Source organism: Streptomyces sp. NPDC012474, from assembly GCF_042955185.1.
GTDB classification, from domain to species: domain Bacteria; phylum Actinomycetota; class Actinomycetes; order Streptomycetales; family Streptomycetaceae; genus Streptomyces; species Streptomyces cahuitamycinicus.
Genome location: NZ_JBIBEP010000004.1, coordinates 339308 through 396978 on the forward strand (window position 1 = coordinate 339308; position 57671 = coordinate 396978).

50 protein-coding genes and 1 pseudogene (2 of these 51 running past the window's edge) are annotated in these 57671 nt (G+C 72.2%); 29 read left to right on the top strand and 22 right to left on the bottom strand.

Translation table 11 applies throughout. The annotated features are described in order from the left end of the window. The 9 genes from ACFY9S_RS12210 to ACFY9S_RS12250 all read left to right on the top strand — a co-directional run. Positions 1-451 carry the end of a PfkB family carbohydrate kinase gene (locus tag ACFY9S_RS12210; protein WP_391126241.1) on the top strand. Its footprint begins 701 nt before the window's first position, so only the last 451 of its 1152 coding nucleotides appear in the window; its start codon lies off the left edge, out of view; the stop codon is at positions 449-451. After that, positions 435-1712 carry an extracellular solute-binding protein gene (locus ACFY9S_RS12215; RefSeq protein WP_391126244.1) on the top strand — a complete coding sequence of 426 codons (1278 nt, stop codon included), beginning with the start codon at positions 435-437 and terminating at the stop codon, positions 1710-1712. The genes ACFY9S_RS12210 and ACFY9S_RS12215 overlap by 17 nt, the downstream gene beginning before the upstream one ends. A gap of 124 nt (positions 1713-1836) precedes the next feature. Then, positions 1837-2721: an ABC transporter permease subunit gene (locus ACFY9S_RS12220; protein ID WP_391126616.1), complete on the top strand. Its 885-nt coding sequence runs from the start codon at positions 1837-1839 to the stop codon at positions 2719-2721. Then, positions 2718-3566 (top strand): carbohydrate ABC transporter permease, encoded by an 849-nt coding sequence (locus ACFY9S_RS12225; RefSeq protein WP_102913554.1) that lies wholly within the window; start codon positions 2718-2720, stop codon positions 3564-3566. The genes ACFY9S_RS12220 and ACFY9S_RS12225 overlap by 4 nt, the downstream gene beginning before the upstream one ends. Positions 3567-3722: 156 nt before the next feature. After that, a complete protein-coding gene (locus ACFY9S_RS12230; protein WP_391126619.1) occupies positions 3723-4592 on the top strand; it encodes an alkaline phosphatase family protein in 870 nt (289 codons plus the stop codon). Then, positions 4589-7522, top strand: coding sequence for a glycoside hydrolase family 2 TIM barrel-domain containing protein (locus tag ACFY9S_RS12235; RefSeq protein WP_391126247.1), 2934 nt, complete (start codon positions 4589-4591; stop codon positions 7520-7522). The genes ACFY9S_RS12230 and ACFY9S_RS12235 overlap by 4 nt, the downstream gene beginning before the upstream one ends. A 46-nt stretch (positions 7523-7568) precedes the next feature. Further along, positions 7569-9404 carry a LamG-like jellyroll fold domain-containing protein gene (locus ACFY9S_RS12240; RefSeq protein WP_391126250.1) on the top strand — a complete coding sequence of 612 codons (1836 nt, stop codon included), beginning with the start codon at positions 7569-7571 and terminating at the stop codon, positions 9402-9404. 25 nt (positions 9405-9429) lie between these two features. Continuing rightward, positions 9430-11103 carry a PHP domain-containing protein gene (locus ACFY9S_RS12245; RefSeq protein ID WP_391126253.1) on the top strand — a complete coding sequence of 558 codons (1674 nt, stop codon included), beginning with the start codon at positions 9430-9432 and terminating at the stop codon, positions 11101-11103. A 53-nt stretch (positions 11104-11156) separates the two neighbouring features. After that, positions 11157-11984: a PaaX family transcriptional regulator C-terminal domain-containing protein gene (locus ACFY9S_RS12250; protein ID WP_391126256.1), complete on the top strand. Its 828-nt coding sequence runs from the start codon at positions 11157-11159 to the stop codon at positions 11982-11984. On the opposite strand, the gene ACFY9S_RS12255 is transcribed toward ACFY9S_RS12250, so the two are convergent. The 4 genes from ACFY9S_RS12255 to ACFY9S_RS12270 are packed head-to-tail and all read right to left on the bottom strand — an operon-like array spanning position 11975 to position 15756. After that, positions 11975-12430, bottom strand: coding sequence for a MaoC/PaaZ C-terminal domain-containing protein (locus tag ACFY9S_RS12255; protein WP_391126259.1), 456 nt, complete (start codon positions 12428-12430; stop codon positions 11975-11977). The genes ACFY9S_RS12250 and ACFY9S_RS12255 overlap by 10 nt on opposite strands. Continuing rightward, positions 12427-13941: a long-chain-fatty-acid--CoA ligase gene (locus ACFY9S_RS12260; protein WP_391126262.1), complete on the bottom strand. Its 1515-nt coding sequence runs from the start codon at positions 13939-13941 to the stop codon at positions 12427-12429. Before ACFY9S_RS12260 ends, ACFY9S_RS12255 begins: the two co-directional genes overlap by 4 nt. 10 nt (positions 13942-13951) lie before the next feature. Next, positions 13952-14827: an amidohydrolase family protein gene (locus tag ACFY9S_RS12265; RefSeq protein ID WP_391126622.1), complete on the bottom strand. Its 876-nt coding sequence runs from the start codon at positions 14825-14827 to the stop codon at positions 13952-13954. 11 nt (positions 14828-14838) lie between these two features. After that, on the bottom strand, positions 14839-15756 hold the full coding sequence (locus ACFY9S_RS12270) for an SDR family oxidoreductase (RefSeq protein WP_391126265.1): 918 nt from the start codon (positions 15754-15756) through the stop codon (positions 14839-14841). 104 nt (positions 15757-15860) lie between these two features. On the opposite strand from ACFY9S_RS12270, the gene ACFY9S_RS12275 reads away from it, so the two are divergent. From ACFY9S_RS12275 to ACFY9S_RS12290, 4 genes are all read left to right on the top strand, one after another. Beyond that, positions 15861-16382, top strand: a complete 522-nt coding sequence (locus tag ACFY9S_RS12275; protein ID WP_391126268.1) for a MarR family transcriptional regulator — start codon at positions 15861-15863, stop codon at positions 16380-16382. Between the two features lie 80 nt (positions 16383-16462). After that, positions 16463-17809 (top strand): MFS transporter, encoded by a 1347-nt coding sequence (locus ACFY9S_RS12280; protein ID WP_391126271.1) that lies wholly within the window; start codon positions 16463-16465, stop codon positions 17807-17809. Further along, a complete protein-coding gene (locus ACFY9S_RS12285) occupies positions 17806-19179 on the top strand; it encodes an alpha/beta hydrolase family protein (protein WP_391126274.1) in 1374 nt (457 codons plus the stop codon). Before ACFY9S_RS12280 ends, ACFY9S_RS12285 begins: the two co-directional genes overlap by 4 nt. Further along, the gene (locus ACFY9S_RS12290; RefSeq protein ID WP_391126277.1) at positions 19176-19919 is read left to right on the top strand and encodes an IclR family transcriptional regulator C-terminal domain-containing protein; all 744 of its coding nucleotides are present in this window, start codon (positions 19176-19178) and stop codon (positions 19917-19919) included. Before ACFY9S_RS12285 ends, ACFY9S_RS12290 begins: the two co-directional genes overlap by 4 nt. A gap of 267 nt (positions 19920-20186) precedes the next feature. Here ACFY9S_RS12290 and ACFY9S_RS12295 read toward each other — a convergent pair whose 3' ends face one another. The 4 genes from ACFY9S_RS12295 to ACFY9S_RS12310 form a co-directional block, all read right to left on the bottom strand. Beyond that, the gene (locus ACFY9S_RS12295) at positions 20187-21038 is read right to left on the bottom strand and encodes an oxygenase MpaB family protein (RefSeq protein WP_391126280.1); all 852 of its coding nucleotides are present in this window, start codon (positions 21036-21038) and stop codon (positions 20187-20189) included. 73 nt (positions 21039-21111) lie between these two features. Next, a complete protein-coding gene (locus ACFY9S_RS12300; RefSeq protein ID WP_391126283.1) occupies positions 21112-21993 on the bottom strand; it encodes a short-chain dehydrogenase/reductase in 882 nt (293 codons plus the stop codon). Positions 21994-22035: 42 nt separating this feature from the next. Beyond that, a complete protein-coding gene (locus ACFY9S_RS12305) occupies positions 22036-23655 on the bottom strand; it encodes an FAD-dependent oxidoreductase (protein WP_391126284.1) in 1620 nt (539 codons plus the stop codon). After that, complete coding sequence (locus tag ACFY9S_RS12310; protein ID WP_102909174.1) at positions 23648-24157, bottom strand: SRPBCC family protein; 510 nt, start codon at positions 24155-24157, stop codon at positions 23648-23650. The genes ACFY9S_RS12305 and ACFY9S_RS12310 overlap by 8 nt, the downstream gene beginning before the upstream one ends. Before the next feature lie 273 nt (positions 24158-24430). Between ACFY9S_RS12310 and ACFY9S_RS12315 the strand changes: the two genes are divergently transcribed. After that, positions 24431-25825 carry a carbohydrate-binding protein gene (locus ACFY9S_RS12315; protein ID WP_391126288.1) on the top strand — a complete coding sequence of 465 codons (1395 nt, stop codon included), beginning with the start codon at positions 24431-24433 and terminating at the stop codon, positions 25823-25825. Between the two features lie 52 nt (positions 25826-25877). Here ACFY9S_RS12315 and ACFY9S_RS12320 read toward each other — a convergent pair whose 3' ends face one another. Continuing rightward, on the bottom strand, positions 25878-26765 hold the full coding sequence (locus ACFY9S_RS12320) for a helix-turn-helix domain-containing protein (protein WP_391126291.1): 888 nt from the start codon (positions 26763-26765) through the stop codon (positions 25878-25880). A gap of 157 nt (positions 26766-26922) precedes the next feature. Between ACFY9S_RS12320 and tkt the strand changes: the two genes are divergently transcribed. The 8 genes from tkt to ACFY9S_RS12360 are packed head-to-tail and all read left to right on the top strand — an operon-like array spanning position 26923 to position 37434. After that, the gene (gene tkt / locus ACFY9S_RS12325) at positions 26923-28998 is read left to right on the top strand and encodes a transketolase (protein WP_391126294.1); all 2076 of its coding nucleotides are present in this window, start codon (positions 26923-26925) and stop codon (positions 28996-28998) included. A gap of 19 nt (positions 28999-29017) precedes the next feature. Then, on the top strand, positions 29018-30163 hold the full coding sequence (gene tal, locus ACFY9S_RS12330; RefSeq protein WP_391126297.1) for a transaldolase: 1146 nt from the start codon (positions 29018-29020) through the stop codon (positions 30161-30163). Further along, positions 30160-31842, top strand: coding sequence for a glucose-6-phosphate dehydrogenase (gene zwf / locus ACFY9S_RS12335; RefSeq protein ID WP_391126300.1), 1683 nt, complete (start codon positions 30160-30162; stop codon positions 31840-31842). The genes tal and zwf overlap by 4 nt, the downstream gene beginning before the upstream one ends. Next, a complete protein-coding gene (gene opcA / locus ACFY9S_RS12340) occupies positions 31839-32774 on the top strand; it encodes a glucose-6-phosphate dehydrogenase assembly protein OpcA (RefSeq protein ID WP_366736896.1) in 936 nt (311 codons plus the stop codon). The genes zwf and opcA overlap by 4 nt, the downstream gene beginning before the upstream one ends. Next, entirely contained in the window at positions 32767-34431 is a 1665-nt protein-coding gene (gene pgi, locus ACFY9S_RS12345) for a glucose-6-phosphate isomerase (RefSeq protein WP_391126302.1), read from the top strand. The genes opcA and pgi overlap by 8 nt, the downstream gene beginning before the upstream one ends. Before the next feature lies 1 nt (position 34432). After that, positions 34433-35317 (top strand): phosphogluconate dehydrogenase (NAD(+)-dependent, decarboxylating), encoded by an 885-nt coding sequence (gene gnd, locus ACFY9S_RS12350; RefSeq protein ID WP_391126304.1) that lies wholly within the window; start codon positions 34433-34435, stop codon positions 35315-35317. Positions 35318-35320: 3 nt separating this feature from the next. Then, positions 35321-35908: a histidine phosphatase family protein gene (locus ACFY9S_RS12355; RefSeq protein WP_102909166.1), complete on the top strand. Its 588-nt coding sequence runs from the start codon at positions 35321-35323 to the stop codon at positions 35906-35908. 59 nt (positions 35909-35967) lie between these two features. Next, positions 35968-37434, top strand: a complete 1467-nt coding sequence (locus ACFY9S_RS12360; protein ID WP_391126307.1) for a membrane-associated oxidoreductase — start codon at positions 35968-35970, stop codon at positions 37432-37434. Here ACFY9S_RS12360 and ACFY9S_RS12365 read toward each other — a convergent pair. Continuing rightward, positions 37421-39217, bottom strand: coding sequence for a TIM barrel protein (locus tag ACFY9S_RS12365; RefSeq protein WP_391126309.1), 1797 nt, complete (start codon positions 39215-39217; stop codon positions 37421-37423). The two genes, ACFY9S_RS12360 and ACFY9S_RS12365, sit on opposite strands and share 14 nt — an antisense overlap. Before the next feature lie 14 nt (positions 39218-39231). Beyond that, entirely contained in the window at positions 39232-40107 is an 876-nt protein-coding gene (locus tag ACFY9S_RS12370) for a shikimate dehydrogenase (RefSeq protein ID WP_391126312.1), read from the bottom strand. Positions 40108-40248: 141 nt separating this feature from the next. Here ACFY9S_RS12370 and ACFY9S_RS12375 point away from each other — a divergent pair, with 141 nt between their 5' ends. Further along, a complete protein-coding gene (locus tag ACFY9S_RS12375) occupies positions 40249-40920 on the top strand; it encodes a TetR family transcriptional regulator (RefSeq protein ID WP_391126315.1) in 672 nt (223 codons plus the stop codon). Positions 40921-41096: 176 nt separating this feature from the next. Next, positions 41097-42455: an MFS transporter gene (locus ACFY9S_RS12380; protein ID WP_391126317.1), complete on the top strand. Its 1359-nt coding sequence runs from the start codon at positions 41097-41099 to the stop codon at positions 42453-42455. 46 nt (positions 42456-42501) lie between these two features. Here the strand turns inward: ACFY9S_RS12380 and ACFY9S_RS12385 are convergent, their stop codons facing one another. Then, a complete protein-coding gene (locus tag ACFY9S_RS12385; RefSeq protein WP_391126320.1) occupies positions 42502-42912 on the bottom strand; it encodes a VOC family protein in 411 nt (136 codons plus the stop codon). Between the two features lie 266 nt (positions 42913-43178). Between ACFY9S_RS12385 and ACFY9S_RS12390 the strand changes: the two genes are divergently transcribed. Continuing rightward, entirely contained in the window at positions 43179-44411 is a 1233-nt protein-coding gene (locus tag ACFY9S_RS12390; protein ID WP_391126322.1) for a serine hydrolase, read from the top strand. A 6-nt stretch (positions 44412-44417) separates the two neighbouring features. Here ACFY9S_RS12390 and ACFY9S_RS12395 read toward each other — a convergent pair whose 3' ends face one another. The 3 genes from ACFY9S_RS12395 to ribA form a co-directional block, all read right to left on the bottom strand. Next, positions 44418-45575: a saccharopine dehydrogenase C-terminal domain-containing protein gene (locus ACFY9S_RS12395; RefSeq protein WP_391126325.1), complete on the bottom strand. Its 1158-nt coding sequence runs from the start codon at positions 45573-45575 to the stop codon at positions 44418-44420. Further along, positions 45565-46626: a saccharopine dehydrogenase gene (locus ACFY9S_RS12400; protein ID WP_391126328.1), complete on the bottom strand. Its 1062-nt coding sequence runs from the start codon at positions 46624-46626 to the stop codon at positions 45565-45567. Before ACFY9S_RS12400 ends, ACFY9S_RS12395 begins: the two co-directional genes overlap by 11 nt. A gap of 147 nt (positions 46627-46773) precedes the next feature. Then, positions 46774-47433, bottom strand: coding sequence for a GTP cyclohydrolase II (gene ribA, locus ACFY9S_RS12405; protein WP_102909159.1), 660 nt, complete (start codon positions 47431-47433; stop codon positions 46774-46776). A gap of 41 nt (positions 47434-47474) precedes the next feature. Here ribA and ACFY9S_RS12410 point away from each other — a divergent pair, with 41 nt between their 5' ends. After that, a complete protein-coding gene (locus ACFY9S_RS12410; RefSeq protein WP_102909158.1) occupies positions 47475-48203 on the top strand; it encodes a creatininase family protein in 729 nt (242 codons plus the stop codon). Between the two features lie 155 nt (positions 48204-48358). Here ACFY9S_RS12410 and ACFY9S_RS12415 read toward each other — a convergent pair. The 5 genes and pseudogenes from ACFY9S_RS12415 to ACFY9S_RS12435 form a co-directional block, all read right to left on the bottom strand. After that, positions 48359-49753: pseudogene (locus tag ACFY9S_RS12415) on the bottom strand (lysylphosphatidylglycerol synthase transmembrane domain-containing protein); the annotation flags it as partial. Continuing rightward, on the bottom strand, positions 49750-50802 hold the full coding sequence (locus tag ACFY9S_RS12420) for a methyltransferase domain-containing protein (RefSeq protein ID WP_391126332.1): 1053 nt from the start codon (positions 50800-50802) through the stop codon (positions 49750-49752). The gene ACFY9S_RS12420 and the pseudogene ACFY9S_RS12415, both read right to left, overlap by 4 nt. Continuing rightward, positions 50799-52004 carry a glycosyltransferase gene (locus ACFY9S_RS12425; protein ID WP_391126335.1) on the bottom strand — a complete coding sequence of 402 codons (1206 nt, stop codon included), beginning with the start codon at positions 52002-52004 and terminating at the stop codon, positions 50799-50801. Before ACFY9S_RS12425 ends, ACFY9S_RS12420 begins: the two co-directional genes overlap by 4 nt. After that, positions 52001-52399, bottom strand: coding sequence for a 6-carboxytetrahydropterin synthase (locus ACFY9S_RS12430; RefSeq protein ID WP_102913000.1), 399 nt, complete (start codon positions 52397-52399; stop codon positions 52001-52003). Before ACFY9S_RS12430 ends, ACFY9S_RS12425 begins: the two co-directional genes overlap by 4 nt. 159 nt (positions 52400-52558) lie before the next feature. Beyond that, a complete protein-coding gene (locus tag ACFY9S_RS12435; RefSeq protein ID WP_391126338.1) occupies positions 52559-53551 on the bottom strand; it encodes a zinc-binding alcohol dehydrogenase in 993 nt (330 codons plus the stop codon). A gap of 108 nt (positions 53552-53659) precedes the next feature. Here ACFY9S_RS12435 and ACFY9S_RS12440 point away from each other — a divergent pair, with 108 nt between their 5' ends. Next, complete coding sequence (locus ACFY9S_RS12440) at positions 53660-54418, top strand: CDP-alcohol phosphatidyltransferase family protein (protein WP_102913002.1); 759 nt, start codon at positions 53660-53662, stop codon at positions 54416-54418. Positions 54419-54438: 20 nt separating this feature from the next. On the opposite strand, the gene ACFY9S_RS12445 is transcribed toward ACFY9S_RS12440, so the two are convergent. Beyond that, positions 54439-54819: a helix-turn-helix domain-containing protein gene (locus ACFY9S_RS12445; RefSeq protein ID WP_102913003.1), complete on the bottom strand. Its 381-nt coding sequence runs from the start codon at positions 54817-54819 to the stop codon at positions 54439-54441. A gap of 113 nt (positions 54820-54932) precedes the next feature. On the opposite strand from ACFY9S_RS12445, the gene ACFY9S_RS12450 reads away from it, so the two are divergent. Next, positions 54933-55334 carry a Rid family hydrolase gene (locus ACFY9S_RS12450; RefSeq protein ID WP_391126343.1) on the top strand — a complete coding sequence of 134 codons (402 nt, stop codon included), beginning with the start codon at positions 54933-54935 and terminating at the stop codon, positions 55332-55334. A 49-nt stretch (positions 55335-55383) separates the two neighbouring features. Here ACFY9S_RS12450 and ACFY9S_RS12455 read toward each other — a convergent pair whose 3' ends face one another. Further along, positions 55384-56898 carry an ABC transporter substrate-binding protein gene (locus ACFY9S_RS12455; RefSeq protein WP_391126346.1) on the bottom strand — a complete coding sequence of 505 codons (1515 nt, stop codon included), beginning with the start codon at positions 56896-56898 and terminating at the stop codon, positions 55384-55386. A 151-nt stretch (positions 56899-57049) separates the two neighbouring features. Here ACFY9S_RS12455 and ACFY9S_RS12460 point away from each other — a divergent pair, with 151 nt between their 5' ends. Continuing rightward, a protein-coding gene (locus tag ACFY9S_RS12460; RefSeq protein ID WP_391126349.1) for an ATP-binding protein crosses the window boundary here: on the top strand, positions 57050-57671 show its 5' portion. The gene runs 338 nt beyond the window's last position; 622 of the gene's 960 nt are visible here — the first part of the coding sequence; its start codon is at positions 57050-57052; its stop codon lies off the right edge, out of view.

A 57671-nucleotide genomic window follows, 5' to 3' on the forward strand; every position in this document is an offset into this window, starting at 1 on the left:
TGTCCCGGCCCTGGACACCGACGTCCTGGACGCGACGGGCGCCGGGGACGTCTTCGGCGCGAGCTTCGTCGCGGCGTCCCTCGGCGGCTGGCCGCTGGCGGAACGGCTGCGCTTCGCGGTGCTGGCGGCCGGGCTGTCCGTCGGGCACCACGGCGGCGCCCTCGCGGCCCCCGGCTGGCACGGCGTCGACCGCTGGTGGCGCTCCCTGACCGACCCGGAGCTGAAGCGGTCCTACGGATTCCTCGTGGACCGGCTCCCGGCGAACCCCGGACCGCCCGTGCACCACGCCCCTGTCACCCCGCCTGCCCCGAACACCCCCGTCACCCCGCACACCCCCGTCGGTCCGCAAACCCCCTTCGGTCCGCGCGCCTCCGAAGGGCCGCACCGACCACCCACCCCTCCGGCACGTCGAACAGGAACAACAGGAGTGACCCGTGGACCTTTCTCGTAGAGGCTTCCTCCAGGCCGCCGCGCTGACCGCGGCCGCCTCCGGTCTGACCGTCGCCTGCGGTGGCGGCTCCGGCTCGGCCGGCAGCAAGAACGGCAAGAACCTCACCTTGTGGTACTGGGGGGGCGCGCTCAGCGACAAGGTGGTCGCCGAGGCGAAGACGCACTTCGGCAGCCAGGTGAAGCTGACCGTTGCCTCCATCGGCGGCGACTTCAAGCAGAAGCTGACCACCACTCTCGCGGCGGGCGCCTCCGTGCCCGACATCACCGGCATCAAGGGCGAGGACATGGCGTCCTTCCTGCCCAACGCGAATCGCTTCCTCGACCTGAACGACCTGGGCTTCAAGAAGATCGCGTCGCAGTACCTGGACTGGAAGACCAAGCTCGCCCGGACCGAGGACGGCAAGCAGATCGGCTTCCCGATCGACATCGGCCCGACCGCGCTCTTCTACCGCGCTGACATGTTCGACGAGGCCGGGCTGCCCACGGACCCCGACAAGGTCGCCTCCCGGGCCGGGACCTGGGAGGAGTACTTCGCGCTGGGCACCGAGCTGCGCGCGAAGGTGCCGGGCACCTACCTGGTCAACAACATCGGCTCGGTCTTCACCATGGCGGTCGGGCAGGGCACCGAGCGGTTCATCGACAGGGACAACCGCTTCATCGGCGACCAGGACCACATCCGCAAGGCCTGGACCACGGCGGTCCGCCCCCACACCCTCGGCATCGACGCCAAGATCAACGACAACACCTGGAACGCCGCCGTCGGCAAGACCCTCAGCACCGAACTCGGTGCGGCCTGGCACGCCCTGGACATCGAGCAGGCGGCCCCCAAGACCAAGGGCAGCTGGCGGGTCTGCGCGATGCCCGGCGGCCCGGCCAACCAGGGCGGCTCCTACCTGGCCCTGCCCAAGCAGTGCCGGAACCCCGAAGAGGCGTTCAAGATCATCAGCTGGATCCTCAGCCCGGAGAACGACGCCCGCGGCTTCGCCGACGCCGCCATCTTCCCCGCCGCACCGGCGGCGTACACCATGCCGGCCATGACGGGCGGCGACCCCTTCTTCGGCGGGCAGAAGGTCATCGAGGTCTTCGGCCCCGCCGCCAAGGCCATCCCGGCCGCCTACGAGGCACCCGCCGACGCCGCCGTCATGGCGCCTTTCATGACCGAACTGTCCAGCATCGAGGCCAAGGGCAAGAAGGCCGACGACGCCTGGAAGGACGCGGTCGCCCAGGCCAGGCAGATCGCCCGGCGGCAGGGGGTGAACTGAGGTGTCCTCACCTCCGGTCGCCGGTTCCGCCGCGGTGCCCCGGCGCCACGGCGGGCCCGGCCCGGCCCGCTTCCGCCCGCGGCGCACCGCGCCCGCGGGCGCGGTGCGACCGACGCGTCGCGAGGTGCTGTCCCACTGGCGGCAGTACCTGGCGGTCTCGCCCTTCTTCCTGATCTTCGGCGTCTTCTCGTTCTTCCCGGTCCTGTACTCGCTGTACCTCTCCTTCCAGCGCTGGGACGGCATGGGCACCGTGCAGTTCGTGGGACTGCAGCAGTTCCGGTTCCTTCTGGACGACCCGGTCTTCTGGCTGTCGATCCGCAACACCCTGGTGATCTGGGTGCTGTCCACCGTCCCCACGCTGTTCGGTGCCCTGGTGCTGGCGACGCTGCTGCATTCGGTGCGCCGCTTCAAGGGCTTCTACCGCATCGCCCTCTACATACCGAACGTCACCTCGATCGTCGCGGTGTCGATCTTCTTCGGGGCGGTGTTCAGCAACAACTTCGGCCTGGTCAACGCGATCCTGGGCACCGTCGGCATCTCACCCGTCCCGTGGCTGAGCAATCCGTGGCTGATCAAACTGGTCATCGCGCTGCTGATGACCTGGATGTGGACCGGCTACAACATGATCATCTACCTGGCCGGCCTCCAGGCCATCCCCACCCAGATCTATGAGGCGGCCAGGCTGGACGGCGCCGGCCCGATCCGCACGTTCTTCCAGATCACCATGCCGATCATGCGGCCCATCATCCTGTTCACGGTCATCATCTCGACCATCAACGGCCTGCAGAGCTTCAGCGAACCCCAGGTCATGTTCGGCAGCAACGCCGCCAACCCCAACCTCGGCGGGCCCGGCCAGGCGGGCCTGACCACGCTTCTGTACTTCTACCAGTCGGCCTTCGTGAACAACGACTACGGCTACGGCGCGGCCATCGTGTGGGCCTTCTTCGTACTGATCATGCTGCTGGTCGTCGTCAACTGGCGCGTCGTCCAGCGCGGGAGGAAGTCATGACCGCAGTGGTCCCGAGGCGGTCACGGCGTCCCAAGGGCCTGACCGCGCACATCGTCCTCGCCCTGGCCGTCCTGATCTCGGTCTTCCCGTTCGCGTGGACGATCGTCATGGCGACGAACACCACCGAGGACATCTACAAGAGCCCGCCGAAACTGACCTTCGGTTCCCATCTGCTGGAGAACGTCCGGCACGTGCTCGACACCATCGACTTCTTCGGGTCGATGCTGAACACGGTCGTCGTCGCCTCCGTCACCACCGTCCTGGTCCTCTTCATCGACTCCCTGGCGGCGTTCGTCTTCGCCAAGTTCGACTTCCCCGGGCGCAAGGTGCTGTTCGCGACGCTGGTCGGCTTCATGATGCTGCCGCTCCAGCTGGCCGTCCTCCCCCAGTTCATCCTCATGTCCGACATCGGCTGGGTCGGCACGCTCAAGGCACTGGTCCTCCCGGCCCTCGCCAACGCCTTCGGCATCTTCTGGCTGCGCCAGTACATAGAGAACGGCGTGCCGGACGAACTCCTCGACGCCGCGCGCATCGACGGCGCGGGCTTCTTCCGCCAGTACTGGAACATCGTGCTGCCGATGATCAGACCGGCGCTGTCCTTCCTCGCCATCTACGCCTTCGTCAACGCCTGGAACGACTACATCTGGCCGCTCGTCGTGCTCAACGACCCCGCGCACCTCACCCTCCAGGTGGCGCTGGCCCAGCTCCACGTCGGCCACACCACCGACTACAGCATGGTCATGGCCGGTGTCCTCATGGCGTCCGTGCCGCTCGTCGTGGTCTTCACGATCTTCGCCCGCGGGTTCATCGCGGGCGCCACGGAGGGGGCGGTGCAGGGCAGTTGACGCGCCCCGGGGGCGCGGGGAACTGCGCGACCAGCCACGGCGAACGCGCACCCGGGAACGGGCCGGTGGCCCCGGGCTCTGCCGACCACACGAGAGAGGCACCCAGTGAAGGACGCCAACACCGCGAGCCCACGCACCAAGGTGCTCGTCGTCGGCATGGACGGCCTGCGCCACGACCGGCTGACCCGCTCCCCCTCCACCGCACCCGTGCTGCACCGGCTGATGGCCACCGGTGCCCACGGTACGAGCCTGCTGCCCTACGGCCGAGCCGACGACGGGCCCTCGGCCGGCCTGGCCTACACCGACTCCGGGCCCGGATGGTCGAGCATCCTCACCGGGGTGTGGCCCGACCGCCACGGGGTCACCGGCAACGATTTCAAAGGTGCCGACTACGCCCGCTACCCCGACTTCCTGACCCGGGCCGCCACCGCCCGGCCCGGTCTGCGCACGGCGGCGGCCGTGTCCTGGCCGGCCCTGGTGCGTCGCGGCACACTCGGCAGGGTCATCGGCCGGCGTGTGCGTCACAACGGCGAATCCAGGGGCTACGAAACCGCGGACCGCCGCGTCGCCCGCACGGTCCTGCGCTGGCTCACCGAGGACGACCCGGACGCCCTGTTCGTGTACTTCGGCGCCACCGACGAGGCCGGCCACGCCACGGGCCCCCTGTCCCCCGCCTACGACCGGGCCCTCCTCGACCAGGACGCCCACCTCGGGCGGCTCCTGGAGGCGATCGACGTCCGGCGCTCGGCTCCGGGGCGTGCCGAGGAGCGCTGGACCGTGCTGGTCACCACCGACCACGGGCACCTCGACTCCGGTGGCCACGGCGGCGACTCGCGTGCCGAACGTGAGGTCTTCGTCATCCTCGCCGAACCCGGGGGGCCCGCCGGCATCCGGCTCGACACGCCCCGCCTCATCGACATCGCCCCCACCGTTCTGGACCGTCTCGGCATCCCCCTCGAACCCGCCTGGGGCCTGCAGGGCCGTGTCCTGCCCGGTCCCGCCGCACCCACTTCGGAATGGTCATGACCGACGCACACCTCGACCCCCTGATCGCCCTGCGCCCCTGGCAGGCGCCTGAGGTGACCTCCTGGGGCCGGCTGCCGATGAACGCGGTCGACCGGCGCCGCGGAGCCCTCCCGCTCGACGGCGACTGGCGCTTCCAGCTGCTGCCCTCGCCGGACGCCCCGCCCCGGGAGGTCTGGTCGTCGTCGTACGTCCCAGGCGTGTGGACCCTGCAGGGCACGGACGATCCACCGCGGTACCTCAACGTCCGTATGCCGTTCGCCGAGTTCCCGCCGGACGTGCCCGCCGCCAACCCGACCGGCGTCTACGAACGGGTGGTGGAGGTGCCCGCCGAGTGGGCCGGGCGGCGGATCGTGCTCCACGTAGGGGCTGCCGAGAGCGTGCTGCTGGTGCACGTGGACGGGCGGCCCGCCGGGATCTCCAAGGACTCGCACCTGGCGGCCGAGTTCGACCTCACGCCGATGGTGCGCCCCGGGGAGCGGGCCACCGTGCGCCTGACCGTGGTGAAGTGGTCGGACGCCTCCCACATCGAGGACCAGGACCAGTGGTGGCACGGCGGGATCACCCGCTCGGTGCTGCTGTACGCCACCGACCCGCTGCACCTCGCGGACGTCACCGTGCGGGCCCGGCGTGACGGCGACCTGCTGGTGGAGTGCCGGGTGCGGGACGCCGACGGGGCACTGCCCGAGGGCTGGTACGTCAGCGGGGAGCTGGACGGGCAGCCGCTCAACCAGGACGCGGAGTTCGACCGGGCCAACGCCGAGGACGAACGCGTCTCCGGCTTCCTCGGCGAGGCCCGGCTGCGTGCCACCGTGCCGGAGGTGCGCACCTGGAACGCCGAGACGCCCGAGCTGTACGGCCTGACCGTCCGCCTCCACCGGGCCGACGGCACGGTCGCCGACACCTCCCGGCACCGGATCGGCTTCCGTGACGTCGAGATCACCGGCCGGGACCTGCTGGTCAACGGCGAGCGCGTGTTCATCCGGGGCGTCAACCGGCACGACTTCCATCCGCTGACCGGGCGGACGGTGTCGTACGACGACATGCGCGCGGACCTCCTGCTGTTGAAGCGTTTCGGCTTCAACGCGATCCGCACCGCGCACTACCCGAACGACCCGTCCTTGTACGACCTGGCCGACGAGCTCGGCTTCTACGTCGTCGACGAGGCCGACATCGAGTCCCACGACCACGCGCACGAGATCGCCGACGACCCCCGCTACCTGGGCGCCTTCGTGGACCGGGTCGCGCGCATGGTGCTGCGGGACAAGAACCACCCGTCCGTCATCGTCTGGTCGCTGGGCAACGAGTCGGACTACGGCGCGAACCACGACGCGGCGGCGGGCTGGGTGCGCCGGCACGACCCGACCCGGCCGGTGCAGTACGAGGGCGCGGCCAAGCGCGGCTGGGCGGATCCGGACGTGGCCTCCGACATCGCCTGCCCCATGTACGCGCCGCTGGAGGAGTGCCTGGCGCACGCCCTGTCCGGCACCCAGACCAAGCCGCTCATCCAGTGCGAGTACTCGCACGCCATGGGCAACAGCAACGGCACGCTGGCGGACCACTGGGCGGCCATCGAGGCCACCCCGGGTCTTCAGGGCGGATTCATCTGGGAGTTCCGGGACCACGGCATCCTCCAGCGTGTGAACGACGGCAGACCGGCCGGGCGTGGGGGCGCCGGGCTCCATGACAACGGTGTCGCCGCGCCCGGGCACCGCTGGGCCTACGGCGGCGACTTCGGGGAGACGGACCACGACGGCGCCTTCGTCGCCGACGGTGTCGTCTTCCCCGACCGGGCCCCCAAGCCCGTGCTGTTCGAGCACCGGGAGATCGCCGCGCCGGTGCGCATCGACGGCTTCCGGCACGAGGGCGTCGTGCTGGGCAACCACCAGCAATTCCGGGGCCTGGACTGGCTGTCCGGGGCGTGGGAGCTGTCCCTCGCCGACGGCACCACACTGACGGCTCCGGCCGGGCTGCCCGATCTCGGGCCGGGTGAGGCGGCCGCGGTGCCGCTGCCGTTCGAGCTGCCCGCGGAGGGCGGCGAGGCGTGGCTGACGCTGCGGGTCACGACGGCCGGGGACGAGCCGTGGGCGCCGCGCGGCACCGTCGTGTGCCTGCCTCAGGTGCGGCTGCGGGCGGCGCTCCCGCCGGTGCACACCCGGGCCCCGGGCGGTCCGGTCGAGGTCGACGGGGAGGGGCTGCTCGTCCATCCGCTGCTGACGGCCGCGCCCGTGCTGTCGCTGTGGCGGGCGCCGACCGACAACGACGAGCTGGGTGGCATGGCGGCCCGCTGGCGGGACTGGGGACTGGAGGAGCCCGTCCGCCAGGTCGTCTCCGTGCGGCGTGACCCGGGCCGGGTGGCCGTGGTGTCCCACTATGTCTGCGCGGGCGGGACCGTCCGGCACGAGCAGGTGCTGACGGCCGTGGAGGGCGGTCTGCTCGTCGCGGAGAGCGCCGAGCTGCCCGAGTCGCTGCACGACGTGGCCCGGGTGGGAACCGTGTTCGAGACGGTCCCCGGGCTGAACCTGCTGGAGTGGTTCGGGCAGGGCCCCTGGGAGTCGTACCCGGACCGGGCCGCCGGCGCGCCCGTCGGCCACCACTGCCTCCCGGTGGACGAGCTGTTCACGCCCTATCTGCGGCCGCAGGAGAGCGGAGGGCGGCACGGGGTGCGGCGGTTCACGCTGTCCGCACCGGACGCCACCGGGCTCGCGGTGCGCCTGGACCGGCCCCGCCAGGTCTCGGTGACCCGGCACCGCGCGGCCGGGCTCGCCGCCGTCGCGCATCACGACGAACTGGTGCCGCGGGCCGGGTGCGTGGTGCACATCGACGCGGCGCACCGCGGGCTCGGCACGGCGTCGTGCGGGCCCGACACCTTCGCTTCCTACCTCGTCGCGGCGGGCGTCCATCGCTGGAGCTGGTCGCTGCGCGTTCTCTGAGTTCTCCCCTCTCGATCCCCCGTCTCAGTCACCTCATGGAGGACCCGTGTGCACTTCGCATGACCACGGCCCGGGCGAGGCGCCCCAGGCCGGTGCCGGAAGACGCGGCTTCCTCCGCGCCACCGCCCTGCTCGGCGTGACCGCCGCTGCCGTGAGCGCGCTGCCGGCCGTCACCGCCGAGGCGGCGGCCTCGACATGGCGCCCCGATCCCGGCAGCCGCCGCTTCACACTCGCGGTGATGCCCGACACGCAGTACCTCTTCGACGGCCCCAGCATCGACAAGGCGCCGGTCGAAGCCTCGCTGCGGTATCTGCTGGAGCACGGCCGGGAGGAGAACATCGTCTTCCTGTCCCACCTCGGCGACCTCACGCAGAACGGCGTGAAGGAGGAGTTCGCCGCGATCGGCGAGGCGTTCCGGCTGCTGGACCGGCGGGGCGTCGGCTACAGCGTCCTGGCCGGCAACCACGACGTGAAGTCGTCGACGACCGACCAGCGCGGCGCGACACCGTACCTGGACGCCTTCGGGCCGCAGCGGTTCGCGGGGCAGCCCACATTCGGCGGGGCCTCGGCCGACGGGTACAACTCCTTCCACCTGTTCACCGCGGGCGGCCGGGAATGGCTGGTCCTGGCGCTGGACTGGCGGCTGTCACCGCAGGGCTACACCTGGGCGAAGGACGTCCTGGCGAAGCATCCGAAGACACCAGTGATCCTCACGACGCACGAACTGGTCGTGGAGGACGACACCTTGTCGGACTACGGGCAGCAGCTGTGGGACCGGCTGATCGAGGACCACGACCAGATCTTCCTGGCGCTCGGCGGGCACTACTGGCCCGCCGGCCGCGTGACACGGAAGAACGCGGCCGGACACGACGTCCATCTGCATCTGACGAACTACCAGAACCGCTACTTCGGCGGCGCGGCCATGATCCGTCTGTACCGGTTCGACCTGGACCGCGGGGTCATCGACGTGGAGACGCTCTCGCCGTGGATCCTCGGCCGGGCCGCGAAGGGGCTCAACGAGCTGGAGCGGCAGGAGATGGAACTGAGCGGCGACGCCGACCGGTTCTCCGTCGGGATCGACTTCGAGCGGCGCTTCGCCGGATTCGCGCCCGTGCCCGCCCGTGCGGCCCGGCCCGCCTCGAAGCTGCTCGTCCCGGGCACGATGGCGTACTGGCGCTTCGACAAGCCCGTGGACGGCACGGCCGGCACGGTCCGCGACCTGTCCGGGCGGGGCAACGACCTCGCCCTCGTCGCGATCGGCGGCGGCGCGCTGGGCTGGTCCGCCGATCACCACCCCGACCAGCCGGGCCACGGCAGCCTGGAGTTCCAGGGCTTCAAGTCCCCGCTGAAGGGCGCCTACCTGCGCACGGTCGACGGCGCCCCGGTCAACTCGGCCACGTTCGAGGACGGTTACACCATCGAGGCGTTCTACCGGCTGCCCGCTGACTGGGACCCCGCCCGCCACGCGTGGTCGGGCCTGGTCTCCCGCACGGGCACGGGAGGCGCCGCCGGGAAGACCGCCGACGACCCCGACGAGCCGCTGGCCACGCTGTCCCTGTCCAACGACCGCGAACCGCAGTGGGCGATGCGCCCGCTCAACCAGCAGGGCATCGCCACCAACTGGGGCCAGGAGACCCCGCTGGAGACCTGGTGGCACCTCGCGGTCGTCAACGACGGCAGGCGCACCACGCTGTACGTCGAGGGGTGCCCGGTGCTCCGCAACCCGAAGGCGACCTCCGTCGGCATCACCTCCGTCGGCCTGCCGTGGCTGCTCGGCGGCTACGAGTACGGCGGCAAGATCGACCAGATCTTCCACGGCCGGCTCGGCGACGTCCGGATCGTCGCCCGGGCGCTGCCCGTCACCTCCTTCATGAACCACTGACCTCACCGACTCGCGAGGATCCTTCATGACCGAGCAGCAGCTGCCCGCCTGGGCCGACCCGTCCGTCTCCCCCGCCGCGCTCGATCCGCAGGGCGTCTCCCGCCGCGGGCTCCTGCGCCGCGCGGGCCTGTTCGGCGCCGCGTTCGCCCTCGGCCCGGCGAGCCCGGCCCTGGCCGCCGGCGGCGACGACAGACGGCTGGGCGGCGAGGACCCCCGCCTCGCCTACCTCGTCGGCGACCACCACGTCCACTCCGTCTACAGCCACGACGCCAAGTACACGTTCTCCCAGCTGGCCGCCGCGGGCGCGAAGTACGGCCTGGACTGGATGGTCTTCACCGAGCACTCCAACTTCGGGCACGCCGACTTCGGCGCCGCCCTGGAGCACGAGGAGATCCTTCAGGCGCGTGCCGAGAACCCGCGTCAGCTGATCTTCCAGGGCCTGGAGTGGTACATCCCGGCCGCCGAGCACTGCACGGTGTTCGCCGCGCCCGGTCCGCACGAGGTCGACGTGCTGACCCGCTTCGAGAGCGCCTACGACGGCAAGCTCCTCGGCTACGACAGGGGCGGCCCCGCCGACGCGGACACCGCCCGTAACGAGGCGCACGCCGTCAAGGCGATCAAATGGCTGGCCGAGCAGCGCCGTTCGGGCTACGTCGACGACGTACTGGTCCTCGCCAACCACCCCATGCGTCTGGGCATCGACTCCCCGCACGAGCTGCGCGACTGGCGGGACGCTGCGCCCGAGATCATGATCGGCATGGAGGGCGCGCCCGGTGCCCAGGGAGCGGCCATCCCCGGCTGGCGCGGGTCCGACTCGATCCGCGGCGAGTACGAGAACAAGCCGTCCGCGCAGTCCTGGCCCGGCTACCCGGCGGACGCCTACCTGACCTACGGCGGCTTCGACTGGGCGACCGCGACCGTGGGCGGACTGTGGGACTCGATGCTGGCCGAGGGCCGGCTGTTCTCGGTCACCACCAACTCCGACGCCCACCGCATCGTCTTCGACACCTGGAAGAACGGCGACTGGCAGCCCGGCCAGACCTTCGACGGCACCGGCAGGCTGCCCGACCCGGTGAACACGGACACCCCGCAGCCGGGCAGCGATTTCTGGCCCGGCCAGTTCAGCCGTACGCACGTGGGCGTGACCCGCTACGGCTACCGCGCGCTCATGGCGGGTTTGCGGGCGGGCCGGGTCTGGCTCGACCACGGGCATCTGGTCGACGGGCTCGACGTCCGGCTGAAGCGGGACCGCGACCGGGGCCGGGGCGTAACGCTCGGCGGCCGGCTGCGGGTCCGCAAGGGCGAGAAGCTCACCCTGGACGTCACCGTGACGACCGCCTCGCGGCCCAACCCGCAGGGCGTCCTGCCCGAGTTGGCGCACGTGGACGTCATCCGCGGCGCGGTGCGCGGCCCGGTCGCCGACCGCGACACCTGGAAGGCCCCCGACACCCGCGTCGTCCGCTCGCAGGACGTCTCCGGCCGCACGGGGACCTTCACGCTCCGCATCCCGCTGACCGCGGGCGAGGAGTCCTTCTACGTCCGGCTGCGCGGCAGCGACGGCAACCGCAACGGCCCCGGCTGCCTCGGCGCCTCGGTCGATCCGCACGGGCCGGTCCCGCACGCGCCCGGGAACGGTGACCCGTGGGCGGACACGTGGTTCTACTCGAACCCCGTGTTCGTCGACGTCGAGGGGGCCTGATCCCCGGGTACCAGCAGGTCACGGACTGATCGGGCGGAGGTACGGTGGGCCGCGTGACCGGTGAAGAGTCGCTGCGGCCCCAGTCCCTCATGCTGACGTTCCTGGGCGACCAGGTGCTCGGGCGCGACGTGTGCGTGTACTCGGGCAGCGTCATCGAGGTGTTCGCCCGCGCCGGGATCGGCGAGCAGGCGACCCGTTCGACGCTGACCCGGATGGTCAACCGTGACCTGCTGCGCCGCCAGCGCGAGGGCCGCCGGATGTACTTCGGGCTGACCGAGCGTTCGGAGGCCGTGCTACGCGACGGCGAGCGGCGCATCTGGCAGACCGGCGCCGTCAACCGGCACTGGGACGGCACCTGGACTCTGCTCGGCTTCTCCCTGCCCGAGTCCTGGCAGCGCCAGCGCCACGACCTGCGCTCCCAGCTGACCTGGAGCGGCTTCGGCCCGCTGTTCAACGGCTTGTGGATCGCGCCGGGCGAGGTCGACGTGTCGGCGCTGGTGGCCGAGCTCGGCCTGTCCGCCCACGTGAAGGTCTTCCGCGCGCACGCCGACGCCGGGATGGACATCGGCCAGATGATCGACGAGACCTGGGAGCTGTCTGACCTGGCCGGGCGCTACGAGGCGTTCGTACGGCGCTGGCAGCCCTGGGAGGACGAGCTGCCGCATCCCGACGACGGGCTCGTGCTGCGGCTGCGGCTCCAGACCGAGTGGCTGCGGATCGTCCGGCGCGATCCGCGCCTGCCCGTCAAGCACCTGCCGGACGACTGGCCGGCGGAACAAGCCGAGAAGACGTTCCGGGCGGTGCACGACCGGCTCTCACCGCTCGCGCGTGACGCCTCGGAACGCCGGCTCGACCTGGTGCCCGCGCGGCCTCAGGCGTAGAACCGCGACAGGCTCTGCAGCACCGCGGCCGGCTTGGTGGCACCCTCGATCTCGATGGCACCCTCGACGGTGATCTGCGCGCCGCCCGGCACCTCCTCGACCTCGGTGAGCTTCGCCGTCAGGCGGATGCGGGAACCGACCTTGACCGGCGAGGGGAAACGCACCTTGTTGAGACCGTAGTTGACCTTCGTCGTCACGCCCTGGACGTCCAGCAGCTCGGTGAACAGGGGGATGAAGAGGGAGAGGGTGAGGTAACCGTGCGCGATGGGGGCGCCGAAGGGGCCGTCCTTGGCGCGCTCGGGGTCCACGTGGATCCACTGGTGGTCGCCCGTGGCGTCGGCGAAGGTGTTGATGCGCTCCTGCGTCACCTCGATCCACTCGCTGGTGCCGAGATCGCTGCCGGCGAGCTTCTTGAGTTCGTCGAGGCCGTTGACGGTGAGGCTCATGTGGATCCTTCCTGGGTGCCGTAGCGCGTACGGACACGGGACTTGAGGAGTTTTCCGGAGGCGGTGCGCGGGAGTTCGTCCGCGACGACCACCGACTTCGGGATCTTGTACTTGGCAAGGCGGCCGGCGAGCGACGCGAGCACCTCGTCCGGGTCGATTGCGGTGCCCTCGCGGGGCACGACGACCGCGCGGGGCACCTCGCCCCACTTGTCGTCCGGCACCCCGATCACCGCGCACTCGACGATGTCCGGGTGGGCGAGGAGCTGGTCCTCGATCTCGGCGGGGTAGATGTTCTCGCCGCCGGAGATGATCATGTCCTTGAGGCGGTCGACGATGTGGACGTAGCCGTCCTCGTCGATCTGGGCGGCGTCGCCGCTGCGGAACCAGCCGTCCGCGAACGACGCGGCCGTCTCCTCGGGCAGCCCCCAGTAGCCGGGCATGACGTGCGGCCCGCGCACCACGACCTCGCCCACCTCGCCGATGTCGACCGGCGCGAGGTCGGGCCGTACGACGCGTACATCGCTGAAGAAGTGCGGCACGCCCGCCGACCCGGCCTTGCTGACGGCGTGCTCGGCGTCCAGGAACAGCGTGCCGGGGGCGGCCTCGGTCATGCCGTAGCCCTGGAGGAAGGTCAGGCCGCGCCGCTGGTACGCCGCGATCAGCGGGGTCGGGACCGGGGAGCCGCCGCAGGTCAGGATGCGCAGCGACGACAGGTCGGCGTCCGGCCAGCGCGGGTGCCGGGCCACCTGGTCGAACATGGTGGGCACGCCGAACATGAAGGTGATCCGGTGGCGTTCGATGAGCTCGAAGGTGGCGTCCGGGTCGAAGGCGTCGACCAGGACGCAGGTGCCGCCCTTCAGCAGCACCGGCAGCGTCAGCATGTTCAGGCCCGCGGTGTGGAACAGCGGGGCGGAGACCAGGGCGCGTTCGTCGGCGATCAGGTCGTGGTCGACGAGGACGTTGACCGCGTTCCAGGTGAGGTTGCCGTGGGTGAGCATGGCGCCCTTGGGGCGGCCCGTCGTCCCCGAGGTGTACATGATGATGCAGGTGTCGTCCGGGGTGACCGGTGTGTCGATGGGCTCCCGCGAGGCCGAGGCCAGCGCCTCCTCGTACTCGGCGCCCACCTCGACATACGTACGGACGTCCGTGCTGCCCGGCAGGCCCGCGACCAGACCGGTGTGCGAGGGGCCGTAGACGAGGGCCTTGGCTCCGGAGTCGGCAAGCTGGTAGGCGATCTCGGGACCGGCCAGTCGGATGTTGAGGGGGACGAATACCGCGCCGAGGGTGCCGGCCGCGAACATGGTCTCCAGATAGGCGGGGTGGTTCGGGCCGAGGTAGGCGACGCGGTCGCCGCGGCGGACGCCCCGGTCGCGCAGCGCGTGCGCGAGCCGGGTGGTGCGGTCGTACAGGCCGGCGTAGCTGCGGGTGGTGTCGCCGTGGATCAGGGCGGTGCGGTGCGGGGTCTTGCGGGCCCGGCGTGCGGGCCATGACCCCAGTCCCTCGTTGCGCATGTCACGCCCCTTACGGTTTCGTCAGCCCGAGCAGGCGGGCCGCGTTCCCCTTGAGGATCTTCGGCCGGACCTCGTCCTTGATCGTCAGCTTGCCGAAGTCGGCGAGCCAGCGGTCGGGGGTGAGGACGGGGAAGTCGGAGCCGAAGAGGACCTTGTCCTTGAGCAGGGTGTTCGCGTACTGCACGAGCTGCGGCGGGAAGTACTTCGGCGACCAGCCGGACAGGTCGATGTGCACGCCCGGCTTGTGCGTGGCGACGGCCAGGGCCTCGTCCTGCCACGGGAAGGACGGGTGGGCGAGGATGATCTTCAGGTGCGGGAAGTCGGCCGCCACGTCGTCGACGTGGAGCGGGTTGGAGTACTTCAGCCTGATCCCGCCCCCGCCGGGGACGCCGGCGCCGATGCCCGTCTGGCCGGTGTGGAACAGGGCGATCGTGCCGGTCTCCTCGATCACCTCGTACAGGTCGTAGGCCACCGAGCGGTCGTTGGGGAAGAAGCCCTGGATGCTGGGGTGGAACTTGAAGCCCTTCACCCCGTACTCCTCGACCAGCCGCCGGGCCTGCTTCACCCCCGCCTTCCCGCGGAAGGGGTCGATGGAGGCGAAGGGGATGAGGACGTCGGCGTTGGCGGCGGCCGCCTCGGCGACCTCCTCGTTCGGTACCGGCGGGGTGCCGGTGGCGGATTCGGCGTCCACCGTGAAGATCACGGCGGCCATGTTCCGCTCGCGGTAGTAGGCGGCCGTCTCCTCCAGGGTCGGCTTCCGCTTGCCCTCGACCTTGAAGTAGGCGGAGGAGGCGTCGTGCAGGTCGTCGTCCAGGGAGGAGTGGCCCTTGGAGGAGACCTCGGCGTGGGTGTGGACGTCGATCGCGACCAGTGACTCCAGGTCCATCACGGGGTCCATCACGCCTCCGGGAACTTCGGCGCCGGGATGCCGACCGACTGGAGCTCGGCACCGACCGAGGTGGGCCAGGCGTCGGCGAGGGTGGCGGGGGTCCAGCCGCCGTCGGCGTAGGCCGCCCTGATCTCCTGCGGATGCGACCAGAGTGCCACCTTGTCGCCGCCGATGCCGACGCACTGGCCGGTGACGCCCCGGGCGGCCTCGGAGGCGAGGAACGGCACCAGGGCCGCGCAGTCCTCGGGGGTGCCGAAGCCCTCGCCCTTGCGCAGGAAGTCCGGCAGTGGCTCACCGCTCTTCATGGCCTCGACGTACGGGGCGAAGGCCGGGATGGTCTCGGTCATCGCGGTGGCGGCGACCGGCACGATGGCGTTGACCGTGATGCCCGCGCGGCCCAGTTCCATCGACCAGGTGCGGGCCATCGCCGCGATGCCGGCCTTGGCGGCGGCGTAGTTCGTCTGGCCGAAGTTGCCGCGCTGGCCGGCCGGGGAGCCGACCAGGATCAGCGAGCCGCCCTCGCCCTGCTCGCGCATCTTGACGGCGGCGGCGCGGGCGCAGGTGAAGGTGCCCTTGAGGTGGGTGGTGAGCACCGCGTCGAAGTCCTCGTCGGTCATCTTCCACAGGACCTTGTCGCGCAGGATGCCCGCGTTGGTGACGAGGACGTCCAGCCGGCCGAACTCCTCGACCGCGCGGTTCACCAGCCGCTCGGCGGCCTCCGCGGTGCCGACCGGGACGACCTCGGCGACGGCCCTGCCGCCCGCTTCCACGATGGACTTCACGGCCGCCTCGGCCACCGCCTCGTCGACGTCGTTGACGACCACGGACGCACCGTGGGCGGCCAGGGCGTGGGCATAGGCGAGGCCGAGGCCTCGGCCGCTGCCGGTGACGACGGCGGCCTTGCCGGAGAGATCGATGCTGGGCACGGGTGGGTCCCTTCACGAGCTGATGCGGGTGGTACGGCTGCGAGATCGAAGCTAAGAGCAATAATTGTCGTCGTCAATAGTTGTTGGAGACCTGTGGGTGCGAGATGCTGGAATCACCGGCAAGCAGCACCGAGCACAGGGAGCCCGCCATCACACGCCAGAACGTCACCGCGAAGCCCATGGACGCGCACGAGCCGTGGATGCGCGGACTGCACGCCGACACGGGCTACCTGCTGTACCGGCTGGGCCTGCGCTCGGGGCAGCTCTTCAACGCCTGCCTCCAGGAGTCGGGCCTGCGCCTGCGCCACTACGCCGTGCTGCGCTACCTCGCCACCACGGACGGCACCCCGCAGCGCGAGCTGAGCGCGCGTCTCGGCTACGACCCGAGCGCGATCGTCGGCCTGGTCGACGACCTGGAGAAGCTGGGCTTCGCCGAGCGCCGCCCCTCCCCCGACGACCGCCGCAGCCGGATCGTCGTCCTGACCGAGAGCGGCAGCGACTTCCTCCGCGACACCGACGAGGCCGGCCTGCGGGTGACCGGCGAACTGCTGGGCCCCCTGGACCCGGCCGAGCGGGAGACCCTGCACGCACTGCTGCTGCGCATCGCCGAGGACGGCCTGAACTAATGTTGTGCAAATGATTGACGGCTGCACGATGGGTGCATAACTTCACGGACCAACCGCGCCCCGTCCCCAGGGAGCCCACCGTGCAGCCATCCCCGCCCGCCCCCCAAGTGTCCTCCGATAAACGGCAGTTGCGGCGCGTCGCCGTCTCCGGCCTGCTCGGCACCACCGTCGAGTTCTACGACTTCCTCGTCTACGGCACGGTCGCCGCGCTCGTCTTCGGCGAACTGTTCTTCCCGCGGGCCGACCCGGCGGTCGGCACCATCGCGGCGTTCGGCACCTTCGCCGCGGGCTATCTCGCCCGCCCGATCGGCGGCGTCCTCTTCGGCCACTTCGGCGACCGGCTCGGCCGCAAGTCGATGCTGCTGCTCACCATGGTCCTGATGGGGTCCGGCAGCTTCCTCATCGGCCTGCTGCCGACGTACGACGCCATCGGCGTCTGGGCCCCGGTGCTGCTGGTCGCCCTGCGCGTGGTGCAGGGCATCGCGATCGGCGGCGAGTGGGGCGGCGCGATGCTGATGGTCGTCGAGCACGCCGAACACGCGCGGGGTTCCCGGCGCGGCCTGTGGTCCAGCTTCACCCAGCTCGGCGCCCCGCTCGGTTCCGTGCTGTCGGCCGGTGTGGTCACCCTGGTCGCCACCCTGCCGGACGAGCAGTTCCGCTCCTGGGGATGGCGGGTGCCGTTCCTGCTGAGCATCGTGCTGCTGGGCGTAGGCCTGTTCGTGCGGCTGAAGGTCGCCGAGAGCCCGCTGTTCGCGCGGGCCGAGCGGGAGCCGGTGGCCCGGCCGCCGATCGTGGAGGTGCTGCGCCGCCCGAAGCCGGTGCTGCTGGCCGCCTGCGTCGGCATCGGCGCGTTCACCGCGCAGTCCCTGCTGACGAGCTTCATGATCTCCTACGCCGTCGACGAGGGGTACACCCGCCCGCAGGTGCTGACGGCGGTCACCGTCGCCTCCTGTGTGGCCCTCGTCGTCCTGCCCGCCGCGTCCGCGCTGTCCGACCGGGTCGGCCGCCGGCCCGTCGTGCTAGCCGGTGCCATCGCCTCGGCGGCGCTCGCCTTCCCGGTGCTGGCCCTGGTCGACTCCGGCTCCCCCGGCCTGCTGATCCTCGCCCTCGCGCTCGGCCACGGCGTCGCCCAGTCGACGATGTACGGGCCGCTCGGCGCCCTGCTCACCGAGATGTTCGGCACCCGCGTCCGCTACACCGGCGCCTCCCTCGGCTACCAGGGGGCGACCCTGATCGGCGCCGGGTTCTCCCCGCTGATCGCCGGCAGTCTCCTGGCCTCCTTCGGCGGCGGCAGCACCCCGGTGTCGCTGCTGCTGTGCGCCGGCGCGGCCGTCACCGCGGTCACCGTGTGGCGGATGCGCGAGACGCACACGGACGCCCTGGACAGCCCCGCCGCCGCCCCCGCCCTGGAAGGAACCCCGCGTTGAGGATCCGCCTCGCTTCGCTGACGGCCGCCTGCCTGTCCCTGGCGGCGACCGCCCTGCCCGCGCAGGCCGCCACCGCGGACACCCACCTGGAGGGCCGGCTCCCGTCCGGGGCCGCGTACGTGATGGACGTCCCCGCGTCCTGGAACGGCACGGTCCTGCTCTACAGCCACGGCTACACCCCGGCCGGGGCCCCCAACCCGGCCCAGAACTCGCCCGGTCCGGCCGCCCGCGACAAGCTGCTCGCCGAGGGCTACGCCCTGATCGGCTCCTCGTACGCGACGACCGGCTGGGCCGTCACCGAGGCGGTGCCGGACCAGCTCGCCACGCTGGACCTGTTCACCGGGAAGTTCGGAGCGGCCCGGCGGACCCTGGCCTGGGGCACCTCGTACGGCGGCCTCGTCACCAGCATGCTCGCCGAGCGACACGCCGGCCGGTTCGACGGATCCCTGTCGATGTGCGGGCTGGTGCAGGGCGGAGTCGCCAACTGGAACAGCACCCTGGACCCGGTGTTCGCGCTGCGCACGCTGCTCGCTCCGGACTCCGGTGTCCGGCTCGCGGGGTTCACGGACCAGGCCGAGGCGGTCGCCGCCGGCAAGGCGCTCGCCTCGAAGGTCGACGCGGCCCAGCGCACCCCCGGCGGGCGGGCCCGGATCGCCCTGGCCGCCGCCCTGCACGACATCCCCGGCTACAACGACCCCGCGCAGACCCGGCCGGGCCCCACCGACTTCACGACGGCCCAGGCCAACCAGTACGCCGCCGTCCGGGGCCTGCTCCAGTTGCCCGCGTTCAGCTGGCGGCAGGAGGCCGAGAGCCGGGCGGGCGGCAACCCGTCCTGGAACACGGGCGTCGACTACCGCTCGATGCTCGTACGCTCCCCGCTGTACAAAGAGGTGACGGAGCTCTACAAGGAGGCGGGACTGCCCTTGCGCACCGACCTCTCGGCCCTGGGCCGGGCACCCCGGATCGCCGCCGACCCGTCGGCGGTGCGGTGGATGCGCGGCACCAGCGTGCTCTCCGGCCGCCTCACCGACCCCCAGCTGAACATCCACACGACCGGTGACGCCCTGATCCCGGTGCAGTCGGAGAGCGCCTACCGGCGGGCCGCCGGCAGAGCGGGCTCCGCCGGGCTCCTCCGCCAGGCCTACGTCGACGGCCCCGGACACTGCACCTTCACCCCGGGCGAGACACTGGCCGCCCTGCACACCCTGGAGCACCGCCTGGACACCGGCCGCTGGGACGCCTCGCCGAGCACCCTCAACTCCCGTGCGGAGGCCGAGGACCCGGCGAGCGAGCCCCGCTACGTCCGGTACCGCCCGAGCACCTACCCCCGCCCCTACGACCTGGCCCACCCGGGAGACGCCCGGCCATGACCGGCCCCACCGCGCCCGACCGGCTGCTGTCCGTGCTCGCGGCCTTCGACCACGAGCATCCGGCGCTGTGCCTGACGGACATCAGCCGGCGGGCCGGGCTGAGCCTGACCACCGCGCACCGGCTGGTGGGCGCGCTCACCGAGTGGGGCGCCCTGGAGCGGGACGAGTCCGGCGTCTACCACGTCGGACTGCGGCTGTGGGAGCTCGCCGCGCTGGCCCCCCGCGGCCTCGCCCTGCGGCAGATCGCGCTGCCGTATTTGGAGGACCTGTACGAGGCGACGCACGAGAACGTGCAGCTGGCCGTGCGGGACGGCCGGGACGTCGTCTACATCGAGTGGCTGTCGGGGCGGTCGGCGGTCGGCGTGCACATCCGTGTCGGCGCCCGCTGGCCGCTGCACGCCACCGGCGTCGGACTCGCCCTTCTGGCTCACGGCGACCCGGTGTTCCGGCAGGAGTACTGCGCGGGCGAACTCGCGTCCTTCACCCCGTACACGATCACCGAACCGGAGCGGCTGCGGCGGGCACTGGCCGAAGTACGCAGGTCGGGAGTGGCGGTGAGCGACCGTCAGGTCACCGAGGACGCCCTGTCCGTGGCCGCACCGGTGCGCGGGGCGGACGGCACGGTGACCGCCGCCGTGTCGATCGTGGTGCCCCACGCGGACGCCCAGGTGCCGGTCCTCGGTCCGGCCGTGCGGATGGCGGCGCGCGGCATCTCGCGGGCGCTGGGGTGGCAGCCCTGAGCCTCAGGCAGCGCTGCCTGAGCGCTCAGGCAGCGCTCCCGAGCCGGAGTCACGCCCCAGGCCGCGCGGCGAATCCCACGGCTGCTCGGGGGACAACCCTGACCGCTCACCAGCACTCCCGGGCCGGAGTCACAACGCAGGCCCTGCGCCGACTCTCGTGGGTGCTCGGGTGACAGCCCTGAGCGCTCAGGCAGCGCTCCCGAGCCGGAGTCACGCCCCAGGCCGCGCGCCGAATGCCACGGCTGCTCGGGTGACAACCCTGACCGCTCAGACCTCCCGGGCCGGGGTCATGGCCCAGCGGATGGTCCGGGTCAGGGCCCGGCCGGTCGGGCGTACGGCGAGGTCCTCGACGACCGGCACCCGGGGCAGCCACAGCATGCCGCGCGCCCAGGGCGGGAGCAGGGTGACGGCGTTCGCGGCCAGCCCGCCGTAGAACGGCCGGACGGCGAGGGGCAGGGGAGGCTGGAACAGCAGGAACCGGGCGGCTGCCCGGGCCTCGGGCGTCGCCCGCAGCTCGGGCCTGTAGGCGGTCAGGCGCTCGTCCAGTTCACGGCGGTCCCGCGGCGGGTCGGTCACCCCCAGCGCCTCGGCGACGCGCGCGGTGTCGGCGACGTAGGCGTCGTAGCCGGCGGCGTCCAGGGGCCGGGCCCCGTAGCGTTCGTGGGCGCGCAGGAAGCTGTCCGCCTCGGCGGCGTGCACCCAGCCGAGCAGATGCGGGTCGGCCGCGTGGTACGGCACGCCCTCGGCGCTCGTGCCGCGGATCCGCTCGTGGATGCCCCGCACGTGGTCGACCGCCTGCCGGGCGTCGGCGACGGTGCCGTACGTCGTCACGGCCAGGAAGGTGCTGGTGCGCTGCAGCCGGCCCCACGGGTCGCCGCGGAAGCCGGAGTGCCCGGCGACGGCCGCCATCGCGAGCGGGTGCAGCGACTGCAGGAGCAGGGCGGTCAGCCCGCCGATGAACATCGAGGCGTCGCCGTGGACCGTGCGGATCGGCCGGTCCGGTCCGAACCAGCGCGGGCCCGGCGTGTGGTGGATACGGGCACGGGTCGCGGGTCCTCCCGGGCCCGCGACGCGGCGGAACAGGGCCTGGCCCAGCTGTTCACGGACTCCGGTCAGCACGGTCGGCCTCCCTTCTCCTGCTGACCAGTGTCCGGCATGACCGGGCCCTTGCGGCCATGCCGGTCTGCCGGAGTCAGGGCCCGGGCTCGGCCGCCGCGTGGTCGGCGCGTCCGCCGGCGCCGAGCGGGCCGGTGTAGCGGACCGGGCCCGAGGCCTCCAGGCGGGGCAGTGCGCGACGTGCGACGCGCAGGACCACGGGGGGCATGACCGGGCGTATCGGCTGGGCCAGCCGCAGCCAAGCCGGTGCGTACACGGCCGTGCGCCGCCGCTCCATGCCCCTGACCAGGCGGGCGGCGACCACCTCCACGGGGTACACGCGGCGGGCCGGAGGCGGCATGTGCAGCCGCAGTTCCCGCAGGACGGCGTACCGGTCGGCGTCGCGGATCATGTCGGTGTCCGTCCAGTTGAGGTAGGCGATGCCCACCCCGACACCGCGGTGCGCCACCTCCGCCCGCAGGGAGTGCGCGAAGGCCTCGACCCCCGCCTTGGAGGCGCAGTAGGCGCTCATGAGCGGGGCGGCGCCGATCGAGGCCAGGGAGGCGACCTGGAGGAAGTAGCCCGCCGTGGCGAGCAGGTCCGGCAGGAACGCCCGGGCGGTCTGGGCGCTGCCGGTGAGATTGACGTCGATCACGCGCCGCCAGGCGTCCGGGTCCGAGGCGAGAAGGGCGCCGCCTTCGGCGATACCGGCGTTCGCCACCACGGCCGAGGGGCGGCCGAGGCGGTCCCGCACGGTGGTTGCCGCGGCCTCCAGCGCGGAGAGGTCGGTGACGTCGGCCTCGAGGGCGAGGGCCGGGCCCGGCAGGGAGGCGGCCACCGCGTCCAGGGCGGTCTTCTCGTGGCCGACGAGCGCCACCCGGGCGCCGCGCCGGGCGGCTTCGCGGGCCAGAGCCGCGCCCACACCGCGGGCGGCTCCGGTGACGACGATCGTGCGCTCGGCGAGCGGACTGCCGGCCATGGACGTTCCTCCTTCCGGCTCGGACCTCCCCGGAGGGCGGGGTCAGCGCCTGACTCCGGTGCGGTCACGGTGGGCGAGGAGCCGCTGGGCGCCGGCGAGACCGGGGGGCCGGTTGCGGCGCAGGGCGGCCCGGGCGGCGTTGGCTCCGGGCGCCCCGTGCACCCCGCCGCCGGGATGGGCTCCGGAGGAGGCGAGGTACAGGCCCGGCACCGGGGTCTCCGGGCGGCCGGTGCCGGGCAGGGGGCGGAAGACGAGCTGCTGGTGCATCGCGGTGGTGCCCCCGTTGATGGCGCCGCCCGCGAGGTTGCCGTCGAGCGCCTCCAGGGTCGGGGGCGCCAGGATGCGGCGGCCTCGGATCAGGGAGCGGAAGCCGGGTGCGAAGCGTTCCACCTGGCGTTCGCACCGGTCGGCCATGAGTTCCTGGTCCTTGGTGTCCCAGCGGCCGGTGATGCCCTCGTCCGCGGCGTCGGCGGCGATCTCGTGGGGAAGGTGCGTGTAGGCCCAGGCGGACTCGGTGCCCTGCGGGGAACGGGTGGCGTCGGAGGTGGTCATCTGGCCGAAGATCAGGAAGGGCCGGTCCGGGACCTGCCGCATGGCGATCTGCGCGGCGAAGCGTGTGAGCTCGTCCATGCCGTCGGCGAGGTGCACGGTGCCCGCCCGGGACGCCTGCTCGGTCCGCCACGGCACCGGGCTGTCGAGCGCCCAGTCGACCTTGAACGTGGCGAAGTCCCACTGGAAGCGCCGCAGGTCGTCCAGGAGCTGCGCGGGCAGATACTCGGGCTCGACGAGCTCGCCGTACAGCAGAGGCACCGACACGTCCGCGAGCACCGCCCGGCGGGCCCGCACCGCGTCACCGGACGCCGTGCGCACGCCGAGCGCCCGCCCACCGCCGACGACGATCCGCTCGACGCGCTGTCCGCAGCGCACCCGCCCGCCCCGGGACTCCAGGCGGCGCACCAGGGCCGAGGTCAGCGCCCCGGAGCCGCCGGCCGGGACCGGGAAGCCGTAGGTCTGCCCCAGCATGGCCATCAGCCAGCCGAAGCCGCCGCTGCCGGCCGACTCGGGGGCGAGGTCGGCGTGCAGGGCGTTACCGGCCAGCAGCAGGCGCCCGCCCTGGCCTCGGAACTCCTCCTCCCCCAGGCGCCGCACCGGCAGAACCAGGGAGCGGGCCATGCGCAGTCCGCCCGCCGCCCGCAGCCGCCGGGCCAGCCGTGCCGTCGCGCGGACCGGCGGGAACGGGGTGAACAGGGCGTCCAGGAGGTCGGGGCGCAGGCTCTGCCACACCTCGTGCAGCCGCTGCCAGGCGGCTCCGTCGCCCGGCTCGAAGGTGTCCAGCGACGCGGCGGTGGCGTCGACGTTCCGGTCCAGGACGGCGCAGCTGCCGTCGGTCAGGGGGTGGGCGAGCACGCTGGGCGCGTGGCTCCAGCGCAGCCCGTGCTCCTCGGGGTGCAGGGAGGCAAGGACGGGCGAGGCTGCCGCGAGCGGATAGAAGGAGCTGAACAGGTCGTTGACATAGGCGGGGTCGACGCCCCGGTCGTGGCGTACGGCGCCGCCCGGTTCGGGCTGCTCCTCCAGCACCTCGACGCTCCATCCGGCGTCCGCGAGGACATTGGCCGCGACCAGACCGTTGGGGCCCGCGCCGATCACCACGGCGTCAGGCATGACCGGCACCGCCGGCTTTGGATCCCGTGGTCACCTGACCCAGGGCGCGCCCGGTGCCTCCCGGCTGCCCGGCCTCCGCCTCGCACAGCCTGGCCAGCCGGGCCAGCATCGTGCGGTGGCGCAGCTGGATCAGCGCCTCGAAGCCGACGTTGTGCAGCCGGCCGCCCGCGCCCCGCAGGGGATGCTCGTCCACGATCACCAAGGAGTGCTCGCCCCAGGGCCGCAGCTCGATCGCGATGCGGGCCGTGCCCAGGGCACCGGCCTTGGCCTCCAGCTCCAGCCGGGTGCCTTCCTCGCAGGAGCGGACGACCGTCTCGTTGTCGAGCCGCACCGGGCCGAGCCGGACCTGGTAGCGGATCGCGGCGCCCGTGCGCGGCCACTGTCCGCGCACCGGGTGGGACTCCGAGGTACCCACGACCCACTCCGCGTAGCGGTGGCCGTCGGCAAGGACGTCCCACACGGTGCCCGGGCCGACTCGGATGAGGTGATGGCGTACGGCCACGAATGCCTCCTGCTGCGCTCGACCGGTGGTCCTTCGTCCACCCCGAGTGCCCCGGGAGTCCTGGTTCAACAGCGACACTTCGGGCGACCGGCGAAGGTGTCGAGAGCGCTCACGAGAGCGCTCTCAGGGCCGCCTCCCCTGGTCCCTTCAAGAGGTGCACTCATCAGTCGTCCCGTACTTTTCCCGGCTTTACCTCTTGACGCCCCGGACGGCGTGGAGCACATTGGCGGCACTTTGAGAGCGCTCTCACCCCCTTCCCCGAGAGGCCCCCACATGAGCGGAACCTCAATCACCCCCCGCAGACCCCGTCCCTTCCGACGGGCGTTCGTCGCCGTCGTCAGCACGCTCGGCCTCGCGGCCGCCGCCTCGGCGGTCGCCACCCCCTCCGCGAACGCCTCCGCGCCGCCGCCCCCGTCGGGCTGGACGCAGGTGTTCGTGGACGACTTCAACGGCGCCGCCGGCACCGGCGTCAACACCTCCGACTGGCGGTACGCGACCGGCAGGGGGTACCCGGGCGGTCCCACGGGCTGGGGCACCGGCGAGATCGAGACGATGACGGACAGCACGGACAACGTCGCGCTCGACGGCAACGGCAACCTCCGCATCACGCCCCGCCGCGACGCCGCGGGCAACTGGACCTCCGGCCGCATCGAGACCAACCGCACCGACTTCCAGCCCCCGGCCGGCGGCAAGCTCCGGGTCGAGTCCCGCATCCAGGTGCCGAACGTCACCGGCGCCGCCGCCAAGGGCTACTGGCCGGCGTTCTGGATGCTGGGCGCCCCGTACCGCGGCGACTACTGGAACTGGCCGGCGGTCGGCGAGCTGGACATCATGGAGAACACCCAGGGCATGAACACGGTGTTCGCCACGATGCACTGTGGCACCTCGCCGGGCGGCCCCTGCAACGAGACCAGCGGCATCGGCGGTTCGACCACCTGCCAGGGCACCTCCTGTCAGGCCGGCTTCCACACCTACCGGATGGAGTGGGACCGCTCGACGAGCGTCGAGGAGATCCGCTTCTACCTCGACGGCGTCAACTTCCACACGGTGCGCGCCAACCAGGTCGACGCGACGACCTGGCGGAACGCCACCGACCACGGCTTCTTCATCATCCTGAACGTCGCGATGGGCGGCGGCTTCCCCGACGCGTTCGGCGGCGGCCCGGACGCCGGGACGCAGCCCGGCCACCCGATGGTCGTCGACTACGTCCAGGTGCTGTCGTCCGGCGGCGGCACCACGCCTCCCCCGGCCGGCGACCGCGACGCCTTCCGCGCCATCGAGGCCGAGTCCTACGACGGCCAGTCCGGCGTGATCACCGAGACGACGTCCGACTCCGGCGGCGGCCGGAACGTCGGCGCGCTCGCCAACGGCGACTGGCTGCACTACAAGGGCGTCGACTTCGGCTCCTCGGCGGCCCGGCAGTTCAGCGCCCGGGTGGCGAGCGGAGCGGCGGGCGGCGTCAGCGGGCTGGTCGAGGTGCGGCTGGACAGCCGCGGCAACGCGCCGGTGGGGAGCTTCGCGGTGGGCGGCACCGGGGGCTGGCAGTCGTGGCGGACCATCCCGGCCAACATCAGTGGCGTGACCGGCACGCACGACGTGTATCTGACCTTCACCAGCGGTCAGCCGGCGGACTTCGTGAACGTCAACTGGTTCACCTTCGGGCGCTGAGAACGCGCGAGGAGGGGCTCCACGCGCGCGTGGGGCCCCTCCTCGCGCGTTCTCAGCGCAGTTCGGCCCGGAAGGCCGCCGGGGTCTGGTCCGTGTGCTGGTGGAAGAACTTGGAGAAGTTCGCGGCGTCCGGGCAGCCGACCGCCACGCCGACCCGGCCGATCGGCAGTTCGGTGTGGGCGAGGAGCCGTTTGGCCTCCAGGACCACGCGTTTGTCGATGAAGGCCTTGGGGGTCTCGCCGGTCGCGGCGCGCACCGCCCGGACCAGGGTGCGGCGGGAGTAGCCGAGCGCGTCGGCGTAGGCGCTGACACTGTGGTTGGTGGCGAACTCCCGCTCCACGGCGTCCCGGAAGAGGGTGAAGGTGGAGTCGGGGCGCCGGTGCGGGGCCGGGGCCGAACTCGCCGCGAGATGGGCGAGACGCAGCAGGAACGCCGTCAGCGTGTGGCGCAGGACGGCGGTGTGCAGGCTCAGCGGGAGCGTGGCCGCGTCCTGGTACTCGCGCTGCAGCTGTGCGAGCGCGGCTTGCAGACCGGCGAGTTGGGGCGCGTCGGGGCGCAGCAGCGGCGGCATGTCGTAGCGGTAGAGGCCGGTGGCCTCCACGGTCGAGCGGGGCAGGAAGCCGGGCTGCATGGTCAGCGCGGTTCCGCGGTACTCGCCGGTGCGCGAGAAGCGGTGGACCTGCCCCGGGCGGATCCACAGCAGGTCCCCGGCCATGGCGTCGTACTCGGTGAAGTCGACCATGTGCCGGACCGGGCCCGCGCCGAACAGCATCACGACGTGGAAGTCGATGCGGTGCACGCGCTCCAGGGGCGCGTCGGCGTGCCAGGTGCGGCCGGCGCCCATCGGCCCGATCTGCATGCCCACGCCGCCGACGCTGAGTTCGACCGGGAAGGGGAAGGTATCGATCCCGTCGCCGCCTTGGATGCTTCTGTCCGCCATGCCCGCCTCGTCCCGCCCCGTTCGCGCGCCCTGCTGCCGCTGGGTGTCCCACTTTCACCACAGGCTGGCACACGCCGACCTTCCGCAGTAAAAGTCAGACTTTTAGTTTTGAACGCGTCAGACCAGCAACTCCGCTCCGATCGAGGACTTCTTGAAGATGAGCACGCAGACAGCGGACAGTTTCGAATGGACCGAACTCGACCGGCGTGCCGTCGACACCGCCCGGCTCCTGGCGGCCGACGCCGTCCAGCGGGTGGGCAACGGGCACCCCGGTACCGCGATGAGCCTGGCACCGGCCGCCTACACGATCTTTCAGAAGGTGATGCGGCACGATCCCGCCGATCCCGAGTGGACCGGCCGTGACCGCTTCGTCCTGTCCCCCGGCCACACGTCCCTGACCCTGTACACGCAGCTGTACCTGGCGGGCTACGAGCTGGAGCTGGACGACCTGAAGGCGTTCCGCACGCACGGCTCCAAGACGCCGGGCCACCCCGAGTACGGGCACACCGCGGGGGTGGAGACCACCACGGGCCCGCTCGGCCAGGGCGTCGCGAACGCCGTCGGCATGGCGATGGCCGCCCGCTACGAGCGCGGTCTGTTCGACCCGGGCGCCCCCGAGGGCGACTCCCCCTTCGACCACACGATCTGGGCGATCGTCTCCGACGGCGACCTCCAGGAGGGCGTCTCCGCGGAGGCCTCCTCGCTCGCCGGTCACCAGAAGCTGGGCAACCTGGTCTTCCTCTACGACGACAACCACATCTCCATCGAGGGCGACACCGCGACCGCGTTCTCCGAGGACGTGCTGAAGCGCTACGAGGCCTACGGCTGGCACGTGCAGCGGATCGAGCCGCGGGAGGACGGCGACATCGACGTGCGGGCGCTGCACGGGGCGCTGAAGGCGGCTCAGGCCGAGACCGCACGGCCGTCCATCATCGCCATGCGCACGATCATCGCCTGGCCCGCCCCGAACGCGCGCGACACGGAGGCCTCCCACGGCTCGGCGCTCGGCGAGGACGAGGTCGCCGCCACCAAGCGCCTCCTCGGCTTCGACCCGGAGCGGTCCTTCGAGGTCGCCGACGAGGTGCTGGCTCACACCCGCCGGGCCCTGGACCGCGGGGCCGACGCGCACGCCGCCTGGGACAAGCGGATCGCCGCCTGGCGGGGCGACAACCCGGACCGGGCCGCCACGTTCGACCGTGTCAACAAGGGCGAGCTGCCCGCAGGCTGGAAGGACGCCCTGCCGGTGTTCGAGTCCGGCGGGGCGGTCGCCACCCGTGCCGCCTCCGGCAAGGTCCTCCAGGCGCTCGGCCCGGTCGTCCCCGAGCTGTGGGGCGGCTCGGCCGACCTGGCGGGTTCGAACAACACCACCATCGACAAGACCAGTTCGTTCCTCCCGGAGGGCAACCCGCTGCCCGAGGCCGACCCGTACGGCCGCACGATCCACTTCGGCATCCGCGAGTTCTCCATGGCCGCGGAGATGAACGGCATCGCCCTGCACGGCAACACCCGGATCTACGGCGGCACCTTCCTGGTGTTCTCCGACTACATGCGCAACGCGGTGCGGATGTCCGCCCTGATGCAGCTGCCGGTGACGTACGTGTGGACGCACGACTCCATCGGCCTGGGCGAGGACGGCCCGACCCACCAGCCGGTGGAGCACCTGGCCGCGCTGCGGGCCATCCCGGGCCTGAACGTCGTACGCCCCGCCGACGCCAACGAGACCGCGATCGTCTGGGCCGAGATCCTCGAGCGCCACAGCACCGCCCCGGCCCCGCACGGCCTCGCGCTCACCCGCCAGGGCGTGCCCACGTACGAGCCGGACCCGGACGCGGCTCGCGGCGGCTACGTGCGGTTCGAGGCCGAGGGCGGCAAGCCCCAGGTGATCCTGATCGCGACCGGTTCCGAGGTGCACGTCGCCGCCGGGGCGCGCGAGCTGCTCCAAGGCGCCGGCGTGCCCACCCGCGTCGTGTCGATGCCGTCCGTGGAGTGGTTCGAGGAGCAGCCGCGCTCGTACCGCGACAGCGTGCTTCCGCCGTCCGTGAGGGCCCGGGTCGCCGTCGAGGCCGGGATCGGCCTGACCTGGCACCGGTTCGTCGGGGACGCGGGACGCATCGTCTCCCTGGAGCACTTCGGCGCCTCCGCCGACGCGCGGACCCTGTTCGCCGAGTACGGCTTCACCCCCGAGAACGTCGTCGCCGCCGCGCGGGAATCCCTGTCCGCGGCTCGTGGCTGACCGCACCGCCCGAAAGAAGATGATCACTGTGACCGAAGCGACCGCGAACGCGGGAGCACTCAAGCGCCTGTCCGACGAGGGCGTGTCGATCTGGCTCGACGACCTGTCGCGCCGGCGGATCGAGTCCGGCAGCCTGGCCGGGCTCGTCGCCACGGGGAACGTCGTCGGCGTCACCACCAACCCGTCCATCTTCCAGGCCGCCATCGGCTCGGGCACGGGATACGAGGAGCAGCTCGCCGACCTGGCGGTGCGCGGGGTGACCGTCGACGAGGCCGTCCGGATGATGACGACCGCCGACGTCCGGGCCGCCGCCGATGTCCTGCGGCCGGTGTACGAGGCGAGTGGCGGCCGGGACGGCCGGGTCTCCATCGAGGTCGACCCGCGGCTGGCCCACGACACGGCGGCGACCGTCGCCGAGGCCCGGCAGCTGGCCTGGCTGGTGGACCGCCCCAACGTGATGATCAAGATCCCGGCGACGGAGGCGGGCCTGCCGGCGATCACGGAAGTGACCGGAGCGGGTATCAGTGTCAATGTGACGCTGATCTTCTCCCTGGAGCGCTACCGCGAGGTGATGGACGCCTACCTCGCCGGTCTGGAGAAGGCGCGGGCGGCGGGGCTCGGCCTGTCGGCCGTTCACTCGGTCGCGTCGTTCTTCGTCTCCCGTGTGGACTCCGAGATCGACAAGCGGCTGACGGTGCTGGGCACGGACGAGGCCCTCGCCCTCAAGGGCCGGGCGGCCCTGGCCAACGCCCGGCTCGCCTACGAGGCGTACGAACAGGCCTTCGACGGGGGGCGCTGGCGGGCCCTGGAAGGCGCCGGAGCCAACCGGCAGCGCCCCCTTTGGGCCTCCACCGGTGTGAAGGACCCCGCCTACAAGGACACCCTGTACGTGGACGAACTGGTCGCCCCCGGCACGGTCAACACCATGCCGGAGGCCACGCTGAACGCCGTCGCCGACCACGGTGACGTCCGGGGCGACACCGTGACCGGCGGCTACGACCGGGCCCGCGCGGACCTGGCGGCCGTCGAACGGCTCGGCATTGCATACGACGAGGTGGTGCGGCAACTGGAGGACGAGGGCGTGGCCAAGTTCGAGGTGGCCTGGCAGGACCTGCTGGACGCGGTCACCAAGTCCCTGAACAGCAAGGGAGTTGACGCGGAATGAGCGAGGGCATCGAAGGCATCCCCCAGACGGCCGAACAGGAGACCAAGGGGACCAAGGAGGACAAGGAGGCCCGGGCGGCCCAGGAGGCGGCCGGGGTCGAGCAGACCGGGGTGAGCGGCACGGCGGAGGCCGCCCCGGCCACGAACCGCGCCGACACCGACTTCGTCAACCCGCTGCGCGACCCGCAGGACCGCCGGCTGCCCAGGATCGCGGGCCCTTCCGGGCTGGTCATCTTCGGCGTGACCGGCGACCTGTCCCGCAAGAAGCTCATGCCGGCGGTGTACGACCTGGCCAACCGCGGCCTGCTGCCGCCGGGCTTCTCCCTGGTGGGCTTCGCCCGCCGGGACTGGGAGGACCAGGACTTCGCGCAGGTGGTGCACGACGCGGTCCGTGAGCACGCGCGCACCCCGTTCCGCGAGGAGGTCTGGCAGCAGCTCGCCGAGGGCATGCGGTTCATCCCCGGCGACTTCGACGACGACACGGCGTTCAAGCAGCTGCGCTCCGCCGTCGAGGAGCTGGACGCCTCCCGGGGCACCAGCGGCAATTACGCCTTCTACCTCTCGGTGCCGCCGAAGTTCTTCCCGAAGGTCGTCCAGCAGCTGAAGAAGCACAAGCTGGCGAGCGCCCCCGAGGGTTCCTGGCGCCGCGCGGTCATCGAGAAGCCGTTCGGGCACGATCTGCGCTCGGCCGAGGAGCTCAACGCGATCGTGCACGACGTGTTCGACCCGGAGCAGGTCTTCCGCATCGACCACTACCTGGGCAAGGAGACCGTCCAGAACCTCCTGGCGCTGCGCTTCGCCAACCAGATGTTCGAGCCGATCTGGAACCGGTCCTTCGTGGACCACGTGCAGATCACCATGGCCGAGGACATCGGCATCGGCGGCCGGGCCGGGTACTACGACGGGATCGGCGCCGCCCGTGACGTCATCCAGAACCACCTGCTCCAGCTGATGGCGCTCACCGCGATGGAGGAACCGGCCGCCTTCGACGCGGCCTCGCTGCTCACCGAGAAGCTGAAGGTCCTCAAGGCCGTGCGGCTGCCGCAGGACCTGGGCCAGGGCACCGTGCGCGGGCAGTACGCGGCGGCGTGGCAGGGCGGCACCAAGGTGCGCGGCTATCTGGAGGAGGACGGCATCGACCAGTCCTCGACCACCGACACGTACGCCGCGGTCCGGCTCCAGGTGGAGAACCGCCGCTGGGCCGGCGTCCCGTTCTACCTGCGCACCGGCAAGCGGCTGGGCCGCCGCGTGACGGAGATCGCCGTGGTGTTCCAGCGGGCCCCGCACTCCCCCTTCGACTCCACCGCGACCGAGGAGCTGGGCTCCAACGCGATCGTCATCCGCGTCCAGCCGGACGAGGGCATGACGGTCCGCTTCGGCTCGAAGGTGCCGGGCACCTCGATGGAGATCCGGGACGTGACGATGGACTTCGCCTACGGCGAGTCGTTCACCGAGTCGAGCCCCGAGGCGTACGAACGGCTGATCCTCGACGTCCTCCTGGGCGACGCCAACCTGTTCCCCCGTCACCAGGAAGTGGAAGAGTCCTGGAAGATCCTCGACCCGATCGAGCAGTACTGGGCCACGCACGGCCGGCCCGCGCAGTACGCCTCGGGCAGCTGGGGACCCGAGGAAGCCGACGAGATGCTCGCACGAGACGGACGGAGCTGGCGCAGGCCATGAAGATCGACCTGACCGATACGACGGCAAGCAAGATCAACAAGGCGCTGGTGCAGGGCCGCCGCGCCATCGGCACGCCCGCCGTGGGCATGGTCCTGACGATGGTGATCGTCACGGACGAGGAGAACGCCTACGACGCGATCAAGGCTGCCGAGGAGGCCTCGCACGAGCACCCCTCGCGGACCCTGGTCGTCATCAAGCGGCACGCCCGCACCCCGCGCGACCGCCAGTCCTCCCGCCTGGACGCCGAGGTCCGGGTGGGCGCCGACGCGGGCACCGGCGAGACGGTGATCCTGCGGACCTACGGCGAGGTGTCCGACCACGCGGACTCGGTGGTGCTGCCGCTGCTGCTGCCGGACGCGCCGGTGGTGGTGTGGTGGCCGGTGGACGCCCCCGAGGTGCCTTCCAAGGACCCGCTCGGGGCACTGGCCCAGCGGCGGATCACCGACCTGTACGCGGTCGAGAACCCCTTGGAGACGCTCCAGGCCCGGGTCCGCGCCTACGCGCCGGGCGACACCGACCTCGCCTGGACCCGGCTGACGCCCTGGCGTTCGATGCTGGCGGCGGCGCTGGACCAGGCCCGGGCGCGGATCGTCTCGGCGGCGGTGGAGGCCGAGGCCGACAACCCGGCCGCCGAACTGCTGGCCCGCTGGCTGGAGGCGCGGCTGCACGTCCGCGTGGACCGCGTGGTCACCGCCGGGCCGGTGGTGACGGCCGTGCGCCTGGGCACGGAGAACGGGGAGATCGTCATCGACCGCCCCGAAGGGCCGCTGGCCACGCTGACCCTGCCGGGCCAGCCGTCGCGCACCCTGGCCCTGAAGGTCCGTGCCACCTCCGAACTCATCGCCGAGGAGCTGCGGCGCCTCGACGCGGACGAGATGTACGCCATCGCCCTGAACGGCGAGGCGACCGAGGAGACCCCTGCCCATGTCTGACTCCCCCTCCGCAACCCCCCGGCTCACCCGGCGTCCCGAGTGGACCGCCCTGGAGGACCACCGCAAGGACGCCCTGCCGCAGCCCGATCTGCGGGAGCTGTTCGCGGCGGACCCGGGGCGCGCCGAGCGCTACGTCGTGCACGTCGGCGACCTGCGGATCGACTACTCCAAGCACCTGGTCACCGACGAGACGCTGGCCCTGCTCCAGGAACTGGCCGCCGCCACCGGCGTGTCCGGGTTGCGGGACGCCATGTTCCGCGGCGAGCGGATCAACGTCACCGAGGACCGGGCCGTGCTGCACACGGCGCTGCGCGCCCCGCGCGACGCCGTGGTCGAGGTCGACGGCGAGAACGTCGTCCCCGGTGTGCACGCGGTGCTCGACAAGATGGCCGCCTTCGCGAACCGGGTGCGCTCGGGCGAGTGGACCGGCCACACCGGCAAGCGGATCCGCAACGTCGTCAACATCGGCATCGGCGGCTCCGACCTCGGCCCGGCGATGGCCTACGAGGTGCTGCGGCCGTTCACCGACCGGGAGTTGACGTTCCGGTTCGTGTCGAACGTGGACGGCTCCGACCTGCACGAGGCGGTGCGCGACCTGGACCCGGCGGAGACGCTGTTCATCGTCGCGTCCAAGACCTTCACCACCATCGAGACGATCACGAACGCGACCTCGGCGCGTTCCTGGCTCGTGGACGGGCTGGGGGGTGACGAGAAGGCGGTGGCGAAGCACTTCGTCGCGCTGTCGACCAACGCGGACAAGGTCGCCGGCTTCGGCATCGACGTCGACAACATGTTCGAGTTCTGGGACTGGGTCGGCGGCCGCTACTCCTACGATTCCGCGATCGGCCTGTCCCTGATGATCGCCATCGGCCCGGACCGCTTCCGGGAGATGCTCGACGGCTTCCGCATCGTCGACGAGCACTTCCGCAACGCCCCGGCCGAGGCCAACGCCCCGATCCTCATGGGCCTGCTGGGCATCTGGTACGGCAACTTCCACGACGCCCAGTCGCACGCGGTGCTGCCCTACAGCCACTACCTGTCCAAGTTCACCGCCTACCTCCAGCAGCTCGACATGGAGTCCAACGGCAAGTCGGTGGACCGCGACGGAAACCCGGTGGACTGGCAGACCGGGCCGGTGGTGTGGGGCACGCCGGGCACCAACGGACAGCACGCCTACTACCAGCTCATCCACCAGGGCACCAAGCTCATCCCGGCGGACCTCATCGGCTTCGCCCGGCCCGTCGCCGAGCTCGGTGACGAACTGAAGGCGCAGCACGACCTGCTGATGGCCAACCTGTTCGCACAGGGGCAGGCGCTCGCCTTCGGCAAGACCGCCGAGGAGGTGCGGGCCGAGGGCGTGCCCGAGGAACAGGTGCCGCACCGCACGTTCCAGGGAAACCACCCCACCACGACGATCCTGGCCACCGAACTGACCCCGTCGGTCCTCGGCCAGCTGGTCGCCCTCTACGAGCACAAGGTGTTCGTGCAGGGCGCGGTGTGGAACATCGACTCCTTCGACCAGTGGGGCGTCGAACTCGGCAAGGTCCTCGCCAAGCGCGTCGAGCCCGCCCTGACCGAGGGCGCAGACGTCCCCGGTCTCGATCCGTCCACGGCCGCGCTGGTGGCCGCCTACCGCAATCTTCGGGAAGTGAACTGACATGCAGATCGGTCTTGTGGGTCTCGGCAAGATGGGCGGCAACATGCGCGAGCGCCTGCGCAACGCCGGCCACACCGTCATCGGCTACGACACCAACCCGGACAAGTCCGACGTGGCCAGCCTGGCCGACCTCGTCAACCAGCTGGAGGCGCCGCGCACGGTCTGGGTCATGGTCCCGGCCGGCGACCCCACCCAGCACGTCATCGACCGTCTGGGGGACCTCCTCAAGCCGTACGACACGGTGGTCGACGGCGGCAACTCCCGCTGGACGGACGACGAGAAGCACGCCGAGGAGCTGAGCAAGCGCGGCATCGGCTTCGTCGACGCGGGCGTCTCGGGCGGCGTGTGGGGCCTGAAGAACGGCTACGCCCTGATGGTCGGCGGCGAGAAGGAGTACGTCGACCGGCTCCGGCCGATCTTCGAGGCGCTCAAGCCGGAGGGCCCGTACGGCTTCGTCCACGCGGGCAGCGTCGGCGCCGGGCACTTCGCGAAGATGGTCCACAACGGCATCGAGTACGCGATGATGCAGGCCTACGCCGAGGGCTGGGAGCTGCTGGAGGCCGTGGACTCGGTGGACAACGTCCGCGAGGTGTTCCGCTCCTGGCAGGACGGCACCGTCATCCGCTCCTGGCTGCTCGACCTCGCGGTCAACGCGCTCGACGAGGACGAGCATCTGGAGACCCTGCGGGGCTACGCCCAGGACTCCGGCGAGGGCCGCTGGACCGTGGAGGCCGCGATCGACAACTCCGTGCCGCTGCCCGCGATCACCGCGTCCCTCTTCTCCCGCTTCGCCTCCCGGCAGGACGACTCGCCGCAGATGAAGATGATCGCGGCGCTGCGCAACCAGTTCGGCGGCCACGCCGTCGAGTCCGCGAAGAAGGCGTAGGACGTGGGAGATCTGCTGCTGGTCCGCCACGGCGAGACGGAGTGGAGCCGGAGCGGACAGCACACCAGCTTCACCGACCTGCCCCTCACCCGGCACGGTGAGGAGCAGGCCGAGTCCCTCGCCCCGCTCCTGGCGGGCCGTACCTTCGCCCTGGTCCTCACGAGCCCGCTCGCCCGCGCGGTGCGCACCGCCGAACTCGCGGGCCTGACCGGGACCGTACGGGACGCGGACCTGCACGAGTGGTACTACGGCGCCTACGAGGGCGTCACCACCGAGGAGATACACCGCACCCGGCCCGACTGGGACCTGTGGACCGACGGCGGGCCGGCCGGCTCCGACGGCCGGCCCGGCGAGTCGCCCGCCGAGGTCGGCGAACGCGCCGACCGGGTGCTCGGCCGGGCGGCGAAGGCGCTGCCCGAGGGCGATGTGATGCTGGTGGCGCACGGCCACTTCCTCCGCGTGCTGACGGCCCGGCGGCTGGGCCTGTCCCCTGCGGAGGGGCGGCTGTTCCGGCTGGAGACCGGGACGGTCTGCCGACTGTCGACCGAGCACGGCCGGCCCGTGCTCGCGGAGTGGAACACCAGGGCGTAACCGGCCCCGGCCGGAGGTGAGTTGACAGCCTCCGGCCGGGCGCGTCAGAGTCCCCGCTGATGGAGATCGACGACATGACACCCGCCGAGGAGCGGGTGTGGCGTGCCTATCCGCGCGGCCAGGACGTGGACTTCCGGGGCCCGGCCGACGAGGACCCGGCGCGGGGCGCGGACTGGGGACCCGAGCGGACCGTGCGCGCGTCCGTGGTGCGGGCGCTGCTGCTGAGCGCCCCGCAGGAGGACGGGGAGACGGCCGCCCTCCGGCTGGCGGGCGCACGGATCACCGGGACGCTGAACCTCCAGTACGGCGAGATCGACCACGCCGTGCGTCTCAGTCACTGCTGGTTCGAGCACGCGCCCGTGCTGTACGCGGCCCGGCTGCGCCAGCTGAACCTGCGCGGCTCGGTGCTGCCCGGCCTGGACGCCGCCACCCTGCGGGTCGAGGGCGTCCTGCGCATGTCGGACTGTCTGTTCGACAGGCCCGTGCGGCTGGGCGGGGCGCAGATCTCCGGCGCGCTGTTCATGGACGGCGCCGCCATCGCCGAGCCGCCGCACGGTCAGCCGGCGCTCCAGCTCAACCACGTGACCGTCGGGGACGGCCTGTCGGCGCCGGGCCTGCGCACGCGCGGCGAGGTGCGGCTGACGGGCGCGTCGGTCGCCGGCACCGTCGACCTCAACGCTGCGCGGCTCACGGCCGGTGCGGGTGAGATCGCCCTCGACGCGGAGACGCTCACCGTCGAGGGCGACGCCCTGCTGCGCGAAGCGGACGTGCTGGGCTGGATCGGCCTGCGCGGCGCCCGGATCGCGGGCCGCCTCGACCTGTCGCACGCCCGGCTCGCGAACCCGGGGGACGCGGCGCTGCGGGCCAGCAGCTGCACCATCGGGGAACTCTGGCTGCGCAAGGGCCCCCGCCCGGAGGGCACCCTCAATCTGCGCCGTGCCCAGGTCGACGTGCTGTTCCTGGAGCCGGAGGTGGTCCCCGACGAGGTCCTGCTCAACAGCCTCGTCTACACCTCCCTCACCCCGCACGAGCCCGCCGAGCGGCGCCTGGCGATGCTGGAGCGGGACGGCGAGGGGTATGTCCCGCACGCCTACGAGCAGTTGACCGCCGCCTACCGCAGGATCGGCGACGATCCGGCCGCCCGCCTCGTCCAGCTCGCCAAGCAGCGCCGCCGGCGCGGCACCCTGCCCTGGTACGGCCGGCTGTGGGGCCATCTGCAGGACGCCACCGTCGGTTACGGCTTCCGTCCCCTGCGGGCCGCGGGCTGGCTGGTGTCGCTGCTCATGGCCGGCTCCCTCGCCTACGCGCTGCACCACCCCGCGCCGCTGAAGGCGGACGAGGCACCGCAGTTCAATCCGGTGTTCTACACACTCGACCTGCTGCTGCCGGTGATCTCCTTCGGGCAGGAGGCCGCGTTCGCCCCCACCGGTGGGTACCAGTGGCTCTCGTACGCCCTGGTGCTGACGGGCTGGATCCTGGCCACGACGGTCGTCACCGGCATCACCCGGTCGGTCAGCCGCCAGTGAGTGCCCGTGCCGTGTGCTGTGCCGCCAGCCGCACGGGGGCGTTCGGAGCGCCGTAGCCCCGGTAGCCGTCGTCGCGCTGGACCAGTTCGAAGAAGACGCGGCCGACGGTTCGGGTGTAGCAGTGGCGGAAGACGCCGTGGGCGTCGCGGTCGTAGAGGATGCCGAGGTCGCGGTAGGTCTCCAGCTCCCCGTCGGCGAACTCGAAGCGGGCGGCGAGATCGTCGTAGTAGTTCGCCGGGACGGGCAGCAGAGCGCCGCCGGCGTCCCGGAAGCGGCGGGCCGAGGCGACCACGTCGTCGGTGGCCAGGGCGATGTGCTGGGCGTGGACGGTGTCGTCCGTGGGCGCGGGACCGACGGTGAGGGCGATCCGGACGCTGCCGTCGGCGTTGGTGACGGCACGGCTGCGCAGCAGACCGTAAGGATCGGCGACGTCCACGCTCTCCTGGGCGTGCAGTCCGAGCACGCCCCGGTGGAAGAGGGCCGCCTCGTCGAAGTGGTGCCAGGGCTGGACGAGGGCGAGATGGTCGATGCGGCGGACGGTCTCGGGCGCGGGTGCCGGGTCGGTGTCCTCGAAGTCGGCCCGCCAGTCGGGCAGGCCCGGACGGCCGGTGGCGCAGAAGAAGAGTTCCGTGCCGTCGGGGGCGGCGACCGCGTCGAGCGGGGCGTCCCCGGGTGCGCGGCGGCGCGGCAGGACGGGCGCCAGCAGTGCCTCCGCACGCCGGGCCGCCGCGGCCGGGTCCGGTGACTCCAGCCCGATGGCGGCGAGCTGGGTGCCGTCGCGGCGGACGGCCGGCCCGGTGTTGACGAGGATCCGGGCGTCCCCCTGCTCCCACAGGGCGACGGGCTTGCCGCGGTGGCGGGCGGTGCGGGCGAAGCCGAGGGCGCCGAGCAGGGCGGTGAGGGGTTCGGCGTCGGGCGTGACCAGTTCGGCGAAGGCGACGCCGGTGGGGACGACGGGCTCGGGCAGGGCGGCCCGGCCCACCGACTCCTGGAGGACCAGCAGGGAACGCCGGGCGTCGACGGCGGTCGGACCGGCCTCGGCCTGGCGGAAGACGTCGTTGAAGACCTCCAGGGAGAGCGGGCCGTCGTAGCCGGTGCGCAGCACGTGCCGCAGCAGGCCGGCGACGTCGAAGCCGCCCTGGCCGGGGAAGCAGCGGTAGTGCCGGCTCCACTGCAGGACGTCCATGGCGAGCAGCGGGGCGTCGGCGAGCTGGAGGAAGAAGATCTTCTCGCCGGGGATGTCCTCGATGCCCTTGGGGTCCGAGCCGCGCGAGAGGATGTGGAAGCTGTCCAGGCAGGTGCCGAGGGCGGGATGCCCGGCCGACTCGACGATGCGCCAGGCGTGGTCGTACGTGCTGACGTGCCGCCCCCAGGCCAGGGCCTCGTAGGCCACCCGGATGCCGAACTCCTGGGCCGTGCCGGCGAGCCGGCTCAGCTGCTCGGCGGCGAGGGCGTCGTCGTCCACCGCCCGCGGGGAGACACTGGAGCAGACGAGGACGGTGTCGGCGCCGAGCCTGCGCATCAGCTCGAACTTGTGCCGGGTCCGCCGCAGGTTGCGGGCGAACTCGTCCTCGGGGACGGCCTCGATGTCCCGCATCGGCTGGTACAGGTCGATGGCGAGGCCGAGGTCGGCGCAGCGGGCGCGGATCTCCTCGGGGGTGAGGGGGCTGGCCAGCAGGTCGTTCTCGAAGATCTCCACCCCGTCGAAGCCGGCCCGGGCGGCGGCCGTGAGCTTCTCGGTGAGGGATCCGCTGAGGGAGACGGTGGCGATGGACGTACGCACGTCGGTTCCTCTCTTCAGTTCGATGCCCCGACGGCTCCGGCCAGTTCGGTCAGGTCCGCCAGCATCCGCGCGGCGTCGGGTTCCCGTCCGGTGAACAGGCGGAACGCGTCGGCGGCCTGGAAGGCGGCCATGCCGCCGCCGTCGAGGGTGGCGCAGCCCAGCGCGCGGGCGGTGCGCAGCAGTTCGGTCTCCAGCGGGCGGTAGACGACCTCGGCGACCCACAGCCCGGGGTGGAGCAGTCCGGCGGGCAGCGGCAGGCCGGGGTGGGCCGCCATGCCTGTGGGCGTGGCGTGGACGATGCCGTCGGCCTGCGCGAGCAGCCGCGCCTGCCGGTCCGGGGGCGCGGCGGCGGCACGGTCCTGGCCGAAGGCGCGGTTCAGGGCGTCGGCCAGGGCGGCGGCCCGTTCGGGCAGGGCGTCGACGACGGTGACCCGCTCGGCGCCGAGGGTGAGCAGGGCGTGCGCGACGGCCGCACCCGCGCCGCCGGCGCCCAGCTGCACGACCCGCTCCAGCGGGGCGTCGGGCAGTCCGCGCGCGAAGGACGCGGCGAAGCCGGTGACGTCCGTGTTGTGGCCGACCGCGCGGCCGTCCTCGAAGACCACGGTGTTGACCGCGCCCAGCGCTTCGGCCTGCGGGGTGAGCCCGTCCAGGTGCTCGATGACGAGCTGTTTGCAGGGGTACGTGATGTTGAGCCCGTCGAACCCGAGGTCGCGGGCGGCCCGCACCAGATCGCCCACCGCCTCGGGCGGCACCCCGAGCGGGTCGATGTCGATCAGCCGGTACAGCAGACGCAGGCCCTGCCGGTCACCCTCACGCTCGTGGAGTGCCGGGCTGAGCGACGGGCCGATACCGGAACCGATCAGTCCGACGAGGTACGAGTCCTTGGGCACACGGGCCTCCCGAGCCGCTCAGTAATGTACGAACTAGTACGTTAGCTATATCAGCCGAGCTCGACCACGGGAAGGCCCCGGTGGGATCCGGCCCCTGCTCCTAGAATCACCGGCACCGGCCCCTCCGCCCGAAGGAACCTGATGACCAGCGTCGAAGAACCGGCCCGTCCTGGCGAGCGCGAGCGCGTCCGTGACGCCACCCGCACCCAGGCCGAGATCCTCGACGTCGCCACGCAGGAGTTCGCCCGGGCCGGCTACGACGGGGCCCGGGTGGACGAGATCGCCGCCCGCACCCGCACCACGAAGCGGATGATCTACTACTACTTCGGCGGCAAGGAACAGCTGTTCACGGCCGTCCTGGAACGGGCCTACGGCGTGATCCGGGAGGCCGAGCAGCAGCTCGACGTCGAGCACCTGGACCCGGTGGCGGCCATCCGGCGTCTGGCCGAGGTGACCTTCGACCACCACGAGCAGCACCCGGACTTCATCCGCCTGGTCAGCATCGAGAACATCCACGAGGCCCAGCACATCGCCGCCTCCGAGAAGCTGGGGAGGATCGGCTCCCCCGCCCTGGACGTGATCCGCCGCATCCTGGAGGAAGGCCGCAGGTCAGGGCTGTTCACGGCGGAGGTCGACGCCGTCGACCTGCACGCGATGATCTCCTCCTTCTGCTTCTTCCGGGTCTCCAACCGGCACACCTTCGGCGCGCTGTTCGGCCGCGACCTGGTCGCCCCGGCGCAGCGCGCGCACTACCGCGCGATGCTGGGCGACATGGTGATCGCGTACCTCACGGCGGAGCGCGCGGCGGACTGAACGACCGGCGCCGAACACCGGCGCACGACCCCTTGACACCGGCGGCACTCGGGCGCAGCATCCCTAGCCATCCCCTACTAACTACCCAGTGGGTTAATTAGCCGCGATCCGGCACTTCCCCCTTCGCTCGCCCTTCTGTTCACTCCGCCTATGGTGGAGCCCGCTAAGGAGCCGCCGTGTCCGTCCCCGCCACGCCCCGAGGGGCCGCAGCCCCGCCCGGTCAGCCCAGGAAAGCCGCGACCGCCGCCTGGATCGGCAGCGCGCTGGAGTACTACGACTTCTTCATCTACGGCAGTGCCGCAGCGCTGATCTTCCCCGAGGTGTTCTTCGACGAGTCGGACCCGGCCACCGCGACCCTGCTGTCGCTGGCCACGTTCGGCGTCGCGTACGCCGCCCGCCCGGTCGGCGCGCTGGTCCTCGGCCACTTCGGCGACAAGCTCGGCCGCAAGAAGATCATGGTCTTCACGCTGATGCTGATGGGCCTGTCGACGTTCCTGATCGGCTGTCTGCCGACCCGGGACCAGGTCGGCACGCTCGCCCCGGTCCTGCTCGTGCTGTGTCGGGTGCTCCAGGGCATCTCGGCGGCGGGCGAACAGGCCAGCGCCAACTCCATGACGCTGGAACACGCGCCGCCGGGCCGGCGCGGCTTCTTCACCAGCTTCACCCTCAGCGGCACGCAGGGCGGCCAGTTGCTGGCCACGCTGGTCTTCATCCCGGTCGCCGCGATGCCCGAGGACCAGTTGCTGTCCTGGGGCTGGCGGGTGCCGTTCTGGCTGAGCGTCGCGGTCGCCGTCGTCGGCTACGTCATCCGCCGCAAGCTGGACGAGACCCCGGCCTTCGCCCAGCAGGCCGCCGAGCAGGGCGTCGTCAAGATGCCGCTGGTGGTGCTGCTGCGCGAGCACTGGGCGGACGTGCTGCGGGTGATCGCGGGCGCGCTCATCGCCTCGGTCAGCACCATCTTCACGGTGTGGGCCCTGGCCTACGCCACGAGCGACGCGGTCGGCATGTCGCGCACCGCCATGCTGTGGGTGGGCGCCCTGGCCAACCTCGTCGCACTCGCCGCGATCCCGCTGTGGGCCACCCTGTCCGACCGGATCGGCCGCCGACCGGTGTACCTGATCGGCGCGGCCGGCAGCGCGGTGACGATGTTCCTGTACCTGTGGGCCGTCTCCACGGGCTCGTACCCGCTGACGTTCGTGCTGGGCATCGTCTGCTTCGGCGTGGTCTACAGCGCCGCGAACGGCGTGTGGCCCGCCTTCTACGGAGAGATGTTCACGACCCGGGTCCGGCTGTCCGGCGTGGCCATCGGCACGCAGATCGGCTTCGCGGCGGCCGGCTTCGCGGTAACGTTCGCCGCGCGGATCGCGGGACCGGGCGGCGACGACTGGTCGGCGGTGGCCCTGTTCACGGCGGCCCTGTGCGTGCCGCCGGTCATCGCCGCGCTGTCGGCCCGCGAGACACACCGGGTTCCGACGGAGGCGCTCGGCCTGCACCCGGCCCGGGCGACCACGGAGCCGGAGAAGGTGACGGCCTGAGCCCGGACCACTCTCCGCCGGGTCCTCGCGGGCCCGGCGGGTCTCGTCAGCTGTTGGACCAGGCCCGGCGGCACAGCACCAGGCGGTAGCCGTCGGGGTCCTCGATGGTGACGCCCCATTCGTTCCAGTAGGGGTTGGGGGATTCGACCCGCTTGCCGCCGTGCCGCTCCAAGCGGGCGATCAGGTCCTCCGGGACCGGGGCGTCGGCGTAGACGACCAGCAGATCCTCCTCGGTGGGGCGGGGCTCCACCGGCCGGGCCGGCTCATGCACGAGCTCCAGATGCCAGTCGGCGTCGGGCCAGCCGAGCATCAGCAGGTCGTGGTGACCCGGTGCGGATCCGCCCTCGGACCGCCACACGACACTCAGCCCGAGCCCGTCGCGCCAGAACCGCTCGGCCGCCGCGAGGTCACGGGAGGGACGGGCGATCCGGATGTGACTGCGACCGTTCACGGGCATGGTGACCTCTTCTCGTGGCGTCCTGGTCTGCTGCGGCGGCGACCCGCCTCGCAGCTTAGGAAGCCGGCCGTCGCCTGACATCGGCCATCGGTCCTGCGACCCCGAACCTAGGCCTTGGCGTGCACGAGCTGGATCAGGCTGCCGTTCCTGCGTGATGTTGCCGTTCCTGCGTGATCACGAATGGTTCCTGCACGAGGATGGGGTCTGAGGCGGTCCGGTCGGGGTATGCCGGTTCTCACCTCGACGAGCGCGACGGAGGATGAGCGATGGCACAGCTGCGGCAAGAGGTCGACCCGGGCGAGGCCGGGCTGGATCCAAAGGCGCTGAGCCGCCTGGACCGGCACTTCGCCGGTCTCGTCGAGGAGGGCCGGCTGCCGGGCTTCCTCGTGTCCGTGGCCCGCGGCGGACGCGTCGCCCACCTCACGACGCACGGCCTGCGCGACATCGCGGCCGGGCTCCCCGTCGAGCCGGACACGCTGTGGCGGGTCTACTCCATGACGAAACCGGTCACCGCGGTCGCCGCGCTGCTGCTGGTGGAGGAGGGCCGGCTGTCACTGGACGACCCGGTCGCCGACCACCTGCCGGCCTTCGCGAACCCCCGAGTCCACATCGAGGGCTCCGGGGCCGACGTCAGAACCCGCCCGGCCACCGGCCCCATACTCGTCCGGCACCTGATGACCCACACCTCGGGCCTGACCTTCGGCTTCTACCACACCCACCCGGTGGACGCCCTGTACCGCGAGGCCGGCCTGGAGTCGTCGGTGCGGCCGGGCGCGGACCTGGCCGAGACGATCGAGTTGTACGCGAGTCTGCCGTTGCAGTTCGAGCCGGGCACGCAGTGGAACTACTCGGTGGCGAGCAACGTGCTGGGCCGGCTCGTCGAGGTCGTGTCGGGGCAGCCGCTCGACGTGTTCTGCGCCGAGCGCATCTTCGGCCCGCTCGGCATGACGGACGCGGGGTTCCACGTCACGCACGAACAGGCGCCCCGGCTGTCCGAGATGTACGGGGAGAAGGAGGGCGGTGGCATCGAGCGGATCGCCGGGCTGCCGCTGCGCGGCGGCCGGCCGCGGTTCCTGTCCGGCAGTGGCGGCATGGTGGCCTCCGCCCACGACTACCACCGCTTCATGGAGATGCTGCGCCGCCGGGGCGAGCTCGACGGCGTGCGCCTGCTCGCCCCGCAGACCGTGGACCTCATGACCCGCAACCACCTGCCCGGCGGCGCCGATCTGCGGGCCTTCGGCAGCAGCCCCGCCCACGACGAGCCCGGCAACGAGGGGCTCGGCTTCGGCCTCAACTGCTCCGTGGTGATCGACCCGTCCCGCACCCTGGTGCCGTCCGGACTCGGCGCCTTCGGCTGGAGCGGCGTGGCCACGACGACGTTCTGGGTGGACCAGGGCCGCGACCTGACGGTGCAGTTCATGACGCAGGTGCGGCCCAGGACCTCCCACACGGTCTTCCAGGACCTGAAGAAGTTCGTCCACGAGGCCGTGTCGGGCTGACCTGCTCTACCGGTCGACGCGGAGTGTGAACTCGACGCCGTCCCGGGCGAGTTCGCTCAGCCACTGTTCGGACCGTGCCGCCGTCCCGGCGGCCCGGTTCAGGCCCGGCGGCAGGGAGCCGTCCAGGACGTGGCGGACGCCCAGGGCGAGGGTGCGCGAGACGCAGCGGGCCATCGCGCTCTCCCGCGCGTCGCCCACCAGGTCCAGGAGGTAACCGCCCGCCCAGGCCCGGCCGGTCCCGGCCCGCACGTCCAGCGACACGGCGAGGACGACCCGGTCGCGGTCGTCGTCCGTGGTGGGGTACGCGGCGGCCAACTCCTGGGCCAGGGCGGTGATCCGCGCGACGTCGCCCCGCTTCAGCTCCTCGAAGACGCCGTCCCAGGCGCGCAGCCAGCCCTCCAGACGCAGGGTGCCGCGGACGAACGTGCGCGGTGTCCAGGCGTCCGGCAGTCCGTACTGCGCGACGAAGGGGACGCTGTCGCGGTTGGGGTACACCTCGAAGGTCTCCCCGTCGACGACGTGCCGCCGGGTCGCCTCCCACGGGCGGCCGGCCACCGTCTCGGCGCCGCCCTCGATGTAACGGGCCGGGGAACGCAGGGCGTTGAGGACCCCCATCGGTGCCCAGCTGAACCGGTACGTGAAGTCGTTCGGGACGGCCGGGACGCCACCGCAGTACGAGGTGAGGCTGTACGAGGCGGGCGTCTCGTCCCCGATGGCCTCCCGCGCGCGGGCGACGAGGGCGTGGGCGAAGAGATGGTCGATGCCCGGGTCGAGCCCCGCCTCGGTCAGGACGACGACCCCGGCCTTCTCCGCGGCGGGCACCTGGTCGAGGACCGCCTGGGACACATAGCTGGAGCAGGCGAAGTGCGCGCCGAGCCGGACGCACTCGGCGAGCAGCGGCGCGTGCTCCGGCGCGGGCAGCATGGAGACGACGACATCGCCGGGCGCCAGTTCGGCGGCGAGGGCGGCCAGCGTGTACGCGCGGGGCTCGGCCCGACCGGCGAGGCCCAGCCGGTCCAGGGCGTCGGCCGCGCGGTTCTCGGTGCGGTGCCAGAGCCGTACGCGCTCGGCGGTGTCGCACAGGGCGGCCAGACCGCTGCCCGTGGACAGGCCGGCGCCGATCCAGTGGACGGTGCCGCTCGCGGGGACCGGGTCAGTGGTCAAGGGTCTCCCCCTGGTCGAGCCCGTGTTCACGGCATGCCTGACGGAACCGGTCCAGACAGCGTCCCCAGGGCCCGGTGACGCCGAAGTCGAGCAGGTGGGGCAGGAGGGCGGCGGAGAAGTCGGCGCTGGACTCCAGCGGCAGCAGGGAGGGCAGGTTGTCGATGGCGATCAGGTCGAGCGGCGGGTCTTCGCGCAGCCGGTGGACGGGCTCGTCCCAGTCGGTGGTCTCGTCGTACACCGGAAGGACGTTGAGCGGGGAGCCGACGTCGCACGTGACGTCGCACAGGGTGCGCAGGCGGCGGCCCGGGGTGTCGAGGTCCTGCTCGCGGAGGAAGGGCGGGACGGGGCTGGTGGCGAGCACCGCGTTCACCATCACGTCGTGCTCCAGCAGGGCGCGGCGGTCCACATCGCGGGTCTCGGCGAGGTCCCAGCAGGTCGGGTCCGCACCGGCGGTGGCGAAGGCCGTCCGGGCGCCGCGGCCGCTGCGTCCCAGGGCGCCGATGACCAGGCCGGTGAACTGGGCGTCGTCCGCGGCGGGCTTCAGCGTCTCGTCCAGGGCCTCCTTCGTCGTGGGCGTCAGCGGTGCCCGCAGCCGGCCGCGGTGCTGGAGCACGGCGAGGGCCGCGCCCAGGTAGCCGGCCCAGAACCCGAAGGCGGCGAGGCGCCGCCCGGTGTCGTCGACCAGGTACTCCAGGTCGAACAGCGCCCCGCCCCCGGCGGCGAACCGGCGCAGCAGGCCGGCCGCCCCGGGCTGGCCCTTGTAGGCGTGGCCGAAGGAAATGTGCCGGTGCGTCAGCTCGGCCGGTTCCTCGGGCAGTTCCTTCAGGCCGAGCACGACGGTGTCCGGCGGGGCCGTCACCCAGGAGCCGGCGGGCGCGACACGGCAGCCGGCCGCCTCGTACTCCCCGGTCGGGAAGACCCGCTGCGGGGAGTCCTCGACGGTCAGTGCCACTCCGTGCTCGACGAGCCGCCGGGCGTCGTCGGGCACGACCGGCGTACGCCGCTCGGTCGTTCGAACCTCGTGGCGCAGCCACAGATGGAGCTCGGTCATACCAGGTGGGCCTCCGGACGTGAGGCGCCGGCCGCTGAGGGCCGGCGCTCAAGGGACGGACGTCCCCGCAGCGTACGCGGCCCGCCCGCGGGTCGCGTACGAATGCGCCCAGGTCACGTCGAGGGGCTCCGGATCCGCCCCGGCGTCTCAGGAGGAGCTGACCACCGCGTCGAGGTGGGGCAGGTGGTGGTCGAGGCGCTCCCGCTTGGTGCGCAGATAGGTGATGTTGTTCTCGCACGGCGGGATCAGCAGCGGTACCTGCTCGGCGACCTCGATGCCGTGGTCCACCAGCGCCTCGCGCTTGCGCGGGTTGTTGGACATCAGGCGCACCGACCGCACGCCGAGGTCCTCCAGGATCCGGGCGGCGACACCGTAGTCGCGGGCGTCGACCGGGAGGCCGAGGGCGAGGTTGGCCTCGACGGTGTCCAGACCCTCCGCCTGCAGGGCCATCGCGCGCAGCTTGGCGAGCAGGCCGATGCCGCGGCCTTCATGCCCTCTGAGGTAGACCACGACGCCGGCGCCCTCGGCGACGACCGCGCGCAGGGCGGCGTCGAGCTGGTCGCCGCACTCGCAGTGCTGGGAGCCGAAGGCGTCACCGGTCAGGCACTCCGAGTGCAGCCGGATGAGGACGTCGTCCGTGCCGATCTCTCCGTAGACCAGCGCCACCTGTTCGTCACCGCGGTCATGGTCCAGGTAGCCGACCGCCTGGAATTTCCCGTACACGGTGGGCAAGGGCGCATTCACGACGCGTTCCACGCCGGTCCGCTGCGCCGACTTCTTGCCGAGTACGCCAACTTTTTCTGTCATGATTCTCGAGTTCCTAAGCAGAGACGAAAGGCCGTGACGTTATGAGTGATCTGGTGCCGGCGGACACCACGGAAGACGTACGGACGCGGGGCGCCGATGTCTCACGGCAGGTCGCGGTGCTTCCCGTGGGGAGCTTCGAGCAGCACGGTCCGTACCTCCCGCTGGCGACCGACACGCTCGTCGCCTGTGCCGTCGCGCGGGAGATAGCCGGCGCGTACCCGGTGCACCTCCTTCCTCCGGTGACGATCTCGTGCTCGCACGAACACGCGGCCTGGCCGGGGACCGTGAGCATCTCCTCGGTGACCCTTCATGCGGTGGTACGGGACATTGCGGCTTCGCTGCGCCGGTCCGGCGTCGACGCCCTGGTGGTGGTCAACGGGCACGGCGGCAACTACGTGCTGGGCAACGTGGTTCAGGAGTCCTCCGCGCGAGGCGAGCGGATGGCGCTCTTCCCGGCCGCGGAGGACTGGGAGGCGGCGCGCGAGCGGGCGGGGGTGGTCACCTCGCTGCTCACCGACATGCACGCGGGGGAAATAGAGACCTCCATCCTTCTGCACGCTCATCCCGAAATGCTCCGTCCCGGTTATGAGACTTCCGATTTCGTCGCTGACGACCGGCGTCATCTGCTCACCCTCGGCATGTCCGGCTACACCGATTCCGGTGTCATCGGTCGTCCTTCGCTGGGTTCGGCGGAAAAAGGGAAGGAACTCCTGGCGAGCCTGGCGGATTCCTTCGGGGCGTATTTCTCGATGCTGACCTCCGACGCGTAGTCAACCTGCGGCGCGGACTCGGGTTCCGGGGCCTGTGCGGTGGCCCGGGGCCCGGCCCGCAGGCCCGCGTACCAGCGCGCGACGAGGACGATCAGACCGGGCAGGCTCGCCACGAGGCTGAGCACCCCGTAGACGACCGCGACGGCCAGTCCCCGGCCCGCGCCGAGCCCCGCGGCGCCGAACGCCCAGGCGGTGACGCCCTCCCTGGGCCCCCAGCCGCCGACGTTCAGCGGCAGCCCCATCGCCAGCAGGGCGAGGACCGCGAGGGGCAGCAGGACGGCAACGGAGGCGGCGGCCCCGGCGACCCGGGCGGCGAGTACGAACATCGCGACGTAACCTGCCAGCACCACCGCGGAGGAGACGACCACTCCGGGCCCGTTCCGACGCGACAGCAGCCCTTCGCGGGCCTCGGCGAGGACCGCGCGCAGCCTGCGGCCGCGGGCGGAGGGGGCCGGGCGGTTCATGCGCAGGGCGAAGACGACGGCGAACGCGCCCAGGACGGCCAGGGCCGCCGGCGGGGCGATGTGCCGGGCCTCGTCCAGTACCGGGGACGGCATGACCAGCAGGACGACGGCACCGACCGCGAACAACGCGATCTGCCCGGCGGTCCGTTCGAGGACGACGGCCTTCACACCCCGCCGCAGATCCCCCTCGCTCTGCCCGTGCCGCACGGCCCGGTGCACATCGCCGAGGACGCCGCCGGGCAGCGCCGCGTTCAGGAACAGCGCGCGGTAGTAGTCGGCGACGGCGGATCCGAACGGCAGCCGGATCCTGAGCCCCCGGGCGACGATCGCCCACCGCCACGCGCTGCACACGGTGGTGACGAGCCCGATGCCGAGCGCGAGCAGCAGCGACACGCCGTCGATACGCCGCAGCCCGTCCAGGAAGACGCCGGTACCGAGCCGCCAGAACAGCACCGCCAGGATGGCGATCCCGGCGATGGTGCCGAGATGCGTACGGACCGCCGGAGTGCCGAGCCGGGCGAGAGCGCCACGGATCGGGCCGCGCGGAGAAGCACCGGCGCGGTCCTGGGCGGGCGACGACGTACCGGTGCCGTTCGGGCCGACAGAACCGTCGCCGCCGAAGCCGGGGCTGTCCGTGCCGGCGCTGTCCGTGCCGGTGTCGGTCGGGGCGGTGTCGGTGGAGCCGTCACCTCCCAAGCCGACGCCGTCCGTGCCGCCGTCGATCCGGGCGGTGCCGCCCAGGCCGGTGCCGTTCGGGCCCGTGCCGTTCGGGCCCGTGCCGTTCGGGCCTGTGCCGTTCGGGCCCGTGCCCTCAGGGGCGGGCGACGACGTGCTGTCGGCGGCCGGCGGCGGGACGGCGGCCGGCCGGGCCGGGCCGGCCGGGGTCGAGGCGGCCGGGGTCGAGGCGGCCGGGGTCGAGGCGGCGGGGGCGCTCCTGTCGCCCGCGGCCGGACGCGGCACGGCCGCGTCCGCCCGGGCCGTGCCCGCCGTACCGGACACCGGCACCACACGGGTGCCGCTGCCGGTGGCGGGACGGTTCTCGGTGGGCGTGGTGCGCGAGCGCGTTCCCGTCGCCTGGGGGGTCATGACGCTCCGTCCACCGGACGGGACAGGGCCAGGAGGTCGACGTGGTGGACGGTGACGCGCAACTCGCCCGCGGCCAGGGCCGCCAGCCGCTTGGTCAGGTAGACGTCGGCTTCGGCCCGCAGCTCGGGGCGCTCCTCGACGGCGGCGCCGATCCAGCCGCGCAGCCACTGCTCGGTCAGCGCGGCCTGCTCGGAGCCGAGCCGCCAGGGGCTCGGGTGCAGCCGCACGGTCGCGCCGTGCTCGGAGAACGCCTCGGCCGCCGCCGTGACCGCGTCGGGGCCGAGCAGGCCGTCGCGGCGCTGGTGGTCGTTGAACGCCTGGGCGAGCTCCGCGTCCAGCGGGTGCGACGGGGTCAGTTCCACCCGCCCCGCGACGGACAGCGTCAGCAGGGCGGGGCAGCCGGCTCCGGCGCACGCGGCGGCGAAGGTGTCGATCTCCTCGCGGGTGAGGACGTCCAGCAGGGCTGACGCCGTGACCAGGGAGGCGCCCTGCAGAGCGTCCGGTGTGAGTCGGGCGATGTCACCGCGCCGCGTCTCGACGGAGACCCGGCTGCCGTCGGCGGCCGAGCGCGGGGAGGCGACGGCCGCGAAGTGCAGCAGGTACGGGTCGCGGTCGTGCAGGATCCAGTGCTGGGCGCCGTCCAGGCGGGGCGCGAGCCAGCGGCCCATGGAGCCGGTGCCGCAGCCCAGGTCGTGGATGACGACGCCGCCCGGCTTGCCCGGCAGGTTGGCGAGCCGGATCCGCAGCGGGTCGAGCAGGTCGTGCGCCCGCGCGGCGGCATCGGCCGGCTCCCGCAGCTCCAGCCACTCGGGCGCGTAACGGGGCGGATCGTCCGGGCCCGCCTCACGCAGCTTGACGGTCGGCCGCGAGCCGGGCTTGCCACTGGGGCCGGCACCGGGGATGACGCCCCCGGGGGCCTGCCCCGGGCCGAACTCGATGCTGGAACCCAGGCCCGGAACCACGCCGTCCGTCACTCTCCTGACCTCCCTGGGCCCGGGCTGCGCCGGGATCGCCCCGCTCTGCTGGGTCGTCGTCGCCGGGTTCGTCATGCTGACCTCCGGGGTTCGGTCGGGAGCCGGCGCAGCACCGCAGCCAGGCTCTGTGCGGTCGTCGCCCAGCCGCCGAGGGCGGCGCGGCGGCTGCGGGCGGCGGCCTTCAGCCGGCGTCGTACGTCCGCCTCGCCGAACCAGCCGCGCAGTTCGGCGGCGATGGCGGCGGGGTTCTCCGGCGGGACGAGGATGCCGGGCACGCCGCCGTCGGGCGCGCGGCCGACCGCCTCCGGGAGCCCGCCGACGTCCGTGGCCATCACCGGGATGCCGCGTGCCAGGGCCTCGGTCACCGCCATGCCGTACGTCTCGGCGTACGAGGTGAGGACCATCAGGTCGGCGGTGGCGTAGCTGGCGTCGAGCGCGGGACCGGACTTCGGCCCGGTCAGCTCCAGCCGGTCCTGCAGGCCGTGCCGGGCGATGAGGGTCCGCAGGTGGGCGACGTACTCCGGATCCTGGGTGAGCGCGCCGACGCAGACGCAGCTCCACGGCAGGTCGCGGACCATGGCCAGCGCCTCCACCAGCCGGTGCTGGCCCTTGCGCGGGGTCACGGCGGCCACGCACAGCAGGCGCGACACACCGTCGGTGCCGGGCGCGAGCGGCGCGATGTCCGCGCCGGGGGCCGCGACGTGGACCCGCTCGGGCGGAAGGCCGTGGTGGGCGACCAGGCGGCGGACCGCCCAGTCGCTGGTGCCGATCACCGCCGGCACCGCCCGCAGCACCGTCCGCTCCTTGGCGTCCAGTTCGGCGGCCACGGCCGCGTCCAGCCCTGTCTCGTCGCCGAGCGGGAGGTGGACGAGGACGGCCATGCTCAGCCGTTCCGCCTCGGGCACCACGATCTCCGGCACGCCGCAGGCCACCAGCCCGTCGAGCAGGACGGCGGCCCCGTCGGGCAATGCGCTCAGGGTGCCGGCGAGTTCCGCGCGGGCGTCGGCCCCCGGGCTGGGCCAGTCACCGGCCACGACGTGCTTGGTCACCTGCCAGCCGAAGCCGGGCAGGTCCAGGCACACCCGCCGGTCGTAGGCGTTGCCGCCGCTCGGCACCGCCGGGTCGTCGACGCCGCCCGGCAGCACGAAGTGCACGGTGCGCAGGGACATGGGGATGATCTCGGCGTTCTTCAGGGAAGCGTGCTGCACGGGAACATAATTCAGCCGCGCCGGCGCCGGACCCATGTGCTCGGGCCGCTCGATGGTCGTGTCGGTCACAACGCACGCTCGAAACTCGCCCAGGCGATGTGCGACTCGTGCAGCGTGACGGTGAGGCCCGCGATGCCCTTGGCCCCCTCGCCCAGCGCCCCCTTGTGGATGCGCTCGGCGAGCCGGTCGGCGATGACCTTGGCGAGGAACTCCGTGGAGGTGTTGACTCCGGCGAAGTCGGGCTCGTTGTCGAGATTGCGGTAGTTCAGTTCGCTGACTACCGCGCCGAGTTCCTGGGTGGCCAGCCCGATGTCGACGACGATGTTGTCCTCGTCCAGCTGCTCGCGCCGGAACGTGGCGTCCACGAGGAATGTGGCCCCGTGCAGGCGCTGGGCCGGTCCGAAGACGTCGCCACGGAAGCTGTGGGCGATCATGATGTGATCGCGGACGGTGATGCTGAACAACGGACGACCCTCCAGGTGCGGCGCGTCTGTTCCCCGCTCTCGGGTGCCGGGGATGCCGGGTAGTACGGCTCGTTGCCTTCCCCTGTTCAGCCTTCCGTACGTCTTTTCTCAGGTCAGGCGCTCTTGTCGTGGCGAACTCGTACCGGATGGAACGAATCGTCAGTCGATCCGTCCATCGCTCTCGTCGTATCGGACACGGTGGCACAGCGCGGGGACCTCGCCGGAGACCAGCTGGGGCAGCACGTCGGGCAGGTCCTCGAAGGCGGATTCGCCGGTGATCAGGGCGTCGAGCGCGGGGTCGGCGAGCAGGTCCAGGGCGACCGCGAGCCGGTCGGCGTAGGTGCGGTTGGGCCGGGCCGGGGACACGGTGCCGACCTGGCTGCTGCGGATGACGAGCCGCCGGGAGTGGAAGGCCTCACCGAGCGGGAGGCTGACCTGCCGGTCGCCGTACCAGCTGAGTTCGAGGACGGTCCCCTCGGCCGTGAGGAGTTCCAGGGACCTGGCGAGGCCCTGTTCCGTGGCGCTGGCGTGCACGACCAGGTCGCGGTCCCCGTCGGCGTCCTGCGGGGTGGCGAAGCCGACGCCGAGCGCCTCGGCGATCTTCGCGCGGGACGGGTCGGCGTCGACCAGCTGGACGCGGACGCCGGGGAACCGGGCGAGGAGAGCGGCCACCGAGCAGCCGACCATGCCGCCGCCGACCACGGCGATCCGGTCGCCGACCAGGGGCGCGGCGTCCCACAGGGCGTTGACGGCGGTCTCCACGGTCCCGGCGAGCACGGCCCGTTCGGCGGGCACGGTGTCCGGGACGGGGGTGACGGCTGTGGCCGGTACGACATAGCGCGTCTGGTGCGGGTAGAGGCAGAAGACGGTGCGGCCGGTGAGTTCCCGGGGGCCTTCCTCCACCACGCCGACGTTGAGGTAGCCGTACTTCACCGGGCCCGGGAAGTCGCCCTCCTGGAACGGCGCGCGCATGGCGGTGTGCTGGCTGACGGGCACGCCGCCGCGGAAGACGAGCGTCTCGGTGCCGCGGCTCACGCCGGAGTACAGCGTGCGGACCAGCACCTCGCCCTCGCCGGGCGGCGGCAGGGTGACGTCCCGGATGCCGCCTCGCCCAGGCGAGTCGATCCAGAACGCCCGTGCGGTGTGCTTCATCGAAGTCCTCCTGAACGATCGGGAAGCTGCTTGCGTACCGAGGGGTGCACAGGCCGCGCACAAGGTAGCGGCGTTGATCGACTCTGTCACACGGCCGGAGGGTGTTCGGTGGCCCTGAACAACACGTACGACGCGAGGCTCCAGCAGGAGACCGCCCTGGGGGCGGGGGTGCAGGTTCTGCTGCTGGCCCTGATCGGCACGGCGATCGGGATGGGGCCTGCGGGCTGGCTGACCGGCCTCGCGTTCGCGATCGCCACCTGGGCGGTTCTCTCACGGGCCCTGCACCGCTCCCGGCTGCGCTCGTTCGGCGCGGCGAACCGGGTCACCCTCGGCCGGGCCACCCTCGTCGGCGGGGTCACGGCTCTGGTGGCCGACTCCTTCCAGAGCTCGCCGCCCGTGTCGCTGTTCGTCGGTCTGACGGCGGTGGCGCTGATCCTCGACGGCGTCGACGGCAAGGTCGCCCGCCGCACCGGCACTTCGTCCCCGCTGGGCGCGCGCTTCGACATGGAGGTCGACGCGTTCCTGATCCTGGTGCTGAGCGTGTACGTGTCGATGCAACTGGGCCCGTGGGTGCTGCTGATCGGTGGCATGCGGTACGTCTTCGTCGCCGCCGCGCGGGTGTGGCCCTGGCTGACCGCCGCGCTCCCGCCGAGCACCGCCCGCAAGACGGTCGCCGCCCTCCAGGGCGTGCTCCTGCTGGTCGCGGGCGCCGATCTGCTGCCGTACGCGGGCAACTTCGGCGTGGCGGCCCTGGCCCTGGGCCTGCTGGTCTGGTCGTTCGGGCGTGACGTGCTGTGGCTGTACCGGACCTCGCGCGTCGAGGAGCCGGTGGCGCCCCGTCAGGTGCGGGAACTGGTCGCCGGCTGACGGCGGGCACGGCAGGGCGGTCATTCGTCGAACCGCCCGCGCGCCGCCTCGATGTGACCGAGGTACCGGTGGGTCCAGCCGCAGATGGCGTCGACCGTGGCCCGCAGGGCCCGGCCCGGCTCGGTCAGGGTGTATTCGACCCTGGGCGGCACGGTGGGGTGCACCTTCCGGTCGACCAGGCCGTTGCGCTCCAGCATCCGGAGGTTCTGGGTCAGCATCTTGTGGCTGACGCCCTCGACCTCGTCCCGTACTTCGCTGAAGCGCAGGGTGCGTTCGCCGAGGGCCTCGATGATCAGAAGCGCCCATTTGTTGGCCACGTCGGAGAAGATCTCCCGCGCAAGGGAGTCCGCCCGCCGCAGATCCGCGTTCTCGGGCAGGTCCCTCAGCTGCTTGGTCACCATCTGGTTCCCCCGTTACCGAAAAGTGCGTTCTTCCAGGTAGGCGGTCACTCTCCTACGGTTTCCCAGTAACCGCAAGAGAGCACGGGTTCGTGCTCGACGGAAGGACACCGACTGTGACCACCATCGACCTCTACGACCACGGCATCCCGGCCGAGAGCCACTTCGGCTACGCGCAGGCGATCAGGTCCGGTGATCTGATCCATGTCTCCGGGCAGCTCTCGTTCGACGAGGCGGGCGGCTTCCGCCCCGAGGACGACGTCACCGCCCAGCTGGAGCGGACCTACACCAACCTCGACAGGATCCTGGCCCACTACGGCGTGACGCGCGGCCAGATCGTGTCCCAGACGCTGTACGCGGTGGACCTGGTGCGGAACGCCGAGGTCGTGGCGAAGGCCAACCGGGCGTACTTCGGGGCCCACCGCCCGGTCAGCACGGCCCTGGGCGTCACCGAACTGACGTTTCCCGGGCAGCTCGTCGAGATCAGCTGCGTGATCGACACGAAGCTGCCCGCTTGAACGGGCCGGTCAGCGACCGCGTTCCGATGCCGACCCCTGAACGGGCCGGTCAGCGACGCGTTCCGGTTCCGACCAGGGTCCTCTCGTACGGGTCGAGCAGCACGCCCCGCACCTTGGTGGAGACACCGGCGATGATCCGCTGGTGGGCCAGCGGCACGACCGCGTCCGTGCGGAGGATCGCCGCCTCGGCCGCCATGGCGGCGTCCTGCCGCTCTCCGGTGCCATCGGTCCCGACGGCCTCGGCGACGGCCCGGTCGGTCTTCTCCTCGCACAACCGGGCCAGGTTGTAGCCGCCGTCGCAGGTGTAGTCGCTGCCGAGGACACCGACGGGATCACCGGTGTCCAGGAGGCTGTTGCGGGCGCCGATGAACGCGTCGAACTTCCCGGCGAGCGCGTCGCTCTCCAGCCGCGAGTACTCGCGCACCTCCAGCCTCACCGTGAATCCGGCCTTCTGGAGCTGCTGTTGCACGACCTGGGCGACCTCGGGCAGCTCGGGCCGGTTGTCGTAGGTGGCCAGGGTGATCGACGTGCCGTCGGGCCGGGTGGCCTTCGCGCGGCCGGCCGGCTTCACGCGCTTGCTCGCGGCCCAGGTGACGGCGGGTCCGAAGAGGCCGGCACCCGGGTCGGCGTACCCCTCGAAGACGCCCTTGACGAGGGCGGTGGGCGCGATCGCCGTGCGGGCGGCGGCACGCAGCTCCGGGTTCTTGAAGGGCCCGGTCTCCGTGTTGAGCTGCAGGCTGGTGGTCCGGGTGGTGCCGGCTTCCCTGAGGGTGGCCTTGTCGAGGGTTGCGGCCTGGGCGACGGGGATCGCCTCGGCGATGTCGACGTCGCCGGTGCGGACGCCGTTGGCGCGCGCTGTACCGTCCTTGACGAACCGTACGTCGATGCCTGAGGCGTGGGCGAGGCCGTCCCAATAGTCGTCGTAGCGGTCGAGGCCGGCGGAGGTGCCGCCGTTGACCTCGGTGATCTCGAAGGGGCCGGTGGCGGTGCCGACCGGGGTGGGGTTGCCCTTCTTCTCGTACGCCTTCGGGGAAAGGATCGCCAGGCTCGGACCGGCCAGCCGCATGGGCAGGACGGGGTCGGGCTTTCGGGTGGTGACGCGGAGGCCGTGCTCGCCGTCGGCCTGCGCGTCGAGGGTGACGCCCGCGAGGGCGGCGGGGGCGGGCTCGGCCTTGGTGGCGTGGGTGAGCGCGGCGGCCACGGCGGCGGGCGTGACGTCCGTGCCGTCCTGGAAGGTGGCCTCGCGCAGGGTGAACCGCCAGGTCCGGTCGCCCTCCCGGAGCCAGGACCGGGCGAGCGCGGGAGCCGCGGCACCGTTGGCGTCCAGGGCGGTGAGTCCCTCGGTGACGCCGAGGCGGCTGAGCAGCGTGGCGTCGGCTCCGTACGGCGAGAAGTTCTCGGCGGGCGGGAAGGCGAGGGCGACGCGCAGCCGCGACCCCGCCGGCCCGCCCGCCGACGAGGACTGCCCGCCGGGGGACACGAAGCAGCCGGCCAGACACGGCGCGAGGGCGAGGGCGGTGAGAAACCGGAGGCGGCCCTTGATGCTCTGAAAACGCACTTGCACAGCATATGCATCAACTGGAACAGGCCGGTCAGCCGGGTGATCCAGGCCGGCGCGCCTTCGAATCCCGTATGGAGTACAAGATTTGACATGGATGCAGACCACTCCTTAAACCTATCCACATGACATCCATTTTCAAAAAGGTGGGGCGGTCGTGAGGGTCGCGTTCGTCGGCAAGGGCGGCAGCGGCAAGACCACACTGTCCGCACTCTTCTCCCGCCACCTGGCGCGCTCCGGCGCACCGGTCCTCGCCATCGACGGCGACATCAACCAGCACCTGGCCGAGGCGCTCGGCGGCACGGAGGAGTCCGCCCCTCCCCTGGGCGCGCACGTGCCCGAGATCAAGACCATGCTGCGGGGCGACAACCCCCATATTCCGTCCGCCGAGGCGATGGTCAAGACGACCCCGCCGGGCCGCGGTTCCCGTCTCCTCCGCCCGCTCGGCGACGACGAACTGCACACACGGCACGTCGGCCGGGCGGGCGGCGTCCCCCTCATGGTGACGGGCGAGTTCGACGAGTCGGACCTGGGCGTGGCCTGCTACCACTCCAAGCTGGGCGCGGTGGAGCTGTACCTCGGCCACCTGCTGGACGGCCCCGGCGAATACGTCGTGGTCGACATGACGGCGGGCGCGGACGCCTTCGCGTCGGGCCTGTTCACCCGCTTCGACATGACGTTCCTGGTGGCGGAACCCACCCGCAAGGGCGTGTCCGTGTACCGCCAGTACCGAGACCACGCGGAACAGTTCGGCATCCGCATCGCGGTCGTCGGCAACA

Coding starts and splice junctions, on each gene's coding strand:
- ACFY9S_RS12225 (WP_102913554.1), top strand. CDS start 2,718: ATGACCGCAGTGGTCCCGAGGCGGTCACGGCGTCCCAAGGGCCTGACC.
- ACFY9S_RS12230 (WP_391126619.1), top strand. CDS start 3,723: ATGGACGGCCTGCGCCACGACCGGCTGACCCGCTCCCCCTCCACCGCA.
- ACFY9S_RS12235 (WP_391126247.1), top strand. CDS start 4,589: ATGACCGACGCACACCTCGACCCCCTGATCGCCCTGCGCCCCTGGCAG.
- ACFY9S_RS12245 (WP_391126253.1), top strand. CDS start 9,430: ATGACCGAGCAGCAGCTGCCCGCCTGGGCCGACCCGTCCGTCTCCCCC.
- ACFY9S_RS12255 (WP_391126259.1), bottom strand. CDS start 12,430: ATGAGCCTCACCGTCAACGGCCTCGACGAACTCAAGAAGCTCGCCGGC.
- ACFY9S_RS12260 (WP_391126262.1), bottom strand. CDS start 13,941: ATGCGCAACGAGGGACTGGGGTCATGGCCCGCACGCCGGGCCCGCAAG.
- ACFY9S_RS12265 (WP_391126622.1), bottom strand. CDS start 14,827: ATGGACCTGGAGTCACTGGTCGCGATCGACGTCCACACCCACGCCGAG.
- ACFY9S_RS12275 (WP_391126268.1), top strand. CDS start 15,861: ATGCTGGAATCACCGGCAAGCAGCACCGAGCACAGGGAGCCCGCCATC.
- ACFY9S_RS12290 (WP_391126277.1), top strand. CDS start 19,176: ATGACCGGCCCCACCGCGCCCGACCGGCTGCTGTCCGTGCTCGCGGCC.
- ACFY9S_RS12300 (WP_391126283.1), bottom strand. CDS start 21,993: ATGGCCGGCAGTCCGCTCGCCGAGCGCACGATCGTCGTCACCGGAGCC.
- ACFY9S_RS12305 (WP_391126284.1), bottom strand. CDS start 23,655: ATGCCTGACGCCGTGGTGATCGGCGCGGGCCCCAACGGTCTGGTCGCG.
- ACFY9S_RS12315 (WP_391126288.1), top strand. CDS start 24,431: ATGAGCGGAACCTCAATCACCCCCCGCAGACCCCGTCCCTTCCGACGG.
- ACFY9S_RS12320 (WP_391126291.1), bottom strand. CDS start 26,765: ATGGCGGACAGAAGCATCCAAGGCGGCGACGGGATCGATACCTTCCCC.
- tkt (WP_391126294.1), top strand. CDS start 26,923: ATGAGCACGCAGACAGCGGACAGTTTCGAATGGACCGAACTCGACCGG.
- tal (WP_391126297.1), top strand. CDS start 29,018: ATGATCACTGTGACCGAAGCGACCGCGAACGCGGGAGCACTCAAGCGC.
- zwf (WP_391126300.1), top strand. CDS start 30,160: ATGAGCGAGGGCATCGAAGGCATCCCCCAGACGGCCGAACAGGAGACC.
- opcA (WP_366736896.1), top strand. CDS start 31,839: ATGAAGATCGACCTGACCGATACGACGGCAAGCAAGATCAACAAGGCG.
- pgi (WP_391126302.1), top strand. CDS start 32,767: ATGTCTGACTCCCCCTCCGCAACCCCCCGGCTCACCCGGCGTCCCGAG.
- gnd (WP_391126304.1), top strand. CDS start 34,433: ATGCAGATCGGTCTTGTGGGTCTCGGCAAGATGGGCGGCAACATGCGC.
- ACFY9S_RS12360 (WP_391126307.1), top strand. CDS start 35,968: ATGGAGATCGACGACATGACACCCGCCGAGGAGCGGGTGTGGCGTGCC.
- ACFY9S_RS12375 (WP_391126315.1), top strand. CDS start 40,249: ATGACCAGCGTCGAAGAACCGGCCCGTCCTGGCGAGCGCGAGCGCGTC.
- ACFY9S_RS12385 (WP_391126320.1), bottom strand. CDS start 42,912: ATGCCCGTGAACGGTCGCAGTCACATCCGGATCGCCCGTCCCTCCCGT.
- ACFY9S_RS12390 (WP_391126322.1), top strand. CDS start 43,179: ATGGCACAGCTGCGGCAAGAGGTCGACCCGGGCGAGGCCGGGCTGGAT.
- ACFY9S_RS12400 (WP_391126328.1), bottom strand. CDS start 46,626: ATGACCGAGCTCCATCTGTGGCTGCGCCACGAGGTTCGAACGACCGAG.
- ribA (WP_102909159.1), bottom strand. CDS start 47,433: ATGACAGAAAAAGTTGGCGTACTCGGCAAGAAGTCGGCGCAGCGGACC.
- ACFY9S_RS12410 (WP_102909158.1), top strand. CDS start 47,475: ATGAGTGATCTGGTGCCGGCGGACACCACGGAAGACGTACGGACGCGG.
- ACFY9S_RS12420 (WP_391126332.1), bottom strand. CDS start 50,802: ATGACGAACCCGGCGACGACGACCCAGCAGAGCGGGGCGATCCCGGCG.
- ACFY9S_RS12435 (WP_391126338.1), bottom strand. CDS start 53,551: ATGAAGCACACCGCACGGGCGTTCTGGATCGACTCGCCTGGGCGAGGC.
- ACFY9S_RS12445 (WP_102913003.1), bottom strand. CDS start 54,819: ATGGTGACCAAGCAGCTGAGGGACCTGCCCGAGAACGCGGATCTGCGG.